At 71.6% G+C, this 57671-nt stretch carries 42 protein-coding genes and 1 tRNA gene (1 of these 43 running past the window's edge); 27 read left to right on the top strand and 16 right to left on the bottom strand.

Annotation, left to right across the window (positions count from 1 at the left end; translation table 11 throughout):
* The 3 genes from RM479_RS25520 to RM479_RS25530 all read right to left on the bottom strand — a co-directional run.
* A partial coding sequence (locus RM479_RS25520) for a tetratricopeptide repeat protein (protein ID WP_311514247.1) occupies window positions 1–2558 on the bottom strand: 2558 nt, incomplete at its 3' end.
* Entirely contained in the window at window positions 2555–2968 is a 414-nt protein-coding gene (locus RM479_RS25525) for a hypothetical protein (protein WP_311514248.1), read from the bottom strand. The genes RM479_RS25520 and RM479_RS25525, both read right to left, overlap by 4 nt.
* Before the next feature lie 326 nt (window positions 2969–3294).
* Window positions 3295–3370: transfer RNA gene (locus RM479_RS25530), tRNA-Arg, on the bottom strand.
* A 463-nt stretch (window positions 3371–3833) separates the two neighbouring features.
* On the opposite strand from RM479_RS25530, the gene RM479_RS25535 reads away from it, so the two are divergent.
* Complete coding sequence (locus RM479_RS25535) at window positions 3834–4820, top strand: cobalamin biosynthesis protein (protein ID WP_397223171.1); 987 nt, start codon at window positions 3834–3836, stop codon at window positions 4818–4820.
* Between the two features lie 220 nt (window positions 4821–5040).
* Here RM479_RS25535 and RM479_RS25540 read toward each other — a convergent pair whose 3' ends face one another.
* Window positions 5041–5553, bottom strand: coding sequence for a hypothetical protein (locus tag RM479_RS25540; protein ID WP_311514250.1), 513 nt, complete (start codon window positions 5551–5553; stop codon window positions 5041–5043).
* A gap of 322 nt (window positions 5554–5875) precedes the next feature.
* Here RM479_RS25540 and RM479_RS25545 point away from each other — a divergent pair, with 322 nt between their 5' ends.
* The 3 genes from RM479_RS25545 (at window position 5876) to RM479_RS25555 (ending at window position 10659) form a co-directional block, all read left to right on the top strand.
* On the top strand, window positions 5876–8812 hold the full coding sequence (locus tag RM479_RS25545; RefSeq protein ID WP_311514251.1) for a penicillin acylase family protein: 2937 nt from the start codon (window positions 5876–5878) through the stop codon (window positions 8810–8812).
* Between the two features lie 231 nt (window positions 8813–9043).
* Window positions 9044–9484 (top strand): NfeD family protein, encoded by a 441-nt coding sequence (locus RM479_RS25550; RefSeq protein ID WP_311514252.1) that lies wholly within the window; start codon window positions 9044–9046, stop codon window positions 9482–9484.
* A gap of 77 nt (window positions 9485–9561) precedes the next feature.
* On the top strand, window positions 9562–10659 hold the full coding sequence (locus RM479_RS25555) for an SPFH domain-containing protein (RefSeq protein ID WP_397223153.1): 1098 nt from the start codon (window positions 9562–9564) through the stop codon (window positions 10657–10659).
* A 209-nt stretch (window positions 10660–10868) separates the two neighbouring features.
* Here RM479_RS25555 and RM479_RS25560 read toward each other — a convergent pair whose 3' ends face one another.
* Window positions 10869–11834, bottom strand: a complete 966-nt coding sequence (locus RM479_RS25560) for a quinone oxidoreductase family protein (protein ID WP_311514253.1) — start codon at window positions 11832–11834, stop codon at window positions 10869–10871.
* A 241-nt stretch (window positions 11835–12075) separates the two neighbouring features.
* Window positions 12076–14295 (bottom strand): serine/threonine-protein kinase, encoded by a 2220-nt coding sequence (locus RM479_RS25565; RefSeq protein ID WP_311514254.1) that lies wholly within the window; start codon window positions 14293–14295, stop codon window positions 12076–12078.
* 260 nt (window positions 14296–14555) lie between these two features.
* Between RM479_RS25565 and RM479_RS25570 the strand changes: the two genes are divergently transcribed.
* On the top strand, window positions 14556–14843 hold the full coding sequence (locus RM479_RS25570) for a DUF6504 family protein (RefSeq protein ID WP_274809051.1): 288 nt from the start codon (window positions 14556–14558) through the stop codon (window positions 14841–14843).
* 96 nt (window positions 14844–14939) lie between these two features.
* On the opposite strand, the gene RM479_RS25575 is transcribed toward RM479_RS25570, so the two are convergent.
* A complete protein-coding gene (locus RM479_RS25575) occupies window positions 14940–15515 on the bottom strand; it encodes a GNAT family N-acetyltransferase (RefSeq protein WP_311514255.1) in 576 nt (191 codons plus the stop codon).
* Between the two features lie 112 nt (window positions 15516–15627).
* Entirely contained in the window at window positions 15628–16710 is a 1083-nt protein-coding gene (locus RM479_RS25580) for a peptidoglycan recognition protein family protein (RefSeq protein WP_311514256.1), read from the bottom strand.
* 553 nt (window positions 16711–17263) lie between these two features.
* On the opposite strand from RM479_RS25580, the gene cobT reads away from it, so the two are divergent.
* The 8 genes from cobT to RM479_RS25620 all read left to right on the top strand — a co-directional run bounded on the left by cobT (window position 17264) and on the right by RM479_RS25620 (window position 31642).
* Window positions 17264–19627 (top strand): nicotinate-nucleotide--dimethylbenzimidazole phosphoribosyltransferase, encoded by a 2364-nt coding sequence (cobT, locus tag RM479_RS25585; RefSeq protein ID WP_311514257.1) that lies wholly within the window; start codon window positions 17264–17266, stop codon window positions 19625–19627.
* Between the two features lie 228 nt (window positions 19628–19855).
* Window positions 19856–21136: a uroporphyrinogen-III C-methyltransferase gene (gene cobA, locus RM479_RS25590; RefSeq protein WP_311514258.1), complete on the top strand. Its 1281-nt coding sequence runs from the start codon at window positions 19856–19858 to the stop codon at window positions 21134–21136.
* A gap of 65 nt (window positions 21137–21201) precedes the next feature.
* Entirely contained in the window at window positions 21202–23100 is a 1899-nt protein-coding gene (locus tag RM479_RS25595) for a dynamin family protein (RefSeq protein ID WP_311514259.1), read from the top strand.
* Window positions 23097–25586: a GTPase gene (locus RM479_RS25600; protein ID WP_311514260.1), complete on the top strand. Its 2490-nt coding sequence runs from the start codon at window positions 23097–23099 to the stop codon at window positions 25584–25586. Before RM479_RS25595 ends, RM479_RS25600 begins: the two co-directional genes overlap by 4 nt.
* A 566-nt stretch (window positions 25587–26152) precedes the next feature.
* A complete protein-coding gene (locus RM479_RS25605) occupies window positions 26153–27535 on the top strand; it encodes a GGDEF domain-containing protein (RefSeq protein WP_311514261.1) in 1383 nt (460 codons plus the stop codon).
* A 615-nt stretch (window positions 27536–28150) separates the two neighbouring features.
* Window positions 28151–29161: a DUF4192 domain-containing protein gene (locus RM479_RS25610; protein ID WP_311514262.1), complete on the top strand. Its 1011-nt coding sequence runs from the start codon at window positions 28151–28153 to the stop codon at window positions 29159–29161.
* 81 nt (window positions 29162–29242) lie between these two features.
* On the top strand, window positions 29243–30907 hold the full coding sequence (gene ettA / locus RM479_RS25615; RefSeq protein ID WP_311514263.1) for an energy-dependent translational throttle protein EttA: 1665 nt from the start codon (window positions 29243–29245) through the stop codon (window positions 30905–30907).
* 216 nt (window positions 30908–31123) lie between these two features.
* Complete coding sequence (locus RM479_RS25620) at window positions 31124–31642, top strand: globin (RefSeq protein WP_311514264.1); 519 nt, start codon at window positions 31124–31126, stop codon at window positions 31640–31642.
* A 301-nt stretch (window positions 31643–31943) separates the two neighbouring features.
* Here RM479_RS25620 and RM479_RS25625 read toward each other — a convergent pair whose 3' ends face one another.
* Window positions 31944–32387, bottom strand: a complete 444-nt coding sequence (locus RM479_RS25625; RefSeq protein ID WP_311514265.1) for an acyl-CoA thioesterase — start codon at window positions 32385–32387, stop codon at window positions 31944–31946.
* Between the two features lie 179 nt (window positions 32388–32566).
* The gene (locus RM479_RS25630; protein ID WP_311514266.1) at window positions 32567–34660 is read right to left on the bottom strand and encodes a prolyl oligopeptidase family serine peptidase; all 2094 of its coding nucleotides are present in this window, start codon (window positions 34658–34660) and stop codon (window positions 32567–32569) included.
* 377 nt (window positions 34661–35037) lie between these two features.
* On the opposite strand from RM479_RS25630, the gene RM479_RS25635 reads away from it, so the two are divergent.
* Together RM479_RS25635 and RM479_RS25640 are read left to right on the top strand one after the other, a co-directional pair.
* Entirely contained in the window at window positions 35038–35538 is a 501-nt protein-coding gene (locus RM479_RS25635; protein WP_274809105.1) for an HNH endonuclease, read from the top strand.
* Window positions 35539–35715: 177 nt separating this feature from the next.
* On the top strand, window positions 35716–35922 hold the full coding sequence (locus RM479_RS25640; protein WP_274809064.1) for an FmdB family zinc ribbon protein: 207 nt from the start codon (window positions 35716–35718) through the stop codon (window positions 35920–35922).
* A gap of 202 nt (window positions 35923–36124) precedes the next feature.
* On the opposite strand, the gene ilvD is transcribed toward RM479_RS25640, so the two are convergent.
* Complete coding sequence (gene ilvD / locus RM479_RS25645) at window positions 36125–37987, bottom strand: dihydroxy-acid dehydratase (protein ID WP_274809065.1); 1863 nt, start codon at window positions 37985–37987, stop codon at window positions 36125–36127.
* Window positions 37988–38195: 208 nt separating this feature from the next.
* On the bottom strand, window positions 38196–38990 hold the full coding sequence (locus RM479_RS25650) for a nuclease-related domain-containing protein (RefSeq protein ID WP_397223162.1): 795 nt from the start codon (window positions 38988–38990) through the stop codon (window positions 38196–38198).
* Between the two features lie 192 nt (window positions 38991–39182).
* Between RM479_RS25650 and RM479_RS25655 the strand changes: the two genes are divergently transcribed.
* The gene (locus tag RM479_RS25655) at window positions 39183–40622 is read left to right on the top strand and encodes an amidase (protein WP_311514268.1); all 1440 of its coding nucleotides are present in this window, start codon (window positions 39183–39185) and stop codon (window positions 40620–40622) included.
* A gap of 111 nt (window positions 40623–40733) precedes the next feature.
* On the opposite strand, the gene RM479_RS25660 is transcribed toward RM479_RS25655, so the two are convergent.
* Entirely contained in the window at window positions 40734–41987 is a 1254-nt protein-coding gene (locus tag RM479_RS25660; RefSeq protein ID WP_311514269.1) for an MFS transporter, read from the bottom strand.
* Window positions 41988–42217: 230 nt separating this feature from the next.
* Here RM479_RS25660 and malQ point away from each other — a divergent pair, with 230 nt between their 5' ends.
* Window positions 42218–44254, top strand: a complete 2037-nt coding sequence (gene malQ, locus RM479_RS25665; protein ID WP_311514270.1) for a 4-alpha-glucanotransferase — start codon at window positions 42218–42220, stop codon at window positions 44252–44254.
* 66 nt (window positions 44255–44320) lie between these two features.
* On the opposite strand, the gene pepN is transcribed toward malQ, so the two are convergent.
* Entirely contained in the window at window positions 44321–46882 is a 2562-nt protein-coding gene (gene pepN, locus RM479_RS25670; RefSeq protein WP_311514271.1) for an aminopeptidase N, read from the bottom strand.
* Window positions 46883–47110: 228 nt separating this feature from the next.
* Between pepN and RM479_RS25675 the strand changes: the two genes are divergently transcribed.
* From RM479_RS25675 to RM479_RS25720, 10 genes are all read left to right on the top strand, one after another.
* Complete coding sequence (locus RM479_RS25675; protein WP_311514272.1) at window positions 47111–47746, top strand: mycothiol-dependent nitroreductase Rv2466c family protein; 636 nt, start codon at window positions 47111–47113, stop codon at window positions 47744–47746.
* A gap of 283 nt (window positions 47747–48029) precedes the next feature.
* Complete coding sequence (locus RM479_RS25680; protein WP_274809072.1) at window positions 48030–48188, top strand: hypothetical protein; 159 nt, start codon at window positions 48030–48032, stop codon at window positions 48186–48188.
* A gap of 253 nt (window positions 48189–48441) precedes the next feature.
* Window positions 48442–49857 (top strand): aldehyde dehydrogenase family protein, encoded by a 1416-nt coding sequence (locus RM479_RS25685; RefSeq protein WP_311514273.1) that lies wholly within the window; start codon window positions 48442–48444, stop codon window positions 49855–49857.
* Window positions 49858–49987: 130 nt separating this feature from the next.
* Complete coding sequence (locus RM479_RS25690) at window positions 49988–50134, top strand: hypothetical protein (RefSeq protein ID WP_274809074.1); 147 nt, start codon at window positions 49988–49990, stop codon at window positions 50132–50134.
* A 94-nt stretch (window positions 50135–50228) separates the two neighbouring features.
* On the top strand, window positions 50229–50696 hold the full coding sequence (locus RM479_RS25695; RefSeq protein WP_311514274.1) for a ribose-5-phosphate isomerase: 468 nt from the start codon (window positions 50229–50231) through the stop codon (window positions 50694–50696).
* Window positions 50697–51119: 423 nt separating this feature from the next.
* Complete coding sequence (locus RM479_RS25700) at window positions 51120–52223, top strand: PP2C family protein-serine/threonine phosphatase (RefSeq protein WP_274809076.1); 1104 nt, start codon at window positions 51120–51122, stop codon at window positions 52221–52223.
* Between the two features lie 255 nt (window positions 52224–52478).
* Entirely contained in the window at window positions 52479–53822 is a 1344-nt protein-coding gene (gene mgtE, locus RM479_RS25705; RefSeq protein WP_311514275.1) for a magnesium transporter, read from the top strand.
* Window positions 53823–53888: 66 nt separating this feature from the next.
* Window positions 53889–54089, top strand: coding sequence for an Rv0909 family putative TA system antitoxin (locus RM479_RS25710; protein WP_311514276.1), 201 nt, complete (start codon window positions 53889–53891; stop codon window positions 54087–54089).
* 41 nt (window positions 54090–54130) lie between these two features.
* Window positions 54131–54991, top strand: a complete 861-nt coding sequence (locus RM479_RS25715; protein WP_311514277.1) for a M23 family metallopeptidase — start codon at window positions 54131–54133, stop codon at window positions 54989–54991.
* A gap of 21 nt (window positions 54992–55012) precedes the next feature.
* Complete coding sequence (locus tag RM479_RS25720; protein ID WP_311514278.1) at window positions 55013–55537, top strand: (2Fe-2S) ferredoxin domain-containing protein; 525 nt, start codon at window positions 55013–55015, stop codon at window positions 55535–55537.
* A gap of 4 nt (window positions 55538–55541) precedes the next feature.
* Here RM479_RS25720 and RM479_RS25725 read toward each other — a convergent pair whose 3' ends face one another.
* Together RM479_RS25725 and RM479_RS25730 are read right to left on the bottom strand one after the other, a co-directional pair.
* Window positions 55542–57404 (bottom strand): ABC transporter ATP-binding protein, encoded by a 1863-nt coding sequence (locus tag RM479_RS25725; protein WP_311514284.1) that lies wholly within the window; start codon window positions 57402–57404, stop codon window positions 55542–55544.
* A gap of 72 nt (window positions 57405–57476) precedes the next feature.
* Window positions 57477–57671, bottom strand: the 3' portion of a protein-coding gene (locus RM479_RS25730; protein WP_311514279.1) for an adenylyltransferase/cytidyltransferase family protein. The gene runs 291 nt beyond the window's last position; the window shows 195 of its 486 coding nt (coding positions 292–486); the start codon falls outside the window, past its right edge — the gene reads right to left on this strand; it ends in the stop codon at window positions 57477–57479.

The following is a 57671-nucleotide window of genomic DNA, read 5'->3' on the forward strand; positions in this document are numbered from 1 at the left end:
ACCCGTAGTTGGTCGGTGAGGAGTTCCCGGAATGTATCTGTGGCTGCTTGGGGGTTTCCTGCCTGGCCCAGCCATGCGGCGAGGTTGTTGCGGGTGGTGAGGGTGTGGGGGTGGTCGGGTCCCAGGATCCGCAGGCGGTCGGTGAGGAGTTCGGTGTAGGCGGTGGCGGCTGCTTGAGGGTTTCCTGCTTCACCCAGCATCTGGGCGAGGTTGCCTCGGGTGGCGAGGGTGCCGGGGTGGTCGGGTCCCAGGACCCGCAGGCGGTCGGTGAGGAGTTCGGCGTAGGCAGTGGCGGCTGCTTGAGGGTTTCCTGCTTCACCCAGCATCTGGGCGAGGTTGCCTCGGGTGGCGAGGGTGTCGGGGTGGTCGGGTCCCAGGACCCGCAGCATCTCGGTGAGGAGTTCGCTGTGGGCGGTGGCGGCTGCTTGAGGGTTTCCTGCTTCGCCCAGCCATCCGGCGAAGTGGGCGCGGGTGGCGAGGGTGTGGGGGTGGTCGGGTCCCAGGACCCGTAGTTGGTCGGTGAGGAGTTCCCGGAATGCGTCTGTGGCTGCTTGGAGGCTTCCTGCTTCGCCCAGCATCTGGGCGAGGTTGCCTCGGGTGGCGAGGGTGTCGGGGTGGTCGGGTCCCAGGACCCGTAGTTGGTCGGTGAGGAGTTCCCGGAATGTATCTGTGGCTGCTTGGGGGTTTCCTGCCTGGCCCAGCCATGCGGCGAGGTTGTTGCGGGTGGTGAGGGTGTGGGGGTGGTCGGGTCCCAGGACCCGCAGCATCTCGGTGAGGAGTTCGGTGTAGGCGGTGGCGGCTGCTTGGGGGTTTCCTGCTTCGCCCAGCCAGCGGGCGAGGTTGCCTCGGGTGGCGAGGGTGTCGGGGTGGTCGGGTCCCAGATGATGGCGGGTGGTGCGAGCCATTTCTTGCCAGTAGTGCACGGCGACTTTGACCTGTCCGCTCTCGCCCAGACTCCGACCCGCGCGGGACAGCACAGGATGTCCTTGAGGCTGCCACAGCCACTCCTCGATTCTGCGTCCCGCGATGGTGTGGGTACGCAGCGCACGGGTGTGGGCACGTAACCGCTCGCCGAGTTCGGTGTCGCGTTCGATCTCGGGCCAGGCGTGCAGGAGGGCATCGGCGATGGTATGGACCCGGTCGAGGGTGGGGCGAGTGGTGGAGTGTTCCCGGGTGGCGCGCTGTACGAGCTGGTGCATGCTTACGGCGGCGCTGTCTTGGTACGGGTTCCCAGTGAGGGTGATCAGGTTGAGGCGTTTGAGCAGGGCCAGGGTGTCGTGCACGTCCTGTTCTGGGGTCTGGTTCTCGCCTTCGTTGCTTTCTTCGGTATCGGCCGGGGCGGGCGGCGGCAGGCCGTCGTCACCGCCATCGGTACCGGCGCTGATTGCGGTGTCGGTGCGGGCGAGGTGGGTGCGTGTGGGGGGTGCGGTGAGCACGGTGAGGGGGATGGGAGTGCTGTCGAGGAGGCTGATGATCGCAGCCAAGGGGCGAGCGAGCCCGCGGGGTTGCTGTTGGTCGGCGTGGTCGATGGACAGGGCCCAGGTGGCGGCGATGGTGCGCTCGTAGCCGGTGGCCTGGTAGGGCAGGATCCGTTCCAGACTTTGGGACTGGCCGGTGAACAGGTCGGCGTAGTCGGCGATGGTCATGCCGTGGTGGTCAGCGAGGTAGGCCGCGGCCAGGCTCAGCGCTAGGGGCAGCCGTCCCAGGAGTTCGGCCAGACTGGCCCGTTTCTTAGGTGTGTGCTCGGTGCCTGTGTTTTTGAGGGCGTCGGTGAGGAAGCGGTCGGCTTCGTCCGGGGTATACACGTCCAGGTTCAGGACGGTGTGCGCGCGTTGGGTGAGTTCGTGTCCGCTGTCGCGGGTGGTGATGAGCAGGCGCCCGTTGCTGGTGGTGGGGGGCCACAGATCGCCCAGGGTGACCGGGGTTCCGTCAGGGTGGGGCGGTTGGAGCAGGACGAGGTCGTCGAAGATGATCAGCCAACGCTTGTGGGTGGTGGCCAGCCAGTTGAGGAAGGCGTGGGCGGCGTCGTCGGGGGTGTCGAAGGTGCGTTGCAGGATGGCTGGTGCCTGGCGGGCGTAGGCGTCGGTGATGCTGGTGCGGGTGGAGGCGTTGATCCACATCACCAGGTCTGCGGCGGCCGCCTCGCCTTGATGTGCCTGCTGGTTTTGGTGTTCGGTGCCTGCCGTTGCTAGTGCGTGGGTGTCTGGTGTGTTGTTGCTGGTGTGTATGCGGGAGCGGGCCAGGACGTGGTGGGTGTAGGCGGCGGCTATTTGGGTTTTGCCGACGCCGCCCATGCCGGAGAGGACGCTGCCGGTGGTGGTGCCGGGGGTGTGCTGGCGGAGGGCGACGGAGTGTTGGGTGGCCAGGGCTTGGTGTAGGTCGGTGGTGATGGTGCGGTGTTGGTAGTGGGGGGCGAGTGGGGGGATTGCGCCTACGAGCAGTGGCCAGGTGGGCGGAGCCGGGAGGGGGTGTTCGATGTTCTGCTGGCCGATGATCGTCCCGACGTTTTCGTTGCCGTGGATCTCGAAGCGGGGGCCGCTGCTGTAGGGGGTGGTCATTCCTGCGGGCTCTTTCCGGGCTTCTGACCGGGGTGGTTGTTCTGCTGGCCGATGATCATCCCGACGTCCTTATTGTTGTGGATCTCGAAGTGGGGACCGCCGTAGGTGGCGGGACGCGTCGGCTCCCGGGCCTCTTCGGGAGTTTGGGCTGGTGCGGGGGCGGTGGCCGAGTTGCTCGGGGGTCGTGACTGTACGGACGTGGCGGGGTCCGGTTTGGGGGGTTGTTTAGTCGCGGCCCAGACCACGGCGTTGACGGCCAGAGCGAGGGCGGTGGTGATGGCTGCGGCCCAGGCCGCGGCCTCCCACCCTTCTCGTGTGGTGGGTCCGCCGCCGAAGTAGAGTCCGGCTCCCAGCGCGGCCATGATTGCGATGGCCGCTGTGATCGCACCGATCCACCTTGCCTTGTTCATGCCATCGGATTATGGTCCGTCAAGTCCGGTGCGGTAAGGGTTTTAGCGGAATCGGCCGTATGCGGCCTGTCGGGCGGCAGGGTGTCCTTTGGCCCTGGCGTGCCCCGCGCGGCAGCGTCGGGGCGGCTGTGGGGCGCTGGCGGGCGGACGCGGGGCGCCCCGGCCCAGGGCCCACAGGGTCACGGGAGGGCAAAATGCTCCGCGAGGTCCTCGCCCACCTGTACTGGGCCTTGCACTGGGGAGCACACATGGAGCAAAATCCGCCCCCAGACGGGCCCCGTGCCTCGTCTGTTCGACTCGTGTACCCCGTCTGACCTGGGGTTTTGTGGCGCACCCGGCAGGATTCGAACCTGCGGCCATCGGATTAGAAGTCCGGTGCTCTATCCACTGAGCTACGGGTGCTCGATTCAATTGTCGCCCGATGTAGCGGCTCGTGACCAAGCTGTGACAAGGGGTGTCCTGCGGTCGGGCGGTCGGCCCGTACCGTGGTGCCCCGGGCAGACATTCTAGGGTATTTGGAAGATCTCGCCCACGGGTGGGCAAAGACTCAGCAACTACGGTGATTCGTAGTTGGCACTCGTTACCACGCGCGCTCCACCAAATCGGTCGCTATGGGCCTCGTGCACCACGTTACCGGTGATTAACCCCCGGTGCGCCGCACCCTCGCTGGTGTTTCGTGAACTCCTGATGTCAAGCGGTCAGAAGTGCCACCACTGTCCGATGAGGACGGCCATCCAGGTCAGAGTGCACAGCATCGGGCCCCCGTCGGATGTCACTGAGAGTAGTCATAAATATAACTCTATGTAACCATCGGAGGTGTGTTGCGACCGGTCGCTACCGTGGTGCGGTGCGATCACGAGGAATGATGGCGGGCTTCCTGCTCGATGTGCTGGTACCGGACCCCCGAAGGGGGCATCCCGTCGCGTTGTTCGGGCGGGCCGCCGGGTGGTGGGAGCGGAGGGTCCACAGGGACTCCCGGGTCGCCGGCGCGGTGTTCGCCGCCGGGGCCGTCCTGCCCGTGGTCGGGCTGGGGCGGTTGGCCGAACGGGGTGGGGCGCCGGTGACCGCCGCGGTCACGTGGGCGGTCCTCGGGGGGAGCATGCTGTGCCGGGAGGCCGAGGGTATCGCCCGTGCCCTGGAGGCCGGCGATGTGGAGCGGGCCCGGGAGCTGTTGCCGCGGTTGTGCGGGCGCGACCCCCGGGGACTGGGGGAGCGGGAGATCGCCCGGGCCGTCGTCGAGTCGCTGGCGGAGAACACCTCCGACGCCGTGGTGGGCCCGTTGGTGTGGGGTGCCCTGTGCGGGGTCGCCGGGCTGGCCGGTTTCCGGGCGGTGAACACGTTGGACGCCATGGTCGGCCACCGCGACGCGCGGTACCGCAGGTTCGGTACGGCCTCGGCCCGGTTGGACGACCTCGCCGGGTGGGGGCCGGCGCGGCTCACCGCCGTGTTGGCGGTCCTGGCCGCGCCTGCGGTGGGCGGGGACGTGGCAAAGGCGTGGCGGGTCTGGCGAAGGGACGGGGACCGGCACCCCAGTCCGAACGCGGGCCAGTGCGAGGCGGCCTTCGCCGGCGCGCTCGGGGTCACCCTGGGAGGGGCGAACGTCTACGGGGACCGGGAGGAGCGACGGCCGCGGATGGGCGACGGCCCGCCGCCGGAGGTGGCGGACATCCGGCGGGCGGTCCGGCTGTCCCGGCTGGTCGGCGCGGGCGCTCTGGCGGTGACGGCCCTGGAACGCCCTCCTCGTCGCGGGCACCGTGTCCGGCGGGGCGTCCCCACGGACGCTCTTCGGTCAGATGGAGGTGTCGGGCCGGCCGGTGGGAACTCCCTCCCCGGCGGGCGCCGTGCGGGGTAGGGCCTGGCGCGGCGTCCCGGAGAGCGACGGGTTCCGGCGGGAGCCGCCGACCGGGGCGGCCCGGCTCCGGCGGGCCTTCGTGGTGTCACCGGACGTCGCTTGTGGTCGCCCGTCGGACTCGTCCGGACCTCCCCGGCGATCCGGTGGAGCGGTGTCCGGGCACCGGGGTGCCGTGGCGGGGGGTACCCCCGGGTCTTCCGGGGATCCCGCCGGGCGGGGTTCAGGCGGCGAGGCTGCGAGCGTAGTTGACCTGCTGGTTGATCTGGGCGCCCAGGCCCGGGTGCGCGGCCGGGATCGAGGCCGCGTGGTAGTGGCCGTGCCCTTGGACGGTCACCTGGATGTGGCCGGTGGTCTTGCGGTCCTTCACCAGCAGGAAGAGCAGGCTGAGCAGGCAGGTCCAGATGAACAGGATCGCCACGATGATGGCCCAGACCGGGATGTCGGTCTCCGTGCGGCTCATGTCGGTGACGGTCCACACCGTCCCCCTGATCGGGAAGCGTCCTCCGGGGGTGATGACGGTGTTCCGGGTGATCGCGATGTCCCCGATGGTGCTCAGGAGCGGTTCCTCCACCGAGCCGGCGGTCGGTCCGGTGGGGGCGGGAACGTAGCCGCCGCCGGGGGAACCGTAGGGCTCCAGCGCGCCGTACTCGGGGGCGGGGTTCCAGCCGGTCGAGGGGTCCTGTCGGGGCTGTTGCCACGGGTCGCCGGGGCCGGGGGAGGGGTACTGGTTCATGGGTCCGATTGTGTCAAAGGGGAGGGGCCGGAGGAACGCGATCCCTCGGTCGGTGTTCCGGACCTCGGCTCCGCGGATCGGCGTGGCCGGATGTGGCCATTCCCGGGATCATGTCAACCGTTCGTGACGACCCTTGTTCACGGTGTGTCCGCGGCTTTGCGCTGGATGTGGCGTGCGTCACGGTAAACATGCCGACTTCTCCGGTGCTCGGGAGGTGCCCCTCCGGTTCGGGGTCACAAACGTGAAACTCTTTCGCAATTTCCCTACCCGTGCGTAACATGCCGCTGGAACCATCGCCCGTACCCCCAGGTGGTGACAGCACATGCCCCCCTCGCTCCCCTCCCTCAGAAGGCGGTTGCGCGCCGGTGCCTCGGGTCTCGCGCTGGCGGTCGCGGCCGTCGGCGTCGCGACGCTCCCCGCGGCCCCCGCCCTCGCCGAACCCGTCCCCGACTACTGCGCTCCCCAGGGATGCCACGACATCCTTCCCCCAGGTCAGAACGGCAGCGCCACTCTCGTCGAGATCCTGGGGCACCAGGCCTTCGGCACCCGGCCCCGCTTCTCCTCCAGCCAACTGGACATGTACGACAACCTCGTCCACCACTACGACGGCCTCACCGGAGAGGGTCTGGACGACTTCTTCCTCGACGCGACCTTCGGTGTCGCCTCCGGTGACGTGGGCCGCCGCTACCGGCCGCGCACCGACGTCACCATCACCCGCGACCGTCACCACGGCATCCCCCACATCAAGGGGACCACCCGTGAGGGCACCATGTTCGGCGCCGGCTACGCGGCCGCCGAGGACCGTCTCTTCCTCATGGACGTGCTGCGCCGCGTCGGCCGCGGCGAACTCACCTCCTTCGCCGGCGGCGCGGAGGGCAACCGGGGCCTGGAACAGGACCTGTGGCGCAGCGCCCCGTACACCGAGGAGGACAAGCAGGCCCAGATCGACCGGGTCGCCGCGAGCGGCGAACGCGGGCGCCAGGCCCTGGACGACGTCGAGGACTACCTCAAGGGCGTCAACGCCTACATCGACCAGGCGGACAGGGGCCGCTACTTCCCCGGTGAGTACGTCCTGACCGGGCACAAGAACGCCATCACCAACGCGGGGAGGATCGAGCACTTCACCGCCACCGACGTCGTCGGCATCGCCGCCATGGTCGGTGGCATCTTCGGCGGTGGCGGGGGCGGCGAGGTCCAGTCCGCCATCGTCCTGGCCAACTTCCAGGACCGCTACGGCGCCGAGGAGGGACTGGCGCTCTGGCACGACTGGCGGATGGAGAACGACCCGGAGGCCGTGGTCAGCATCCCCGGCGAGTTCCCCTACAGCGGGACTCCCGAGGACCCCGTCGGCGAGGTCTCCCCCGACCCGGGCTCGCTGGAGTACTACGACATCGTCCACGACGAGCACGGGTCGGCGGCCTCCGGTCAGGCGGCCGAGTCCACCGAACCGCTCGCCGCCACCGCTGCCGAGCCGGAGGACCCCGCGGAGGAGTTCACCGTCGAGGACCTCACCGGGGAACAGCGGGAGGAACTCGACACGATGGTCGAGGAGGGCGACCTCTCCGCCGCCGAGGGCGTGTTCGAGGACGGCGTGCTGCCCGAGGGCCTGCTCGACCCGCGCGGCATGTCCAACGCCCTGCTGGTCTCCGGCGAGCACACCGAGAGCGGCAACCCCGTCGCCGTCATGGGACCGCAGACCGCCTATTTCTCCCCTCAGCTGCTCCTGCTCCAGGAACTCCAGGGACCGGGTATCAGTGCCCGCGGGGCCTCCTTCGCCGGGGTGAGCTTCTACGTCCAGATGGGACGCGGCGTCGACTACGCCTGGAGCGCCACCTCGGCGGGCCAGGACCTCACCGACACCTTCGCCGTGCACCTGTGCGAGACCGACGGGTCGACCCCGACCACCGGCTCGCGCGCCTACGTCGACTCCTCCGGTGACTGTGTCCCCTTCGAGGAGCTGAGCGTCACCAACGAGTGGAAGCCCACCGTCGCCGACGGCACCCCGGCGGGCGGCTACACCCTCACCTCGCTGCGGTCCGAGTACGGCCTGGTGCAGTCGTTCGCGACCGTGGACGGCACCCCGGTCGCGTTCACCTCGCTGCGCTCCACCTACATGCACGAGGTGGACTCCATCATCGGGTTCCAGCGTTTCAACGACCCCGACGAGATCACCTCGGCGGAGGCGTTCATCGAGGCCGCCGGTGACATCGGGTACGCCTTCAACTGGCACTACGTGGACGATCGGGACATCGCCTTCGTCAACTCCGGCGCCAACCCCCTCCGGACCGAGGGCACCAACCCCAACCTGCCGATCGACGCCTACTCCGAGGCCGGCTGGTCCGACTGGGACCCGGACACCAACAGCGCCGCCCACATCCCCAAGAGCGACCACCCTCAAGCGATCAACCCCGACCACATCGTCAACTGGAACAACAAGCCCGCGCACGGGTACACCTCCGGCTGGTCCACCGGGTCGGTGCACCGGGGGGACCTGTTGGACACCCGGGTGTCGGCGCTGATCGCCGACGGGCACGATTTCACCACCGCGAGCCTGACCCGGGTGATGATGGAGGCCGGTGTGGCCGACCTGCGGGCCCAGGAGGTCCTGCCGCTCCTGCTGGAGGTCATCGACACCGAGGAGGTCACCGATCCCGGGCTCGCCTCGGCGATCGAGGAGCTGCGCCTGTGGAACGAGGCGGGGTCGCTGCGCCGCGAGCCCTTCCGTGACGCCGGCTACTACTCCTACGCCGACTCCATCCGGATCCTCGACGCCTGGTGGCCGCTGCTGGTCCGGGCCCAGTTCGAGCCCGAACTCGGCGGGGACCTGTACACCGAGCTGACCCGGGCCTCGCAGATCGACGAGTCGCCCTCGGGCGCCATCGGCGGCGGTTCGCCGGGCAGCGTCAACCAGGGACAGCCCCACCGCGGCTCCGCCTTCCAGTACGGGTGGTGGTCGTACGTGGACAAGGACCTGCGCACCGTGCTGGGTCACGACGTCGAGGGACCGCTCGGTGACGGCGCCTACTGCGGCGGCGGTGACCTCGCCGAGTGCCGCACGATCCTGCTCGACACCCTCGCCGACGCGGTCGCCACCCCGGCGGGCGAGGTCTACCCGGGTGACGCGCACTGCGGGGCCGGCGCCCAGGTGTGCGCGGACACGGTGATCCACCAGACCGTGGGCGGTATCGGCATGTGGCCGATCGCCTGGCAGAACCGGCCCACCTACCAGATGGTCTACCAGTTCTCCGGCGGACGGTAGCGAGCGGGGACACGGTCCCCGGCGGCCCCGAGCGGGTGCCGTCGGGGACCTCGCCGTGCTCACCGCCCCGGGGGGAACGGCCCCGGGCGGAACGGTCCCGGAGGCCCCGCGCGGACGGAGACCTCCGGATCCGTCACCGGAATACCCGTTGACACGCGCGAATCGTGTGGTTGGTCGGGCTTGTGTGGGTAGCACAAGTAATACCCGGAAAACGAACGGGAGGGGTGGTAGATGGAAGCCTGGTTGCTCTGGCTCATCCTCGCCGTCGTCCTGGGCATCATCGAGGTGTTCACCCTCACCTTCGTCCTGGGCCTCCTGGGCGTCGCGGCCCTGGTCGCCGCCCTGCTCGGCGCCATCGGGATGCCCGTGGCCGTGCAGATCATCGGGTTCGTCGCGGCCTCGGCCGCCGGTGTCTACATGGTCCGGCCGATCATGCGCCGCCAGCTCATGCGCGGTCCCATGGTGCTCTCGGGGACCGATGCCCTGGTGGGGCGCTCCGCCGTGGTCCTGCAACCGGTCGACCGCGACAAGGGGCTCATCAAGCTCTCCGGGGAGGAGTGGTCGGCGCGGAGCATCGACGAGGATCTGGTGATCCCCGTGGGCGCACACGTCGACGTCATGGAGATCGACGGCGCCACCGCCGTGGTCTATCCCCGCGAGGCCCTTCCCTGAGCCGGTTCCGGTCGCCCGGGGGCGACCGGACGGGGCCGCGCACAGCCGCAGACACGATCCGAGGTCAGGTACCGAACATGATCGATCCGGTCATACCCTTCATCATTCTCGCGGTCCTCTTCGTGGCCATCGCCTTGTCGTCGATCCGCATCGTCCCCCAGGCGAGGGCGTACAACATCGAGAGGTTCGGCCGCTACACCAGAACACTCGTCCCCGGGCTGAACTTCATCATCCCGGGCGTGGACCGCGTCAACACCAAGTTCGACCTGCGCGAACACGTGTTCACCTCGCGTCCCCAGCCCGTCATCACCGAGGACAACCTCGTCGTCAACATCGACACCGTCCTCTACTACCAGGTCACCGACCCCAAGGCCGCCGCCTACGAGGTCGCCAACTACATCCAGGCCATCGACCAGCTCACCGTCACCACCCTGCGCAACGTCATCGGCTCCATGGACCTGGAGCGCACGCTCACCTCCCGCGAGGAGATCAACACCCGGCTGCGCGGGGTCCTGGACGACACCACCGGCAAGTGGGGCATCCGCGTCAACCGGGTCGAGATCAAGGCGATCGACCCGCCGCCCACCATCAAGGAGGCGATGGAGAAGCAGATGCGGGCCGACCGTGACAAGCGCGCGGCCATCCTGCACGCCGAGGGTGAACGCCAGGCCCGCATCCTCAGGGCGGAGGGCGCCCGCCAGCAGGTGATCCTGGAGGCCCAGGGCGACCAGCAGGCCGCGATCCTGCGGGCCGACGGCGAGGCCCAGGCGGTCGAGCGGGTCTTCCAGGCGGTGCACGCCAACAACGCCGACGCCAAACTCCTCGCCTACAAGTACCTGGAGACGCTGCCGCACCTGGCCAACGGAGAGGGCAACACGTTCTGGGTCATCCCGGGCGAGCTCACCGAGGCGGTCAAGAACGTCAGCCACGCCTTCGCCGGGGACACGGCCCGTTCCGGCCCCTCCACGGAGAAGGGGGAGGACGCCGCGCCGGCGGGGCCCGCCCAGCTCACCGGGCCCGACCCGACCGAACGTTCGGCGTCGGCCCAGGCCGCCGTGGAGGCGGCCGAGGCCGCCCGACAGGCGGTGGCGGACGCCCGCGACGACGTGCGCCGCGCCGGGGTGGCGGGCGTCCGCGACCCCGAGGCCACCCCGCGCCCGCGCAAGGAGGACTGACCGGATCCGGGTGACCCGCACCGCGTCCGTCGGGAGGGCCGACGGTCCGGGTCGGGCCGGTCGGGCCGGAGCCGTCGGATGTGCCGCGGCCCGGCCCCGACCGGGCCCCGGGCGGTCATCGACCCGGTACACGGACCGGCGTCCTCGGACGAGGCCGCGGCCGTCGACACGCGATCGGCGGCCGTGCGGCGTGTCGGACGCGTATCCGGTCAGACCAGGACGAGTTTGCCGGTGGTCCGGCGCGAGGCCAGGTCGGCCTGGGCGGCGCCCGCTTCGGCCAGCGGGTAGCGGCCTCCGATCCGCGGGTCCAGCCGTCCCCCGCCCACCAGGGAGAACAGGTCGCCGGCCCGCCACAGCAGTTCCCGTCGGTCGGCCACGAAGTGCGCCAGGGACGGCCGGGTCAGGTACACCGAACCGGCGCCGTTGAGCCGCTGCGGGTCCACCGGCTCCACCGGTCCCGACGACTGCCCGAACAGGGCCAGCACACCGCGCGGACGCAGCGACGCCAGGCTCGCGTCGAAGGTGTCGCGCCCCACCCCGTCGTAGACCGCGGCCACGCCCTCGCCGCCGGTGAGGTCGCGCACCGCCTCGGCCACGGGGGTCTCGGTGTAGCGGATGATCTCGTCCGCGCCCGCCTCCCGGGCGATCCGCTCCTTCTCCTCGGAGGAGACCGTGCCGATCACGCGGGCGCCCAGCTCCTTGGCGAGTCGGACGAGGAGCAGGCCGGTGCCCCCGGCCGCCGCGTGCACCAGTACGGTCTCGCCCTCGGCCACCGGGTGGACCGAGTGGGTCAGGTAGTGGGCGGTCATGCCCTGGAGCAGGAGGGCCGCGGCCTGCTCGGAGGTCACCGCGTCCGGCACGGGCACCACGAGGGCCGCCTTGACCACGGCCCGGTCGGCGTAGGCGCCGGGCGCCATCGCCCACCCCGCCCGCTGCCCCACGGACAGGTCCTCGACGCCTTCGCCGACGGCGGTGATCACCCCGGCGGCCTCCATCCCCGGCACGAAGGGCAGGGGGACGTCGTACAGGCCGCCACGCTGGTAGATGTCGATGAAGTTGACCCCGCGGGCCTCGATGTCGATGAGGACCTCACCGGGGCCGGGGACGGGGTCGGGTACCTCGGACGGCCGCAGGACCTCGGGTCCGCCGGTCTCCTCGATGACGATGGCGCGCATGCTTCCACTCCTTGCCGAATGCGGGTGCCCCGGCATCATGCCAGTGAGGGGCGGCACCGCACCACGGTCGGACCCGTCACGGAAAGACCGCGCGTGCCCCGGCCCCCGGGGCACCGGGCCTCGGCGTGCGTCCGTTCGGCGGAGGGGACCACCGGCGGTTCCGCCGGAACGGGGAGGGCGCCGGGGGCGGCCCCGCCCCCGTCCGTGGCCCGGAGACCGACCGCGGCCGGTCTCCGGACCCTCAGCGGGTCTCCTCCTCGGGAATCTCGCCGATGTAGAAGTCGGTGAAGAGCACGCCGAGCGGTTCCTGGCCCGGCCCGGACCGGACCATGATCCCGGTCTGGCGCCGCTCCCCGGGCTCCTCGGCGTTGGCGGGGAGCGGGTCGTCGTCGGTGTACGACAGCACGTGCTCGTCGTTGACCCACACCGACAGGTCCATGCGCTCCTCCCCGTCGCCGTCCTCCCCGTCGTGGTGGCGACACGCGAGGGTGATGCTGTTGGTGGGAACGCTCTCGGCGTCGAATTCGTAGGGGTCGGACGCGTCGTAGGCGCCGTCCCCGGCGTTCGGGTCGATCGCGGGGTAGGGCTGGAAATCCCCGATGTCGCCGCTACTGGCGAGTTCGCGTCCGCCGCCGGCGGCCTCGTCCATCCGGTGGAGCTCGACGCGTCCCCCGTCGAAGCGCACCAGGGCCTCGTACCGGGTCAGGTTGTCGTCGCGAGCGTCGTCGATGTTGTACCAGCAGCGCACGCCGAACGTCCCCGCCGCCGCACCCTCCACCACGTAGGCCCGCGTGCTCACCACGACCCCGGACGCCACGTCCCGCTCCCCCGGGAGTTCCAACGGGACGAGGGCGCCCCGGGAGGGGTGGGTGTTCCCACCGTCCCAGGTGAGCAGGTATCCGCGCTGACCGGCCCAGTAACCGTCGCGGTCCTCTTCGGGGTCGAAGACCTGAGTCTCCCATTCGGGGTTCTGGCTGAAGTCGATGTCGATGAGCGAGGTGCTCGGCGGGACCTCCTCGCCGCGGTTCGACAGGGCCACCGCACCGATGCCGACGATCAGCACGAGTGCGCCCACGCCCGCGCCGATACCGAGCAGCCGGCGCTTGCGGCCCCCGGAGGAGCCGTTCGCGTCGGATCCGCCCCGCAGCGGCACCGGGGTACCGGGACCGTCCGGGCCGGAGTGGGCGCCGAAGGCGTACCGGTCGTGCGGCGGTGAGGGGTGCCCGCCGGGTGCCTGACGCGTCGGAGGCGCCTGCCCGCCGGTCGGGCCGTAGTGGGCCCGTCCGTGGAGCGTCGGCGGCACCTGGCCGCCGCTGGGGCCGTGGTGCGCCTGGCCCGGCGGCGGGTAGGGGGACCGTTGCCCGTCCTCCGCGTGGGACCGGGCCGGGTCCATCCCGTACCGGGTGGGCGACACCGGTGCCCCCGCCGGCGCGCCGCCGGGCGGGGGCACCGGGTACGAGGGCTCCCGGACCTGGTCGGTGGCCCCGTCGGGCGGGGCCTGTCCGTGGGACGGGGTGGCCGACCCGGCCGTCGGATGTCCCTGTCCCGGCGGTGTGCCCGGGACCGGGGTGCCGCTCGGCGCGGCCCAGGAGTCGGTGATGGTGCGCCGCACCTCGGCCTCGGGCGGGTCCTCCTGCCCGGTGAGCCGGGCCAGGATCCGCTGCGAGGTCGGCCGCCGCGCGGGATCCTTGTCCAACGCGGCGGCGACCAGGTCGTACAGGCTCGGCTCCAGCCCCTCCAGCCGGGGCGGGGCCGTGGTGATGTTGTACAGCACGGCCGGCACGGTGGGGGCGTCGAAGGGGGCCTCGCCGAGGCCCGCGAAGGCCACCAGGCAGCCCCAGGCGAAGATGTCGGCGGCGGCCGTGGGCTGCTCTCCGAGCAGCAGCTCCGGTGCCATGTAGGAGGGGGTGCCCATGAGCTGGCTGGAGCGGGTGACCCCGCCGCCCGAGCCGTCCAGGGCGCGGGCGATGCCGAAGTCGATCACCTTGGGGCCGACCGGGGACAGCAGGACGTTGGCGGGCTTGAGGTCGCGGTGGATGATCCCCGACCCGTGGATGGCGGTGAGCGCGGCGGCCACGCCCATGGCCAGGCCCTCCAGGGTGCCGCCGGTCATGGGGCCGCCCTGGCGCACCGCCTCGTCCAGGTTCGGTCCCGGAACGTACTCGGAGACGATGAACAGCGGGTCGCCGTCCAACCGCGCGTCGATGACACCGGCCGTGGAGAACCGGGCGACCCGACGGGCCGACTCCACCTCGCGGGCGAACCGTGCCCGGAACGCCGCGTCGTCGGCGAGGTCGGGGTGGATGAGCTTGACGGCGACGCGGCGTCCCGAGGCGTCCTCCGCCAGGTAGACGGTGCCCATGCCGCCGCGGCCGAGGCGGCCGACGATGCGGTGGCCACCGAGTTCCTGGGGGTCGCCCGCGCGCAGGGGTCTGCCGCTCTGCTGGCCGTTCGACGTCACGGTGGAGGGTCCTCGCATGGATCGGGGATGGGGTGCTGTCAGCGTACCGAGGGTGACACGCCGGGCGTTGTCGGCCCGGAGGTGCCCGAGCCCCGGGAGGGGCCGTTCGCGCGGGGGTGTCGCACATCGCTCAGGAGAGGTGATGCCGTCCCCGGGGAAACGGTTCCACGGCTCGGTCGATTTCGCTACTGTGGGAACACACGTTCGAAAAACTGTCCGTATCTTCCCCACGGACGGGCACACAGGGGCCGGAGGGGTCGATGCCGAGGGGAAGTGTCGTGGGAAGGTACTACGGGGCAGAGGTCACGGTCGTGGAGGACGCGGGCCGGCCGGCCCGGTTCACCTGGAACGGCAGGGTCTACGGTGTGCGCCGGATCATCGACCACTGGGTCGCCCCGCACGAGGACCGACGACCCGTGCGCGGGCCCCGGCCGGCCCGGATGGCGCACTGGCGTCTGGAGGCCGGCGCCGCCGGTTCCGAGGGGGTGTACGAACTACGCCACGACATCGTCGCCGGGACCTGGTCCCTGTCCCGGGTGTGGGGCTGAGGCGCGTCGGGCGCACGGAGCGCGCGCGTCCGTCCCGCGGTGCCGGGCGGCGAACGGGAGAGGCCGGGACGCGGTCACGGGCGGTACGGGGGCGCCTCAGGCCCGGTCGGCGGGGATCAGACCGTACACGGCCAGGTCGGTGCGGCCCTCGTGCAGGGGCATGGCGCTGCGCTCCACGCCCTCGAACGTGAACCCCGCCTTCTCCGCCACCCGACGCGAACCGATGTTGGCGGTGGCGGCCTTGATCTCCAACCGCTGGAAACCCCGGTCCAGGGCCCATCGGGAGACCGCCACCACCGCCTCTCCGGTGTACCCCAGGCCGCGGGCCCACGGGGACGCCCAGTAACCGATCTCGGCGTTCATCGCCTCCCACATCACCCGCACCAGACCCATGGCGCCGACCAGACGACCGGTGTCCTTCGCGACGACGGCCCACTGTTGGCCCTCGCCGCCGATGCGCGTCCCCGGAGCGATCTCCCGGCACCACTGCTCGGCGTCGGCCCGGGTGTAGGGCGCGCCCGGGCGGGGGAGGGGGAGCCACCGCTGGAACTCGGGGTCGTTGCAGGTCGCGTACACGTCGTCGATGTCCTCCTCGACGAAGGCGCGCAGGCGCAGACGTTCGGTCTCCAGGATCACGGAGGGTAGGACGGGGCGCTGTTGGGCGGTGGTCACCGGACTTCTCCCGAGGGGCGATGGACTCGGAGGCTCAGCCTAAGCGCGCCCCCGCGCCCGACCTCACCGATCGCTCGGAAAGGGTGGCGACATCGGAGGCCGCCGACGGCGCTCAGACCGGGCCTCGGGCCACCCGGTCACGGATCGTGGTGTCGAACACCTCGGCGAAGGCGTCACCGGGACAGGCCGTGTCCGACCAGTCGCGGTGCCGCCCCAACGCCGGCCCCGGCGTGACGGCCCCCGTGTCGGGCCGGACGTGCTCGATCTCGGCCCGGGGGTCCACACCCGTCACCGCGCACAGCAGGCGCAGCACGCTCACCAGGGAGTTCCGCGCCGCCCGCGTGGGCAGTGCGTCGGTGAGGTCGCCGAGCAGGCAGACACCGATGTTGCCGTGGTTCACCCCGTAGGCGTGGCCCGCGGTCACCGAACGGGCCCGACCCGGAAGGGGGACGCCCGAGAAGACGGGGAGACCGTCCTCACCGGAGTGCCGGCCCTCGTAGACCACCCCGTCGGGGTCGATCAGCAGGTGGTAGCCGATGTCCCCCCACGCCTGCTCCACCGCGTGCAGGTGGTACACGGCGCGCACGTCGGCGGCGTGATCGCCGGTGGTCGCCATGGCGGTGTGGTGCACGGTGAGGGCCTGCACGGGGTGGAACACCGCCGGCCACAGGTCGTTGCCCTCGTCGTCGAACCGCCAGGACTCGTCCGCTCCCCAGCCGGCGCGGGTGCGCAGCCGCACGGCGGCCACCTCGGCGGAGATCGCGTCCGGGGCGGACAGGGTGGTCCGCTCGGGGCCGCCGACGCGCAGCCCCTCGCCATCGAACAGGTTCACGGCGGCGGTCCCCCCATCGACGTCGACCTCGTACCCGGTGGCCCCCTCGGGGGCGCGGACCAGGGCGGAGCCGACCGGGCCGTGGTCGTCGCGCCCTTCGGCGTGCAGGTGGAGGCGCTTCCAGGAGCCGAGTCCGGAAGGGGTCTCGAAGCGGATCGCGCCCCGGGTGCCGGGCCCGCCGGTGACGGTGACCACGTCGAACGGCCCCTCCGGGTGGACGAGGGGGCCGGCCGGGGCGGGTTCGGCCAGGACGCGGGGGACCGTGCGGCCGTCCGCGGCCACAGCGCCGCGAGGGGCCGGGAGGGCGGTGCCCAAGGCGGCGAGTCCGGCGGTGGCACCGGTGAGGAAGGCACGTCGTCGCATGGTGTGTCCGTTCTCCTTCGGAGGCGCGATGGGGGCGTCCGGGGTAGGGGAGGCCCGGCCACTCTGGCACACCCGTGACCACTTTGGGTGATGGAGTACGTGTTCTCCGTGACGGAATCCGGTCGCGTCGCGCCGCGACGACGAACATCGGATGTGTTCCCACCCCATTCCCACCCCATGAAGGACGGTCGGGGGTGGGGCGGGCGCACGTCGGGCACCGGGACCCCGGCGGCGAAGAGGGCCCCGGGTTCGGGGCCCGGCCGGATCCGCCTCGCCGCACGCGATCCCCGGAAGCGGGAGTCCTTTCGGCACCCCCGGGACCTGCTCCCCCGCGCCCGGGTGAGGGAGATGTCGGACACGGTCCGGGCGCCCTCCGGGTGACTCTGGCACAGTTGACGGTGATGTGAGGGTCTTGGGACACGAGGTCGAACGCCGATCCGCCGAGGCCCGGGGACCCGTGCGAGCGGCGCGCCGCCGCAGGCTACGCTTACCGGTCGAACACCGGAACGAGCAGTGGGAACGGGTAGTCGACACACCTTCACTGGGGGCGATCATGACCGATGGCGACCGCGAGGACGCCCGATACGACGGGCCCGGCGACGAGGACGCCCACGGTCGGGGCACCGGGGCACCGGGTCTCGGGCCGCTCGGCGGCCTGCTCGACGGCCTGCCCGAGAGCGGACGCGGGACCCGTCCACGGCGCCCGGCCGGGGCCAACCCGTTCCGGCGCCCCGAGCCGACCCCCGAGGTCCGCTCCCCCGAGCCCGCTCCGGCCGACCCCGTCCCCGCCGCACCCCGGCGGCCCACCCCCACCGGGCGTCCGGAGCCCGCTCCGGCCGGACCCGTTCCCCCCCCCCCCGTCGAGCCCGTCGTTCCCGCCGGGCCCGCCCCGACCCCGCCGTCCCGGCCCAACGTGATCCCCTTCCGGAACACCCCCGACCCCGCCCCGGGGATCGGCGACCACGCCGGGGAGGCGCTCGCGGACGCATCCGAGACGAACGAACCGGACCACCCGGCGGCCACCGCCGACCGGACACCCGTGGGGCCCGCCCCCGCGACCAGCGAAGCAGAACAGAGCATGCACGCACACGAAGCGGCGGCCCTCCCGCCCGAGCCGTACCCGGCGGACCCGCACCGCACCGCACCCGCACCGGTCCGGCCCGCCCCCACCGTCCTCGCCGACCGGGTCGACCACGCCTACGACGAGGCCACCCGAGCCGCCGTCTACCGGGCCATCAACGACCGGCGCGACGTGCGCACCGGCTTCCTCCCCGATCCCGTCGACCCCGACGTGCTCACCCGGGTCCTGGAGGCCGCGCACCGGGCGCCCAGCGTCGGCCACTCCCAGCCCTGGGACTTCGTGGTCATCGAGGACCCCGAACTGCGCGGCCGTGTCCTGGACCTGACCCTGCGCGAACGCGACGAGTACGCCCACTCCCTTCCCAGCACCCGGGCCCGGGCCTTCTCCGGGCTGAAGGTCGAGGCCGTCGCCGAGGCGCCGATCAACATCGCCGTCACCGTCGACCCCACCCGCGGGATCCGCAACACCCTGGGCCGGCACGCCAAGCCGATGAGCGCCTCCTACGCCGCCGCCCTCGCCGTGGAGAACCTGTGGCTGGCCGCCCGTGCCGAAGGCCTCGGCGTGGGCTGGGTCGGGTTCGTCGACGAACGCGACGTGGCCGGAGCCCTCGAACTCCCCTCCCACCTGGAGGTCGTCGCCTACCTGTGCGTCGGCCACGTCGAGGAGTTCCCCACCGAGCCCGAGCTCAGCCTGTCCGGCTGGGCCAAGGGACGCCCCCTGTCCTGGGCCGTGCACCACGACCGGTACGGTCGCCGCGGTCTGCCCGGCCAGGAGCCCACGACCCTGCTGGAGGAGACCATCACCGCCATGGGAGCCCTGCACACCCGCGCGGTGGAGGAGGCCCGGGACCGGCAGGACCGGATGACCAAGCCGCAAGGCTCCCTCGGAATCCTGGAGGAGGTGTCCGTCCAACTCGCCGGGCTCGCCGGGGAGTGCCCCCCGCCCATCCCGGAACCGGCCGCCGTCGCCGTGTTCGCCGGCGACCACGGCGTCCACGCCCAAGGGGTGACCGCCTGGCCGCAGGAGGTCACCGAGCAGATGGTGCACAACTTCCTCAACGGCGGGGCCGTCGTCAACGCCTTCGCCGCCCAGGTCGGCGCCGAGGTCACCGTGGTGGACGTCGGCGTGGTCGCCGACCTGCCGCAGGCCGCCGGCCTGCTGCCGCGCAAGGTCGCCCGGGGCACCGCCGACATCACCCAGGGTCCGGCCATGACCCGCGATCAGGCCATGCGCGCCCTGGAGAGCGGCATCGAGGTCGCCCGCGACCTGGTCACCGCCGGCAACCGCTGCCTCGTCACCGGCGACATGGGCATCGCCAACACCACCCCCTCCGCCGCCCTGATCTGCGCCTTCACCGGCGCCGACCCGGCGGAGGCCACCGGCCGGGGCACCGGGGTGGACGACGCGATGTACGAGCACAAGATCGACGTGGTCCGGCGGGCCCTGGCCGCCAACCCGATCGACCCCGCCGACCCCATCGGCACCCTGGCCGCCCTGGGCGGACTGGAGCACGCGGCCCTGGCCGGGTTCGTTCTCGGAGGCGCGGCCCTGCGCGTCCCGGTGCTGCTCGACGGCGTCATCGCCGGTTCGGCCGCCCTGGCCGCGGCGGCCATCTCCGCCGAGTCCACCAGCGCGTTCTTCGCCGGACACCGCTCCAGCGAACCCGGCCACTCCCTGGTGCTGGAACACCTGGGCCTGCGCCCGCTGATCGACCTGGAGATGCGTCTGGGCGAGGGGTCCGGCGCGCTGCTGGCCCTGCCGCTGCTCCAGGGCGCGGCCCGGGTCCTGCGCGACGTCGCCACCTTCGACGACGCCGGGGTCTCCCAGGCCCGCTGAACGGCGAGACCGCCCGCACCGTGCGGTGCGGGCGGTCTCACACCTGTTCCGAGGATCCGTTCATCTCTCCGTAATACCGCTTTGACAAGGTATTTTGGAGCAATCGCCGAACCATCGCCGGCGGTCGGCGGGCACCGAGACCCCCATCGACCTCGATCGGGACGATGCCCGCCGGCACCCCGCCGTCGTCGCCGGGGGCCGGAACCGACGACCGAAGGGGCGCGACCCGTGACCTATCTCCTCGGCCTGCGTCTGCACGACCGTGACGTCCTCGTCATCGGTGGCGGCCATGTCGCCCAACGCCGTGTTCCCGTCCTCCTGAACGCGGGCGCCCGGGTCACCCTCGTGGCCCCCGCGATCTCCGCCGCGCTGGAGGACCTGGCCTCGGCCGGCCGCCTCACCTGGATCCCACGCGCCTACGCGCCCGGCGACGTCGCCGGGCCCGCGGCCCCCGCCTACTGGCTGGTCCACTCCGCCACCGACGACCCGGCCGTCAACGCCGCCGTCGCCGAAGAGGCCGAAGCCGCCCGGATCTGGTGCGTGCGCGCCGACGACCGACACGCCTCCTCCGCCTGGACGCCGGCCAGCGGAACCGAGGGCGGCATCACCGTCGGCGTCGTCGCCTCCGGCGACCCGCTCCGGTCCGCCGGGCTGCGCGACGCCATCGTCGAAGGACTGGCCGACGGCACCCTGGACGCCCGCCGCGGTCGCGAGCGCCTCACCGGAGTCGCCCTCGTCGGCGGCGGTCCCGGTGACCCCGGTCTGATCACGGTCCGAGGACGACAACTGCTCTCCCAGGCCGACGTCGTGGTCGTCGACCGCCTCGCCCCCACCTCCCTCCTGGACCGGCTGCCCGCCGAGGTGGAGATCGTCGACGCCGCCAAGATCCCCTACGGCCGATCCATGGCCCAGGAGGAGATCAACCGCGTCATCGTGGACCGCGCCCGCCAGGGGAAGTTCGTGGTCCGGCTCAAGGGAGGGGACTCCTTCCTCTTCGGCCGCGGGGGAGAGGAGGCCGCCGCCTGCGCCCGGGCCGGGATCCCCGTCATCGCGGTACCCGGGGTCACCAGCGCGCTCGCCGCCCCGGCCGCCGCCGGGATCCCCGCCACCCACCGGGGCGTGGCCCAGGACGTGCACATCATCTCCGCCCACGTGGCGCCCGGTGATCCCCGGTCCACCGTCGACTGGGAGGGGGTGGCCCGCGCCGGCGGCACCGTCGTGGTCCTCATGGGCGTCGAACGCCTGTCCGCCATCACCGACGCGCTCATCGCCCACGGGCGCTCCCCTGACACTCCCGTCGCCGTGGTTCAAGAGGCGACTCTGCCCGGACAGAGGACGGTCACGGGTACGCTGGCCACCATCGCGACTTCGGTCGCGACGGCCGGTGTGCGGCCCCCGGCCGTGGTGATCATCGGAGAAGTGGTCCAAACGGCGCGGGAACTTGACATACTGCACACCGGAACCCAGTTCGAGACCCATCGACTCGCGACCGGGCGCGATCTCCTATAACACCCCCCGATGGCGTCGCCCACCCGGAGGGAACCGTCAGCACCGATGAGGAGGGCATACCGATCATGACCCGGCCGTCGGCCGCGCCGGACACCACCGGTTCCGGTCCCGCGGATCGGTTCGGTACCGGACCGGCCGCCACCTCCGACCAGCCCGCCCAGGGCCCCGGACCGCTGCCCGAGGAGGACCCCCGGGCCATCAACGAGGCCCGGCGGGGGCCCACCGTCCCCGTTCCGGCCGGACCCGCCAAACACCGCGCCCCCGCTCCGGAGGACGATCGGTTCGAGCAGGTGCTGGAATCACTGCGCAAGCAGATCCGGGACCTCGTATTCGCCGACGACCTCCCCGGGGCGGAGGAGGGGCGGGTCCTCCAGGCCGACGTGCTCGCACAGCTCACCGACTACGTGCTGCCCAGGGTGCGCCGTCCCGACATCCCGCTGCTCATCGCGGTCGCGGGGTCCACCGGGGCGGGAAAGTCCACCCTGGTCAACAGCCTGGTCGGGGAGCAGGTCACCACGACCGGCGTGCGCAGGCCCACCACCAACAGCCCCGTCCTGGCGTGCAACCCGGCCGACGTGGACTGGTTCAGCGAGGCCTCCTTCATCCCGTCCCTCCCCCGCGTGCGCCAGCAGGGCCTGGCCATGCCGGGCAAGGACGGCATGCTGGTCCTGGCCGCCACCGAGGCCATGCCGCCCGGCGTGGCCCTCCTCGACACCCCCGACGTCGACTCGGCGGTGGCCGCCCACCACGAGTTCGCGGCCAAGTTCCTCGACGCCGCCGACCTGTGGGTGTTCGTCACCACCAGCAGCCGCTACGCCGACGCCCGCGTGTGGGAGTTCCTCCAGGTCGCCCGCGACCGGGACACCTCCATGGCGGTCGTGCTGTCCCGGGTGCCGCGCCGGGGGCGCCGCCGACTCCTGGACCACTTCGGCGCCATGCTGGAGGCCAACGGTCTGGGCGCCGCGGCCCGGTTCGCCATCCCGGAGACCGACCAGATCCAGGGGGAGCGCTTCACCTCCAACGTCGCCGACCACATCCGCGGTTTCCTCGCGGATGTGGCGGGTGAGGCCGAACAGCGCGACCGGGTGTCCCGGCGCACCTTCATCGGCGTCATCGACAGCTTCCGCACCCGGGTCCCCGAACTGGCACGCCAGGTGGAGACCCAGATCGAGGCGGGGCGCGTCATGACCACCGCCGTCGACACCGCCTACGCCGACGCCCGCGGGCGGATCGGCACGGGTCTGAGCGACGGCTCGCTGCTGCGCGGCTCCCTGATGGCCCGGTGGCAGGAGGTCGCCGCCAGCGGCGAACTCGCCCGCAGCCTGCGCCTGCGCGGCAAGCGCGCCCGCAAGGCGGGCCGGGCCGAGCAGGCCGAACGGGGACAGCGGGTGGCCGCCTTGGAACGCGCCGTCCGCGACTCCCTGGAGGCCCTCGTGGTCTCCTCCTGCGAACGCGCCTCCGAGGAGGTCGAACGGGTCTGGCGGGAGGTCCCCGGTGGCGACGAACTGGCCACCCGGGCTCTCAACCGGCCCGGCACCGGCCTGCTGGTCCAGCAGATACGCCAGGAGATCGGCGAGTGGCAGCGCGACATCGCGGAGATGACCGGGGAGGCCGGGGCGACCAAACGCTCCGTCGCCCGACTGGTCACCTTCGATCGCGACATCGTCACCCTGATCCTCATCATCGACCTGCTCGGTTACGAGCGGTCCCGCTCCGGGGGCGGCGCGCACGCCGCGGAGCCCTCCGGCCCTTCTCCGCAACGCCTGCTCAAAGGGTTGTTCGGCGCGCAGTCACTGCGCAGCATCGGCACGAACGCGCGGGAGAACCTCATCCGCCGCGTCAACGGCCTGCTCGACCGGGAACGGATCCCCTTCGACGCCGCGCTGGCGTCGGCGGAGATCCCCTCCGAGGACGCCGCCGTCCAGCTCTACCAGGCCACGTACAACCTTGAGATAGCACGATGACGACTGAGTGGAACCCCGGGCAGACGCACGGGGACCCCGACGCCACCGACGCACGGGAAGGGAGCGCCCCCCGCGGGGCCTCCTCCGAACCGGAGAGCGGACCGTGGCGCGGCTACACCGTGCCGGTCCCCGAACATCCGGACCACGCCCACTCCGGTGGGGAGGCGGACGAGCCCGCTCACGACGGGATCTCCGCCTACCCCGACCCGTCCGGCACCGCCGCGCGCGGGGGAGGGGCGAGCGTGCCCGAGGCCTCCGAGGACGAGGAGGGCGCGGCGGAGGACGGTGGGACCGGCCCACGGCCCTCCCAGCGCGGTTCCGGGCGTCACGCGCGCGCCTCCGCGCCGCCCCGGAACGCCCGGCCCGGCGCACAGGGGGCCGACGAGGACCCCGACGGTCTGGCCGGGTGGGTCGGCAGCCTCGCCGAGGCCGCCGACGACACCCGCATCGCCGGGCGCAGCACCACGACGGGGGCCTTCGCGGCCGTTCCGCCGGCGGGCCGCCGTGCCCGGGTCGAACGCGCCCCCGGGGCCACCGACGACGTGGAGGCCGCGGAGGTCTCCGAGGCCGCCGAAGAGACCATCGGGGAGCGCGTTCCCGAGGACGCCCCGGCGACCGGGTCCGATCTGCTCGCCGGACCGGCCACGGAGGAGGAGACCGGTCTCCGGGCCCCCGAACCCGTCGTCCACCCGGAGGAACCCTCGATCGAGGCCGAGGGGGACCGCGTCCCCGACGCGTCCTCGGACGAGGAGGACGCCCCGCTGCCCCGTCGGGTCCCCGGGCCCTCCGCCGTCTCCGGCTCCTTCCGGGTCGTGGACCCGGACGAGGAGTACCGGCCCACCACCCACGACTCCTGGCAGCACACCAGGCACACCAGCCGCGCCGAACTCATCGAGCGGCTCGATGCCCTGTCCACCCTGGTGGAACTGGGTCAGGGCGACCTGCCCCAGGAACTCCTCTCCCGGGCCGGACAACTGCTCGACCACGCCGGTGCCCGGTTGCGGCTGTCCGCCGAGCACACCGTCGTCGCCCTGGCCGGCGGCACCGGCAGCGGTAAGTCGTCGCTGTTCAACGCCTTGTGCGGGCTGGAACTCTCCCAGACCGGCATCACCCGGCCCACCACGTCCAAGGCGCACGCCTGCGTGTGGGGCCACGAGGGCGCCGACGCCCTGCTGAGCTGGCTCGGGGTGCCCACCCGCTACCGCCACTCGCGCACCAGCGTCCTGGACTCCAGTGACTCCGAGCTGACCGGCCTGGTCCTCCTGGACCTGCCCGACCACGACTCGGTCCGCAGCGCGCACACCGCCGAGGCCGACCGGCTCATCGGTTCGGTCGACCTGCTCGTGTGGGTGCTCGACCCGCAGAAGTACGCCGACGCCGCCGTCCACCACCGCTACCTGGCCAAGATGGCGGGGCACGGCGCGGTCACCGTCGCGGTGCTCAACCAGGTCGACAAGGTCGAACCCGACGAGCTCAAGGAGCTCCTCACCGACCTGCGCCGCCTGCTGGAATCGGAGTCGGGGGTGCACCCGCGGGTGCTCACCACCTCGACCCTCACCGGCCAGGGCGTCCGAGACCTCCAGGAGTTCCTCGCCGAGGCGGTGCGCGACCGGCGCGCCCTCGTCGACCGGCTGGTCGCCGACCTGGACCGGATCGTCGTCCCGTTCGCCGAGCACATCGGCGACGAGGAGATCCCCGAGACCGTCTCCGCCGAGGTGCGCGGTCGCGTCCAGGAGGGGTTGGCCGGGGCCGCCGCCGTCGCGGCCGTCGCGGACGCCGTCGAGGCCAACGACGTTCGCCGGGGCCGCCGCCGGGTCGGTTGGCCGGTGGCGCGCCGGGCCGCCCGGCTGCGCAAGGACCCGTTGGCGGCCGTACAGCTCGACTTCCTGCGCAAGGACGGCGATCAGGTGCTCGGCGGCCCCGTGGACGCCCACGAGGCCGAACTGGAGACGGTGCTCTCGGAGGCGGCCGACGCCGTCTCCGAGGAGATGCCCGCGCCGTGGCGACGCCGGATGCGGGCCGCCGCCCGTACCTCGGTCGCCGAGCTGCCCGCCGAACTGGGCGGGGCCGTGTCCTCCGCCGTGGGAGACCCCGACCAGAGCCCGTCGTGGTGGCGGGTGGCCAGGTCCGTGCAGTTCGCCCTGCTGGCCGTGGCCGGGATCGGTCTGGCATGGGCGGTCGTGGCGCTGGTGAGTCGATTGGGCGGGGGTATCACCGGCGTCCCGATGTTCGACGACGCGGTGTTCGTGGCCTACGCCGCCGCGCTGGTGGCCGCCGCCCTGGCGGTGGGATGGCTGACCGGCGTCGGGTGCGGCAACCTCGTGGAGGTGGCCGCCGTGCAGCGCCGGGAGGACGTGGAACGGGCCGCGCAGGTCAAGGTCCGTGAGATCGCGGTGGCGCGCGTGGTGGAGCCGATGGAGGCGGAACTGGCCCGTTACCGGGCGTTCAGGGCCGCCCACGAGGTGGCGCGGGCACCGGAGGAGTGAACGTCGGGGTGACCGCCCGGCGCGATCACCCGTGAGGCCCGGGGCCCGGAGGGCGTGGCATCAAGCCGCCCCCTTCGGGCCCCGTGCCATGGGCAGGTGGGGGTCACACCCAAATGACACCGTTGCCGACCATCTGTACTCCTTCGGATCTCAGGGAGGCGGATTTCCGGGGACGGGAAACCGGGGACCGGACGGAGGCTCTCCATCGTGGTAGAGCGACCTCCGGACCTCAGAGCAGAATGCCTCAGATCTCCGTCGCGGCCAACCCCCCGAAGGGGGCCCGATGGAACGGAGTACCCCGCCCTGGGCCCCTCACCCCAAGGTTCCTACATAAAGCAATTAAGCTATTACTCAAAGTAATGTAAAGTGTGGTGGTGGCGCCTGGCCATCCGGGAGATCGTCAACTCTTCGGTCACACGTCTACCCAGGCACCATCACCGGGTGGCACTGTAAGGGAACGCCGGGCGAGAAAAGCCCGTCGAAGGGAGAACCGTGAGGGGTGGTGAACCGATCGGAACGGTGCGAGAGAGGGATCACAGAGTGGAGAGTGAAGGAAGGGCGCTGGAGTGAGCATCTCCGAGAGGCCGACGGTGCCGGTTGATCGTCCCACCGAGGATCGGCCGCGCTGGCCGTTCCTCCAAGAGCCCCCCGGGCTCATCGTCTACATGTCCCTGCTCCTGGTCAGCGCTTTGTTCCTGTTCGGGGTGGCGTTCGCGATGACCGCCCTCTCCGTCATGGACCTCGTCGCCTTCGCGGTGTTCGCGGCCGGCGCCGCGGTCTGTGTCGAGGGCAGCCGCCGTTTGGGGACGACCAAGCACGCCGGACTCAACCGCGACCTGCTGGGCGCCTGGTGGTTCCCGGTCGTCCTGTTGCTGCCCCCCGTCTACTCGTTCATCATCCCGATCCCGATCTTCCTCCTCCTCCAGCGGCGGACCCGGCAGACCCTGGTGTACCGGCGGGTGTTCAACGCGGCCGCGGTGGGCCTGTCCGGATTCCTCGTGTCGGTGGCCTGGCACACCCTCGTCGCCGGTGACCTGATGAAGGGCCTGAGCGGTGTCGCCGAGGTGTCCGAGCGACTGGCCACCGCCCCCGGTGTGCTCACGGCCCTGGGCTGCTGCATCGTGTTCACCGTCCTCAACACCTTCCTCGTCTCCCTGGCGCTCCGGATCAGCAGCGGTTCCCGGCACGGTCTGCCCCCGCTGTGGGACCGGGAGTCCCTCCTGGTGGACGTCGTCGAGATCTGCGTCGGGATCACCGTGGCGGTGCTGGTCCACATCTCCCTGTTCCTGCTCCCCATCGCGGTCCCCCCGATCCTGTTGCTCCAGCGCAGCCTCCTCTACCACCAGTTGCAGACCGCCGCGCGGACCGACCCCAAGACCGGGCTGCTCAACGCGCCCACGTGGGAGCAGGAGGCGTCGATCGAGATCGCCCGTTCCCGTGCCGCGCGCGGCCGGTCGGCGGTCCTGATCATCGACATCGACCACTTCAAGCGGGTCAACGACACCCACGGACACCTCTTCGGCGACCAGGTCCTGTTGGGGGTGGCGACCACCATCTCGCAGCAGTTGCGCCAGTCCGATCTGTTGGGTCGGTTCGGCGGGGAGGAGTTCGTGGTGCTGCTGCCCGGCTCCGACGTCGATGAGGCCTGGCAGGCCGCCGAGCGGCTGCGCATCGAGGTGGGCTGCATGGAGATCGCGGTGGACAGGGTGCAGGTGTCCATCACGGTGTCGATCGGTGTGGCCGTCATCGGCGACCACGGCAACGACCTGGTGGAGCTGCTCACCGCCGCCGACCTGGCGCTGTACCGCGCGAAGGAGACCGGCCGCAACCGGGTGTGCCTGCCCGGCGGGCGCTCCAAGACGGACGGCAAGGTCCCGGAACCGCGCGAGAGCCAGGGCACGGGTCCGGCACCCGACCAGGCGGGACCGCAGGGCATCATCGAGGCCTGACGAACGCCGATGGCGGGCCCCTCGGGCCCGCCGTTCGCGTGGAGCGGGGTTTTCCACAGGCGGCGGGCACCCATTGCGCGCGGCCGTCCGGTCACGCACCGTGAAGGTATGCACTTCCACCAGGATCGTTCCGCTCGCCCCTCCGCCTCCGACGACTCCCGTCTCCCCCTCCGCCGTCGCGTCGATATCCCCGCACCCCCCATCCCCGCACCCCGACCGCCCACGGACGCGCCCCCCGACGGTCATCGCCCGCCCGCTTCCGCACGGGCGGGCATCGGTGGGTCCTGTGAGGCCGCCTCGCCGACCGGTCTCTCCCCGAGGGGGGACCGCCCCCCGACCCGAGACGCCTCCGAAGGTTCGCGCCCGCCCGGGAGGGAGGCGTCGCCCTCCGCCCCGGGAACCCCTCACCCGCCGGGCGCCCCGGGGCCCCGGGGAGCACGACCCGCCCCGGGAGCCTCGGACGACCTTCCCCCGCCGACCGACGACGCGGACGCCGGTTCCCCCGTCCCGGAGGGCGGCGGCACGGTGGACGGCCTCTCGGGGACGGATGAGCGGCCCGGTCCGGCCCCGGGGGAGGGGAACGGGCCCGGCGACGACGGGCACGCGGAGGGTCGCGTGCCGGTGGGCGGGCGGCTGGCGTTGCGCAGCCCCATCGACATCATCGCCGGCATGCCGTACATCGTCGGTGAGCCGCCCGACCCCGGCATCGTGGTGCTGGCGGCCAAGGGGGCGGGCGTGCACGCGGCGTTCTGCGGGGCGCTGGACGGCTCCCATCGGCACCTGACACCCGCCGAGCGCGCCCGGCCGCCCGTCGACCTGGCGGTCGCCGAAGGGTGCGGAGGGCTGCTCGTCGTCGCCTACGGACCGCCCGGGCTCGTCACTCCCTACGTGGACGCCCTCCTGCTCGCCGCCCGTGAGCGCGGGGTCGCGATCATCGACGCGCTGCGGGTCACCGACGGACGCTACTGGTCCTACACCTGTGTCTCTCCCTCCTGCTGTCCGCCCGGCGGCACCGTCGTCGACATCGACAGCTCGCCGGTGCCCGCCGGGGCCGTGCTGCGCGGGATCGCACCGGCCCGCCCCCTGCGGGTCGCCCTGGCCGACCTCGACCGTGTCCGCGGACTGCTGACCCCCGTGAGGGGAGAGGCCCGCGCCGCCATGGACGCCCTCGCGGAGGAGGTCGACCGGCGGGCACGGGAGATGCCGGAGACGACGCTGGTCCGCAGAGGGTTCGGCGCGGTCCGCGAGGCGATCGAGGCCGAGCGCGACGGCGACGGGATCCGCGGGTACGAGGAGATCGCCTGGCTCGGCGTCCACCTCGCGCACCTACGGATCCGGGATCGGGCCTGGGCCGCCATCACCGAGCGCACCGCCCTCCTCCACCGCGACCTGTGGGCCCGGGTCGCCCGGCACCTGCCCGCACGGCGCCGGGCCGCCCCCGCGGCGCTGACCGCGGTCGCCGCCTGGCAGCACGGTGACGACGCGCTCGCCATGGCGGCCGTCGAGACCGCCCTCGCCGCCGACCCCGGATACTCCATGGCCGTGCTCATGGGCCGCGCCCTGGCCTGGGGGCTGCCGGTGGAGCGGTGGCGGGGGTCCGCCCCCGAGCAGGGCCCCTGGGAGTGACCCGGCGCGGAGGGGCGCGGGTCGGCCCCTCCGCCCCCACGATGGCGGGGGCATCTCCCCCGACGCCCTAGGCTGGGAGGCATGCCGGAGTACATCTACACCATGAACAACGTGCGCAAGGCGCACGGCGACAAGGTCGTCCTGGACAACGTTTCGGGGTCGTTCCTGCCCGGAGCCAAGATCGGTGTCGTGGGCCCCAACGGTGCGGGTAAGTCGACGCTTCTGAAGATCATGGCCGGCATCGAGCAGCCGTCCAACGGTGAGGCGCGCCTCATGCCCGGGTTCACGGTCGGCCTGCTCGCCCAGGAACCCCGACTCGACTCGTCCAAGACCGTTCTGGAGAACGTCGAGGACGGCGTCGCCGAGACCAAGGCGATGCTGAACCGCTTCAACGAGATCGCCGAGCAGATGGCGACGGACTACTCCGACGACCTGCTCGAAGAGATGGGCAAGCTCCAGGAACAGCTCGACCACCGCAACGCCTGGGACCTGGACAGCCAGCTCGCCCAGGCGATGGACGCGCTGCGCTGCCCGCCCGGCGACGCCGACGTCACCATGCTCTCCGGTGGCGAGAAGCGCCGCGTCGCCCTGTGCAAGCTGCTGCTGGAGCAGCCCGACCTGCTCCTCCTCGACGAGCCCACCAACCACCTCGACGCCGAGAGTGTGAACTGGCTGGAGCAGCACCTGGCCAAGTACCCCGGTACGGTCATCGCGATCACTCACGACCGGTACTTCCTCGACCACGTCGCCACGTGGATCCTGGAGCTGGACCGCGGTCAGTTCTACCCCTACGAGGGCAACTACAGCACCTACCTGGAGACCAAGCAGGCCCGCCTGAAGGTCGAAGGGCAGAAGGACGTCAAGAAGGCCAAGCGCCTCAAGGACGAGCTGGAGTGGGTCCGCTCCAACGCCAAGGCCCGCCAGACCAAGAGCAAGGCCCGTCTCCAGCGCTACGAGGAGATGGCCGCCGAGGCGGACAAGACCCGCAAGCTGGACTTCGAGGAGATCCAGATCCCGCCGGGTCCCCGCCTGGGCACCACCGTGGTCGAGGTCAAGAACCTCACCAAGGGGTTCGACGACCGCGTCCTCATCGAGGACCTCAGCTTCTCGCTGCCCCCCAACGGCATCGTCGGTGTCATCGGCCCGAACGGTGTCGGCAAGACCACGCTGTTCAAGATGATCGTCGGCGAGGAGACCCCGGACAAGGGCGCCATCAACGTCGGCGAGACCGTCGAGATCTCCTACGTCGACCAGTACCGGGGCCGTATCGACGACTCCAAGAACGTCTGGGAGACCATCTCCGACGGTGAGAACTTCATCCAGGTCGGCAAGGTCGAGATCCCCAGCCGCGCCTACGTCGCCGCGTTCGGCTTCAAGGGCTCCGACCAGCAGAAGAAGTCCGGTGTCCTGTCCGGCGGCGAGCGCAACCGCGTCAACCTCGCGCTCACCCTCAAGCAGGGCGGCAACCTGCTGCTCCTGGACGAGCCCACCAACGACCTGGACGTCGAGACCCTCGGCTCGCTGGAGAACGCGCTCCTGGACTTCCCGGGCTGCGCCGTGATCACCTCCCACGACCGGTGGTTCCTGGACCGCGTCGCCACGCACATCCTCGCCTGGGAGGGCGGCGCCAGCTGGTTCTGGTTCGAGGGCAACTTCGAGTCCTACGAGAAGAACAAGATCGAGCGTCTGGGCCCGGAGGCCGCGCGTCCGCACGCGGTCACCCACCGCAAGCTCACCCGCGACTAGCCTTCCCGGCCATCGCGCACGGGGGCCGTGGGACCGGGACCGGTCCCACGGCCCCCGTTCCGTACGCGAAGGCCACGGGGCGACCCGTGACGAGGCGCGGGCCTCGGACCACCGATCGGTGGTCCCGCGATCCCCTCCCCCGGGGGAGGGGAGGAAACCGATTCGGGCCCTTCGGCCCCCGGGAAGGCCCTCGGAACGTCGCATACCCTAGGGGCGATGACTTCCGCGCGCGATGACCAGCAGAGCCCGGGCGAGGAGCCCGTGCGCATGACGTTCTACGAGGCCGTAGGCGGTGAGGAGACCTTCACCCGCCTGGTCCGCCGGTTCTACGAGGGCGTGGCCGACGACCCCGTGCTCCGGCCCATGTACCCCGAGGAGGACCTGGGTCCGGCCGAGGAGCGGCTGCGGCTGTTCCTCATGCAGTACTGGGGCGGCCCGCACACCTACAACGACCTGCGCGGCCACCCCCGGCTGCGGATGCGGCACTTCCCGTTCCGCATCGGATCCACCGAACGCGACCTGTGGCTGAAGCACATGCGCGCCGCCGTGGACTCCATCGACCTGCCCGAGGTGCTGGAACGGCAGTTGTGGGAGTACATGGTGATGGCGGCGCACAGCATGGTGAACGTCCCGGAGGAGGTGGCCGCACCGGCGGTCGCCGACCCCACCCGTGTCTCGGTGTCCTCCGAGGACGATGACGACGACGGCGAGATCGTCACCATCTCCCTGAGGTGAACCCGCCTCCCGGGGCGCCGCGCCGGTGGCGCCCGTCCCCGGGCGGCGCCGGTGTTCCGGGAGCGCACGGAGACCCCTCGGACCCATGCCCCCCGGGTGGTCCCCGTTCCGGGGCGCCCGGGTGGCCCGAACCCTCCCGGGAGGGTCCACCGGGCCGCCATCGGCCCTCTCCCCGGGCACTACCCGCCCGGCGCACCGCGGGCTCCGCCGCCGTGGCGCTGGAACCGCCCACCCACGCCCTCGAACCGGCGGCTCCGCCCGCCTCGCGGGGCCGGGTCCGCCGATACCGCCGCCGGGCCGGCTACATGTAGTCGTGGAGGAAGGCCCGCTCGACCTCGTTCAACCGGCGGGCGCTCTGCTTCGCCACGTCGAAACCCACGAGCACCGTTCGCGCCCGCAGGTAGACCCGCTCGTCGTCGAGGATCTCGTAGGCCAGCGAGAAACTGGCGTTGCGCACCTCGGTCACCCACAGCTCGACCCGTACCGGCTCCGAACGCGGCAGCAACGGCGCCACGTAGTCGGCCTCCTGTCGGGCCACGACCATGGCCCCGAAGATCTCCTCGCCGTCGACCGCTCCGCTGAAGCGCAGGAACGAGACGCGGGCGTCCTCCAGGTAGGTGAGCATCCGGACGTTGTTGACGTGATGCTGCGGGTCCAGGTCGGCGTAGCGGACCTGCGCCAGGTGTACGTGTCGTCGTGGCCCGGTCACCGTGCCGGCGCCCGCGGACTCCTCGATCTGTGTCACGTCCTGTGTCCTCTCGTGGATCTGCGGGGGTGGGGCCGACTCCGATTCTCCCAGGGTCCGATGCGACGGCACCCGGCCCGGTGCCCCGAGCACCTGTGTCCTTGCTCTCCCACGACCGAGAGCGGACCCACGTCGACGACCCGGCGGGCCGATCACGCGGACCGGCCCGCCGGACGGCCTCAGTCGACGCGCAGCCCCAGGTGGTGGGCGAGGAAGCCCAGTTGGTCGGCGTTCAGCTCCACGCTCCGACTCACCGAACGGGCACTGTGCCCGACCTCGGCCTCACGGCGCAGCAGCACCGGGCGCTCCTCCAGGGCCGCCGAGGTCGCCCACTGCAACTGCGCGCACAACTTGCGGGCGTGCAACGGGTCCACCCGGGTGTCGTTGTCGAACACGGTGAACAGGGTGGCCGGATACCGGGTCCCCTCGCGCACGTTGTGGTACGGCGAGTAACCCAGCAGCCACCCCAGCTGTTCGGGGTCGTCGGCGCTGCCGTACTCGACGTTCCACAACTGGCCCAGCCCGAACCGCTCGTAGCGGACCATGTCCAGAAGCGGCGCCGAGCACACGGCGGCGGCGAACAGCTCCGGCCGCTGCGTGATCATCGCCCCGACCAGCAGTCCCCCGTTGCTGCCGCCCATGATCGCCAGGCGGTCGGGGGCGGTCGTCCCGGTGGAGATGAGGTGTTCGGCGGCGGCTGCGCAATCGTCGAACACGTTCTGCTTGTCGGCCAGCATGCCGCCGCGATGCCACTCCTCGCCCTCCTCCAGGCCGCCGCGCAGCCCGGCGACGGCGTACACGCCGCCGGCGCGGACCCAGGCCAGGGTCGTCGCCGAGTAGCCGGGGGTCAGGGAGATCCGGAAACCCCCGTACCCGTAGAGGATGGTCGGCCGCGGGCCCTCGGCGGGGGCGGCGGGCGACACCACCAGCATCCGCACGGTGGTGCCGTCCGCGGAGGTGAAGGGGACCTGCTCCACCCGCACCTCGGGCAGGTCGATGGTGCCGGGGGCCCGCTCCCACAGGTCCACCTCACCGCTGGCGGCGTCGTAGCGGTACACCGACGCGGGGTGTGTGCTGTCGGTGTAGCCGAACCACACCTCGTGGCCGCCCTCGGGGCGTTCCAGCAGGCCACCGACGCTGCCCAGGCCGGGAAGGGGCAGGGTGCCCAGGAGTTCGCCCGTGTCCAGGTCGTGCCGGGTGATCTCGCCGATGGCGTGCCGGGTCCAGGAGACGATCAGTTCGGGTCGTTCGAGTCCGGGGCCGTCGAGGATCGCGAAGTCCTCCAGTACCGCGTCGGAGGCCTCGTCGACGAGGGTCCGCCAGGTGCCGAACTCCGGCTCCTCGGGGTCGGCGACGCACAGCCGCCCGCGCGGAGCGTCCCGGTCCGTGAACAGGTACAGCCGCCCGTCCCGGCCCACGTGCGCGGAGAGGAACGCGTCCACGCCCTCTTGGAGGGCCACCCAGGCGGGGGCCTCGATGTCGCTCCGGGTCAGGTCGGCCAACCACAGGTCCGTGGCCGAGGAGGTGCCCTTGGAGGCGTTCAGGGCCAGCCACCGCCCGTCCCGGCTCACCCATATCCCGAAGTACTCGGTCTTGTCACGGCCCTCGCCGAAGATCAGGACGTCCTCGTCGGTCGAGGTGCCCAACCGGTGCAGGTAGACACGCCTGTGGTAGTCCTCCTCCCCGTCGGGCACCCGCTCCGGGGGCAGTCGGCGCACGTAGTAGAACGCCGAGGAGTCGGGCAGCCAGGCCACGGGGCTGTACCGCGCCCGGTCGATGGGGCCGTCGACGATCTCCCCGGTGTCGACGTCCATGACCCGCAGGACCGACTCCTCGTTCCCCCCCTCGGACAACTGGTAGGCCAGCAGGCGCCCGGAGGGGTCCACCTTCCAGGCGTCCAACGTGGTGAGTCCCTCGGGGTCCAGCGCGCCGGGGTCGACGAGGACCCGTTCCGGTCCCTCGCCGTCCCGGACGTAGAGGACGGCGTGCTCCTGGTCGGCGGTCCGCCGACCCGAGAAACGGCGGTCGCCGCGCCACACGGGGGAGCCGACACTGCCGGCCCCCATGAGGGCGCGCACCTGCTCGGCGAACCGGTCACGGCCCGGCAGACGGGCGGCGAGCTCGGCGAACAGGGCGTCCTGGGCGGCGGACCATTCTTTGGTCGCGGCGGATTCGGGGTCTTCCGACCACCGGTAGGGATCGGCGACGGGATGGCCGTGCAGGGTCTCGACGAGGTCGAGACGTTCGGCCGACGGATAGCGGAGTTCAGGCATGCTTCGCACTCTATCCACCGCTATCTTCCCCGGGCTTGGTGTGTGACGGGAACATGAAACGTGGTTTCGGGAGTGCGCATTATGACCAGGAATAGCGATAACAGCAGGTTCGCGCGGGGCGCGAGAGAAATTGGGGTGGCGCCGAAGCCTCTCCACCGCGCACACTGAATGCGGGACGCAACTCGGCGGGACCACCGGGAGGTCCGTGTGGCAAGGCGTACGGAGCCACCGATCAGGGGATCGGTGCACAAGGAGGTCTCCTGGCTGGCCGAACGGCTGGCCGGGGAAGAGACACGGTCGTCGCATCCGACGTCCGAGGTGACGCGATGAGCGCCGCGCGCGGCAGGGAGGGCGGTCCAGGCACCGCCCGCCGGCACGTGCTGCTGCTCAACGCCAGTTTCGAACCACTCACGACATTGCCGTTGCGCAGGGCGATCCTGCTCGTGCTCCGGGAGAAGGCGGAGGTCGTCCATCGCGATGGGGCCGGAATGCTGCTCCACTCGGCGACACACTCCTACGAGGTGCCGTCGGTGATCCGGCTCAGGCGCTACATCAGCGTCCCCTACAGCCGTAGGGTGCCCCTCACCCGGGTGGCGCTGATGCGTCGGGATCGGCACACCTGCGGTTACTGCGGGAAGAAGGCGGAGACGATCGACCACGTCATCCCGCGCAGCCGTGGCGGCGCGCACGTGTGGGAGAACGTGGTGGCCGCGTGCAAGCCCTGCAACCACCGCAAGGCCGACAAGTTCCTGGACGAACTCGGCTGGGAACTGCACGTCACACCCAAGGTGCCCAAAGGACCGCACTGGCGCCTGATCAACGGTGACCTGCACGGCGATCCACAGTGGGAGCCCTACATGGCGCACTTGGCCGCCTGACACCCTCGGACGGCACGAACCGGCGGTGCGGGGACCGAGCGTCCCGCCCCGATCCGCCTCCCGCCGCCCCCGGCGCGCTCTTGACGGGCCGCCGGGGGCGGCTTTTCTTCGAGCACGGGTCCGGGAGCGCTGATGCCGCATCCGTTCGTCGGGTGAGGGCGGTCGTATCCTGGGAGCATGCCCAGATACGACTTCCGCTGCCGCGAGTGCGGCGACACGTTCGAACTCTCCCGTCCGATGGCCGCGTCCGGGGACCCGGCGGCCTGTCCCCAGGGGCACGACGACACGGTGCGGCTGCTGTCCACGGTGGCCGTCGGCGGACGGGCCCCCTCGCCCGCCCCGGCTTCCGGCGGCGGATGCTGCGGGGGCGGCTGCTGCTCCTGAGGTCCGTCGTCCACCGAGGGAGGAAGGGCTCGGTGCCTCGTCCCCCCACCCGGTGGCCCGTGGACCGGGGAACCCGGGCCCTCGTGCCGGTACCGCGGGCGTCCCCTCCCCGGCGGGCGGGTCCCTCGATCGCCGCGATCCCGTCGTCCCGGCCGCGTGCGCTCCCGGGGCGGCCCGTTCGGGGCCGCCCCGGGAGGGGCGGTCAGCGTTCGATCTGGGACACGTCGCGGGCCGCGCCGGTGGAGGCCGAGGTGGCCATCGCCGCGTAGGCGCGCAGGGCCGCGGTCACCGGCCGCTGCCGGTCGCGCGGCTGGAACCGGCCCAGCTCCTTGAGCAGGCGCTCGCGACGGGTGTTCAGCTCCTCCTCCGACACCTCCAGCACCAGACCCCGGTTCGGGATGTCGATGCTGATGATGTCGCCGTCCTCGACCAACGCGATGTCGCCGCCGGCGGCGGCCTCCGGGGACGCGTGCCCGATGGACAGCCCCGAGGTGCCGCCGGAGAAACGCCCGTCGGTGATGAGGGCGCACGCCTTGCCCAGCCCGCGCCCCTTGAGGAAGCTCGTCGGGTACAGCATCTCCTGCATGCCCGGACCCCCCTTGGGGCCCTCGTACCGGATGACCACCACGTCACCGGGTTCGATCCGCTTGCCGAGGATGCCGGCCACGGCGTCCTCCTGCGACTCGAACACCTTGGCGGGGCCGGAGAAGGTCCACAGCTCCTCCTCCACGCCGGCGGTCTTGACGATCGCGCCGTCGGGGGAGAGGTTGCCGAACAGCACCGCCAGACCGCCGTCCTTGGTGTAGGCGTGCTCCACGGAGCGGATGCAGCCCTTCTCCCGGTCGGTGTCCAGGGTGTCCCAGCGGGTGCTCTGCGAGTACGCCTTGGTGCTGCGCACCCCGCCGGGGGCGGCGTGGAACAACTCCACCGCCTCGGGCAGCACGGTGTCGGAGGTGATGTCCCACTCGGCGAGGTACTCGCCGACGGTCTTGCCGTGCACGGTGGGCAGAGAGGTGTCCAGCAGCCCACCGCGCGCCAGTTCGCCCAGGATGGAGGGGATGCCGCCGGCCCGGTGGACGTCCTCGATGTGGTACTTCTCGGTGTTCGGCGCGACCTTGCACAGGCACGGCACCCGGCGGGAGACCGCGTCGATCTCGGGCAGGCCGAAATCGACACCGGCCTCGGTGGCGGCGGCCAGCAGGTGCAGGATCGTGTTGGTGGACCCGCCCATGGCCACGTCCAGCGCCATGGCGTTGCCGAACGCGGCGGGGGAGGCGATGGACAGCGGCAGGACGGACTCGTCGTCGTTCCCGTAGTAGCGCTCGGCGGCCTCCACGACCAGGCGCCCCGCGTCCTCGTACAGCGCCCGGCGAGCGGTGTGCGTGGCCAGGACGGTGCCGTTGCCGGGCAGGGCCAGCCCGATCGCCTCGGTGAGGCAGTTCATCGAGTTGGCGGTGAACATGCCCGAGCACGAACCGCAGGTCGGGCAGGCGTTCTCCTCCATCTCGTCCAGTTCGGCCTGGGAGACGCTCTCGTCGGCCGCGGCGATCATGGGGTTGATCAGGTCGAGTTTCTTGACGGTGGTCGCCGTCCCCTCGACCACCGTCACCTTGCCGGCCTCCATCGGCCCGCCGGAGACGAACACGGTGGGGATGTTGAGGCGCAGCGCCGCCAGCAGCATGCCCGGGGTGATCTTGTCGCAGTTGGACACGCACACCAGGGCGTCGGCGCAGTGCGCGTTGACCATGTACTCGACGGCGTCGGCGATCAGCTCGCGACTGGGCAGCGAGTAGAGCATGCCGCCGTGGCCCATCGCGATGCCGTCGTCGACGGCGATGGTGTTGAACTCGCGGGGGATGCCGCCGGCGGCGCGCACGGAGTCGGCGACGACGTCGGCGACCTCGCGCAGGTGCACGTGGCCGGGGACGAACTGGGTGAAGCTGTTGGCCACGGCCACGATGGGCTTGCCGAAGTCCTCGCTCTGTACGCCGGTGGCGCGCATGAGAGCGCGTGCTCCCGCCATGTTCCGGCCGTGGGTGACGGTACGTGAGCGTAGGGGTGGCATGGCGCGGACTCCCATTCCTTGCGGGTGTGTCCCCTCGATGGTAGTCCCACTTCGGCGCGTTCGCGGTCTCAGGGGTGAAGACGGTGTATCCGCATGGTGAGACGGAGGGTGGAATCCGCCCTGTTCGGGCCCCGATGATCGGCCCCGGACACAGGTGAGGCCCGGCGACCACGACGTTGTGGTCCTGCCGGGCCGGTCGACTCGTGCGTCAGGGGCGGGGCGGTAGGACCCGCTCCGCGGCTCGGAAGATGTCGTCGATCTCCTCTTCGGTCAGGCGGTCCCGGCCGGTGCGCAGCCACTTGCGGACCTTGGTGCCGGAGATGATGTCCACCCCCCGCAGTCGGTGGCTGTCCCAGGGCATGCCGGGGCCGTAGATGGCCAGGGAGGCGCGTACCTTGATCTCGCGGCCGAGCTCCTTGCTGATGAGTTCCTCGGCGCGCTTGGCCTCCTCCAGCGCCTCGTCGATGCGATCGTTCTTGTTGAAGCGTCCGTGGTAGAGCTGTTCCAGCTTGTTGCGCAGCGGCAGGCGCTTGTCCCACGACTCGGAGTCGATGGCGAACGCGCCGCGACGTCCCACGATGAAGTGGTCGATCTGGCCGTTGCCGCCGGGCACCGAGCGGGCGTGGAGGATCTTGTACCCGAGCTGTTTCATCACCTTGAGCTGGACCTCGGTCTTGCGCTGCGCGGCGGAGGGCTTGCGCCAGCGCGGGATCTCCGATTCGCGTCGGGAACGGTGCACGGTGATGCCGACGAGGGTGCCCAGCCCCAGGGTCGCACCGATGCGCCAATCGGACGTGATCAGACCACCCACGACGGCCACGGCGGCGGCGATGGCGGTGCGTACGGCCCACTTGCGGGCGGAGTCGTTGTCCTTGAGGGCTCCGTACAGTGCCCTACTGCCCGAAATGTCCTTTTGTTTCTTTTTGTTAGGGAAAAAGAGATCCTCGGGCCTCTGCGGCTCCGGGCTCTTGGGCGACGGGTTCACTCTGGTTGCCGATTCCACGTCGGACAGGTTAGTTCCATCCATATCCGAGTCCTAGTGCATTAATTCTCACACTTTTCCTCCCTTGTTCTTCGGGTCCGGGAGGTGTCCGATCCGTAGGTGCAGGGAAGGATAGATGTTTCGTCGATCTCTCCAGAGAACTTCGATCCATCATGGTGGTGCCCGTTGGCGTGCCCGCTAATCTGGGTCGGTATGACCCAGATGCATGACCTTCCGGCTCACCGGCTCGCCGCGATGGTCCGCAGTCGTGAACTGTCCCCTCGTGAGATCACTGAGCACTACCTGCGCCGGATGGAGCGGCACGACTCCGCCTACGGGGCCTACATTACGGTCATTGCGGAAAAGGCCTTGGAACAGGCCCGATATGCCGAAAAGCGTGTGATGAGCGACACGCCGGAGACTCTGCCCCCGCTCCTGGGAGTCCCCGTCCCCATCAAGGACCTCGATCTCCTCGCCGGTGTCCGGGCCACCTACGGGTCCCGTGTCCTCGTCGACAACGTCGCCCCCATCGACTCCGACACCGTCGCCCGACTGCGCGCCGCCGGGGCGATCTTCACCGGCAAGACCAACACCCCCGAATTCGGCTCCAGCTGCTACACCGAGAACGACGTGGCCCCGCCCGCCCGCAACCCCTGGAACCCCGAACTGTCCCCGGGCGGCTCCAGCGGCGGCGCCGCCGTGGCCGTGGCCGCGGGACTGGCCCCGGTCGCCCACGCCGGCGACGGCGGCGGATCCATCCGCATCCCCGCCTCCCTCTGCGGCCTCTTCGGCCTCAAGCCCACCCGGGGCCGGGTCTCCGGCGCCCCCGTCAAACCCGACCTCATCGGCCTGTCCACCAGCGGGCCGCTCACCCGGAACGTCGCCGACGCCGCGCTGCTGCTCGACGTCATGTCCGGGAACCGCCCCGGCGACTACTACACCGCCCCGCCCCTGCCGCCCGGGGAGGGCTTCGCCGACCACGTCGAACGCGAGCCGGGACGGCTGCGCGTCGGCCACTACGCCCACACCGGATCGGCCGGCCTGCCCGTCCACCCCCACGTCCTGGCGGCCCACGAGTCCACGCTGCGCCTTCTCGCCGACCTGGGCCACGAGGTCGAGGAGATCCCCGAACCCGGCGACGCCCACTTCGGCGGCACCTTCTCCGACGACTTCGCCGTCATCTGGGCCGCCATGGCCTCGGCGTTCGCCCTCGCCCCCGACCTCGAACCCGGACTCGGCCGGCTCAACCGGTGGCTCCGCGAACGCGCCCGGTCCCTCCCCGTCCCGGACTACATCGCGGCCTCCGCACGGCTGCAACAGGGCACGCGCTCCCTGCTCGCCGCCACCGCCCCCTACGACGCGGTGGTCACTCCCGCCCTGGCCCTGCCGCCGGTGCCGATCGGGCACTTCACCGGGGGCGGACCCGAGGAGGAGTTCCGGCTGATGACCGCGTTCACCCCGTTCACGTCGGTGTACAACGTCACCGGTCAGCCGTCCGTGAGCGTGCCCCTGCACCACTCACCGGACGGCCTGCCCCTGGGCTCGATGATCACCGGTCGGATCGGCGGAGAGCCGCTCCTGCTCTCGCTGTCCGCGCAACTGGAACGGGCCCGCCCCTGGGCCGACCGGGTTCCCCCGGTCTGGCACGACTGAGCGGACCCGGTCGCCCGTCCGGTCGCGTGCGGTGGCTTCCCCGAACAGGCTGACGAATCCCGTTAAGGACAGCCGGTCGGTCACACCTGCCGGGGAGGCCACCGCACATCCTCACGGTCGGTCGTCGACGCGCTCGACCGGGCCGATCACGGTCTCCTCGGCCTCCGCCGGCGTCTCCGGGACGAACGGGCTCAGCAACGCGGCCACCGTCACCAGGACGGTCGCCCCCAGGACCCCGCCCGCGATCCCCATGAGGTCGATCAGCCCACCGGCCAGCGGTCCGGCGATCGCGCCGCCCACGCCCAGTGCCGTCGACATCCATCCGAACGCCTCGGCCCGTCGGGCCGCCGGCGCCAGATCGCCCAACCGGCCCATCGTCGCCGCCAGCGTCGGTGCGATCGCCAAACCGGACAGGAACAGCAGCGGAGTGACCCACAAGGGTGTGGGGAGTTCCGCCCACGGCGGCACGAACGGCAACAGCACCGCCACACCCGCCGCCGAGGCCAGCGAGCGCCGCACCAGCCGCGGCCGTCCGCGCAGACCGCCCGCGATCGCGCCGCCCACCAGGGAGCCCAGCGCCCACACCGACGCCAGCACCATGACCAGATACGGCGCGTCCAACTCGTTGGCCCAGGCCACGATGACCAGGTCCACGCCCATGATCCCGCTGACCATCAGCATGCACATCGCGAACAGGACCAGCAGGGCGGGATCGCGCAGCAGGCTCCGTCGCGGTCCGGCCGGCACCGGACCCGAGGCCACCTCCAGGGGCGCCGGTCCGGTCACCCCGGCGCGGCGCAGCGCGAGGGCGAACCCCAGCGTCCCCGCCAACGACAGCACCGCCAGCATCGCCAGCGCCCAACGGGGTCCGGCGAACGCCACCACGCCGGCCGTCAGGATCGGGGAGAAGACGAACAGCAACTCCTGGGTGGTGGCCTCGGCCGCGTAGATCGCCTGCCGCTCCGGGCCGCGGGTCAGCCGCGGCCACAGGGCCCGCACGATCTGGTTCGCGGGGGTGCCGAACAGGCCGGTACCGAGCGCCAGCGGGATCGAGACCCACCACAGCGACCCTGGAAGCACCGTCAGCGCCAACAGCCCCACGGTGAACACCGCACCGCACACCAGGGTCAGCCGATCGGTGCCGCCCTTGTCGGCCATCCGTCCGCGCAGCGGCCCCACCAACGCCATGCCCAGGGTGAACGCGCCCGCGACCAGTCCCGCCAACGAATAGGACCCCGTCCAGTCCACCACGAGGAAGGTGACCGCGATCATCAGGCCGGGGGTGTGGAAACGCGCGGTCAGGGACCAGACCAACAGGGACAGCACATGGGGGACGGCGAAGAGACGCCGATAGTTCGCGAGCACACCCCAGATTATGCGGAGGGCCCGGGCGAAGGGCCATCCGATTATCGATACGACCGGTCGTATGGCCTCTCGGCGGACGGAACGTCAACCGGGAAGCCGCGACGCGCCGGACCCAGGACGACGCGAACGCGCCCCTCTCCCCACGGTGGGGCCGGAAACGGGCGGGCGCCGGCCGGCACCGGCCCGTCCTTCCGGTGTACGGGGCTCTTTGTAGGGCATGATCGGTTTCTGTGAGGGACGTTCAGCTGGCCCGTGTGGCCGAGCAGTACGGTGTCGCGACGAGCTACGAGGATTGGCGGGGCCGCCGGGTCCCGGTCGACCTCGATGTCATCCGCCATGTCCTGGCCGCCCTGGGCGCGGATCCGGCCCAGGGGCCGCCCGACCCGGAACGGGGCCTGCTCCCGCCCGCGGTCGTGGTCCGCGAGGGCAAGGCGCCCGACCCCGTGCTCCCCGAAGGGGCCCGCAGCACGGTGGAGACCGCCGACGGATCACTCCTGCCCTTCGACCAGGGGCTGCCCTTGGGCGTGCACACGCTGAGGGTCGTCTACCGCGGCGTCGAACACGACGCGCCCCTGCTGGTCGTCCCGCACCGGATCGAACCCTCCGCCCTGCGCGAGAACCCGCGCCTGTGGGGCATCATGACCCAGCTCTACAGCGTCCGCTCCCGGGCCTCCTGGGGCATCGGAGACCTGCGCGACCTCACCGAGATCACCGACTGGAGCGCCCGCGACCTGGGCGCCGACTTCATGCTGATCAATCCGGTGCACGCCACCGAGCCGATCGTCCCGGTGGAGCCCTCCCCGTACCTTCCGGTCAGCCGCCGCTACGCCGGTCCGTTGTACATCCGCATCGAGGACGTCCCCGAGTACGCCCGTCTGGACCCCGCCCAACGCGAGGGGATCCAACGCCTCGCCCGTCCCCTGCGCGAACGCGGACGCACCGCCGACCTCCTCGACCGCGACGCCGTCTGGGAGGCCAAACGGGCCGCCCTGGAGATCCTCTTCCAGGTCCCTCGGGCCCCGGGCCGCGAGGCCGCCCTGCGCGCCTACCTCGAACGCGAGGGGCAGCCCCTGGTCGAGTTCGCCACCTGGTCGGCGCTGGCGGAGGAGTACGGCTCCGACCATCGCGTCTGGCCCGCGCGCCTGCGCGACGTCACCGACGACGCCGTCGGTCGGGCCGCCCTGGACCGTTGGCCCCTGGTGGAGTTCCACCGCTGGCTCCAGTGGATCCTCGACGAACAGCTCGCCCACGCCCAGAGCACCGCCCGCGCCGGCGGCATGGACATCGGCGTCGTCCACGACCTGGCCATCGGTGTGCAGGCGGGCGGCGCCGACGCCTGGATGTTCGGCGACGCCCTCGTCCAGGGCCTGCACGTGGGCGCGCCACCCGACGAGTTCAACAGCCTGGGACAGGACTGGGGACAGCCGCCCTGGCACCCGCGCCGCCTGGCCCGGCTCGGCTACGGGCCGCTGCGCCAGATCCTCGGCCAGGCCCTGCGCAACGCCGGTGGCGTGCGCATCGACCACATCATGGGCCTGTTCCGGCTGTGGTGCGTGCCCGAGGGCGCCTCCGCCGACCAGGGCACCTACATCACCTTCGACCACGAGGGGACCGTCGGCAGCCTGCTGCTGGCCGCGCAGCGCACCGACACCGTCGTCATCGGCGAGGACCTGGGCACGGTGGAACCGTGGGTCCGGGACCACCTCGCCGATCGCGGTGTCCTGGGCACCTCGGTGCTCTGGTTCGAGCAGGACTCCGACGGCACCCCGCGCCCGCCCGGGGACTGGCGTACCGACTGCCTGGCCACCGTCGCCACCCACGACCTGCCCCCGGTGGCGTCGTTCCTGTCCGCCGAGCACGTCGACCTCCGCGACCGGCTGGGTCTGCTCACCCGCCCGGTGGAGGAGGAACGCGAGGACTCCGAGGCCCGGGTGGAGCGCTGGCGCGCCCTGCTCGTGGAACTGGGGCTGTTGGAGGCCGACGCCGACCCGCTCACCGACCCGGCGGCCGTGGTCACCGCCATGCACGCCTACCTCATGGAGACCCCGGCGCGGATGATCGGGGTGGCCCTCACCGACATGGTGGGGGAGCGGCGCATGCAGAACCAGCCGGGCACCTCCACCGAGTACCCCAACTGGCGGATCCCGCTCACCAACGGCGAGGGCGAACCGGTCCTGGTCGACGAACTGCTCGCCGACCCGCGCATGGTCGCGCGCATCCGCCGCACCCTCGGACCGGTCGGCGACGGGCACGGTCGCACCCTGTGACCCCCGGTCCGCGCCCCGGACACGGGACGGGCCCGGGGGAGCGATCCCCCGGGCCCGTGGGTCACCTCACGACGCCCGCTCCTCCTGGCGCTCCTTGCCGGCGGCGATGTCGACGGCACGGGCCCTCAGGGCCCGCTCGACACCGGCCCGGCCCTCGATGAGCAGCCGGCGCAGCGCCGGGGCGGGGGAGTGCTCGGCGATGTAGGCGTCGGTGCGTTCCAGCGTCGCCTCCTCCACCAGCCCGCCCGGGTACATGAACTCGGCGAAGGTCTGCGCGAACTCGCCGGTCCACTTCTCCCACGCCGGGGCCAGCTGGGCGAAGTACTTCTCCGTGTAGGGCCGGTACAGGTCGGCCTGACCCGGCTCGACGAAGCCCAGCAGCACCGACCGGAACTCGGCGTTGGCCAGCTCCTCGTTCACGATGCGGTCCCAGGCCGCGGCCTTGGCCTCGGCGGTGGGGATCGCGGAGCGGGCGCCCGCCGCGTGCCGCCGGCCTGCGGCCGTCGGGTCGTTCTTCACCTCGGCGGCGATCTCGTTCTCGCCGGCCTTGCCGGTGGCGACCAGGCGGCGCAGCAGCGTCCACCGCAGGTCGGTGTCCACCTCCAGGCCGTCCACGGTGATCGCGCCGTCCAGCAACCCCTGGAGCAGGGACAGGTGGGCGTCGCTCACCGCGCTGGAGGTCAGCGCGGTGACGTAGGCCAGCTGGAGGTCGCCACCGGGCTCGGCGGCCGTCAGCAGCTCACGCAGCCGATCCGACAGTCTCTCGAACCCGAACGGGCGCCACGCAGGGTCGGCGTAGTTGTGCAGCGCCGACACGGCCTGGCGCAGCAGGGTCTGGGCGATCGTGACGTCGTCCACGCCGTCGATCCCGGAGACGACCAGGTCGACGTAGTCGCGGGCGGCCATCTCGCCGTCGCGGGTCATGTCCCAGGCGGCGCTGAACGCCAGCGCGCGCGGCAGCGATCCCCGGATGCTCCCGACGCCCTCCACGACCGTGGCCAGGGACCGCTCGTCCAACCGGATCTTGGTGAAGGTCAGGTCGTCGTCGTTGATGAGCACCAGGTCCGGGCGGGCCTGGCCGACCAGCTCGGGTACCTCGGTGCGGGCGCCCTCGACGTCCAGCTCCACGCGCTCGCGGCGCACGATGCCCTCGTCGGTGCGGTCGTACAGGCCGATCGCCAGCCGGTGCGAACGCAGCGTCGGGTGCTCGGGGGCGGCCTCCTGGAGGACGGCGAACGACGTGAAGCGTCCCTCCGCGTCCACCTCGAAGTCCGGGCGCATCGTGTTGACGCCCGTGGTCTCCAGCCACTCGCGCGACCAGCCCGACAGGTCGCGACCCGAGGCCGCCTCCAGGTGCTTGAGCAGGTCCTTCAGCTCGGTGTTGCCGAAGGCGAACTCCTGGAAGTAGGCGCGCACACCGGCGAAGAACGCGTCCACGCCCACGTACGCCGCCAACTGCTTGAGCACCGAGGCGCCCTTGGCGTAGGTGATGCCGTCGAAGTTCACCTCGACCGCCTGGATGTCGACCATGTCGGCGGCGATCGGGTGGGTGGAGGGCAGCTGGTCCTGGCGCAGGGCCCAGGACTTCTCCACGTTCGCGAACGTGGTCCAGGCGTCCGTCCACTTGGTGGCGTTGGCCTGGCAGTACACGCTGGCGTAGGTCGCGAAGGACTCGTTCAGCCACAGGTCGTCCCACCAGCGCATGGTGACCAGGTCACCGAACCACATGTGCGCCATCTCGTGCAGGATCGTCTCCGCGCGACGCTCGTAGCGGGCGTCGGTGACCCGGGACCGGAAGACGTAGTCCTCCAGGAAGGTGACGGCACCCGCGTTCTCCATGGCGCCCGCGTTGAACTCCGGCACGAACAACTGGTCGTACTTGCCGAAGGCGTAGCGCACGCCGAACAGGTCGTGGAAGAAGTCGAAGCCCTTCTTGGTCACCTCGAAGAGGGCGTCGGAGTCCAGGTGCTCGGCCAGCGACGCCCGGCAGAACAGGCCCAGGTCGATGCCGTCGTGCTCGTCGCGGACCACGTGGTACGGACCCGCGACGAGCGCCGTGATGTAGGTGGACATCCGCTTCGTGGCGGGGAAGTGCCAGCGCGTCCGCTCCTCGCCGGCGGCCTCGCCCTCCACGTCGGGGGCGCTGTTGGAGACCACGGTCCACGACGGCGGCGCGAACACGGTCAGCTCGAACGTCGCCTTCAGGTCGGGCTGGTCGAAGCACGCGAACATGCGGTGCGCGTCGGCTGTCTCGAACTGGGTGTACAGGTACACCGAGTCGTCCACGGGGTCGACGAACCGGTGCAGACCCTCACCGGTGCGCATGTAGGCGGCGTCGGCCACCACGGTCAGTTCGTTGTCGGCGGCCACCTCCGGCAGCGCCAGGCGCTCACCGTCGAACAGCTCGGCCGGGTCCAGTTCCGCACCGTTCAGGGACGCCGACAGCACACGGGGTGCGGCCAGTTCCACGAACGTCCGCGCGCCCGGCTCCGAAGAGGAGAAGCGGACCACGGTGGTGGATCGGAAGGTCTCGTCACCGGTGGTGAGGTCGAGTGTCACCTCGTAGGAGTCGACGCTCAGAATGCGCGCCCGCTCCCGAGCCTCGTCCCGGGTCAGGTTCCCTGCCACGCCACGCTCCCTCCACGGCCGCCGTCGTCGCCGGCCGGATCGCATCACCGGACGACGGCGCTGGCCGAGGGCCCCCTCGGTGAGGGATGTCGTCGGGGCCGGTGGATCGATTGTCGATTCGGCTTCGATCCTGCCACGCGCCGGGGCGGAATGCGCAACCGAAATCGAAGGTTGTAGGCCTTCGGCGGCCTCTCCGGGGCGCCGGCCCGACTTTCGCGAGGAGCATCGATGACGCAGACCCCCGCCGATTCCGTTGAGCAGGACCTCACCTATGCGGACATGTGGTTCGACCCGGCCTGTCCCTGGGCGTGGATCACCTCCCGCTGGCTGCTGGAGGTCGAGAAGGTGCGCCCCGTGCGGGTGCGCTGGCACGTGATGAGCCTGAGCGTCCTCAACGAGGGCCGCGACCTGTCCCAGGGGTACCGCGACATGTTGGACCGCGCCTGGGCCGCGGTGCGCGTGTGCGTCGCCGCCGAGCAGCACGCGGGCCCCGAGGCCCTGGGCCCCCTCTACACCGCCCTGGGCACCCGGTTCCACAACAACGCCGAGCCCACCACGGAGGAGACGATCCGCGCCGCCCTGGTCGAGGCGGGCCTGCCCGAGGACCTGATCGCCGCCGGCCGCTCCACCGACTACGACGAGGCCCTGCGCGCCTCCCACTCCGAGGCCATGAAGCTGGTCGGCGAGGACGTCGGCACCCCCGTCGTCCAGGTCGAGGACGTCGCCTTCTTCGGTCCCGTCATCACTCCCATCCCGCGCGGCGAGGAGGCCGGAAGGCTGTGGGACGGCGTCCGCCTGGTCGCCGGCGTCGACGGCTTCTTCGAGCTCAAGCGCACCCGCACCCGCGGCCCGATCTTCGACTGACCGCCGGTCCCCGAACCTGCCGGGGCCCTCGGTCCGGCCCCGGATGTCCCCGGGGCCGGCGGGGGAGGCGTCTCCGAGGGAGGGGCCCGGTCGCGGGCCGCCCCTCGGGGGCCTTCCGGGGCGGAGGGGACGAGGCGGAACGGGGCCCGTGAGACGCACGGGCCGCACCGGGCACGACGCGCCGCTCGGGCCGGGCGGGGAGAGACCTCCACCGCCCGCCCGACGGTGCACACTGGAGAGGGCCGCAGCGACCGACCGCCGCACCCGAACGAAAGGGAAGACCGTGCCCGGACCCGACGACGACCGCAGGGTCGAATTCCTCGACGACCTGGAGATCCTGCCCGACACCACCGGTGACGAGAGGGCCTTGGGCTGGGGCGACGACCCCGCCGACGACTCCACCGACCGGCTGATCGCCGAGCGGCCCCCGCACTGGGACTGACCGACCTGGCGGGTTCCGGGTACCCGGACGGCCGCTCGCGGCGACGAGGACGCCGGCACGGCCGCCCGGGACCGGCTTCGCGCTTCGTCTCGCGAGGGATCGCCCGGACGGCCGCTCGCCGGCACCCGGCTTCGCGGAGGAGCACGAAGGCGTCCGAAGGACACGGTCGGGCCCCGAGGCGGGGGGATCGGTGGGATCACGGGTCGGCCGACCCGCACTGGCCGACCGAATCCCGTTCTGCGACAGTGGTGGCATGCGATCCCTCTACATCGACGGCGCCTGGCGCGATTCGGCCTCGGACGAGGCCCTGGACGTGATCGATCCGGCGACCGAGCAGGTCATCGACGCCGTTCCGGCCGGAGACCCCCGGGACGTCGACGCCGCGGTCACGGCCGCCGCGACCGCCTTCCCGGCGTGGTCGGCGCTCACCCCCGGGCAGCGCGTCACCCATCTGACCAAGGTGCTGGAACTCTTCGATTCCCGCATCGACGACATCGCCGCCCTGCTCACCCGTGACATGGGCGCTCCCGCGGTGTTCGCCCGCAAAGTGCAGGCGGGCCTGCCCTCCCTCATGTTCCAGACCTACATCGACCTGGTCGAGGAGAACGGGGAGCGGTACTTCGAGGGCGAACGACTGGGCAACTCGCTCGTCGTCCGCGAACCCGTCGGCGTGGTCGGCGCCATCACCCCGTGGAACTACCCGCTGCACCAGATCGTGCTCAAGGTCGTTCCCGCGCTGCTCGCCGGCAACACCGTCGTCCTCAAGCCCAGCGAGGTCGCCCCGCTGAGCGCCTACGCCCTGACCGAGGCCTTCCACGACGCCGGGCTGCCCCCGGGCGTGTTCAACCTGGTCTCCGGCACCGGGCCGGTCGTGGGCGAGGCCATCGCCGCCCACCCGCGGGTCGACATGGTCTCCTTCACCGGCTCGACCCGGGCCGGCACCCGGGTCAGCCAGGTGGCCGCCGAGACCGTCAAGCGGGTCGCCCTCGAACTGGGCGGGAAGTCGCCCAACGTCATCCTCCCCGACGCCGACCTCACCGCCGCCGTCAAGCGCGGCGTCGCCGACGTCATGCGCAACACCGGTCAGAGCTGCAACGCCCTCACCCGCATGCTCGTGCACAGGGACGTCTACGAGGAGGCCGTCGCCCTGGCCGGGCGGGCCGCCGCCAAGTACGTCCCCGGGGACCCCACGGACGAGACCACCCGCATGGGCCCGTTGGTCTCCGCCGCCCAGCTGGAGAAGGTCCGCGCCTACATCGAACTCGGTGTGGAGGAGGGCGCCCGCCTGGTCACCGGCGGCCCCGAACCCGTCGACGGGCCCGGCTACCACGTTCGCCCCACGGTCTTCGCCGACGTGCGCAACGACATGCGCATCGCCCAGGAGGAGATCTTCGGCCCGGTCCTGGTCCTCATCCCGTACGACACCGAGGACGAGGCCGTGACCATCGCCAACGACACCGTCTACGGCCTCAACGCCGCCGTGTGGTCGGGCGACCCCGACCGGGGGCTCGCGGTCGCCCGACGCCTGCGGGCCGGCCAGGTGGAGCTCAACGGCGGCGCGCTCAACCCGCGCGCCCCCTTCGGCGGCTACAAGCGCTCCGGAAACGGGCGCGAGTGGGGCCTGCCGGGCCTGGAGGAGTTCTGCGAGGTCAAAGCCGTACAGATGTGATCGGTGGCTGTGGCCGGCCTCACGCCCCGGAACGTCTCATACCAGGAATCGGCCCCGGTGAGAATCGCGTTGTGGGGTGTGGAAAAATTCCGACTGGTCATCCCCTGGTCGAACCCAAACGAGGTGTGAGTTGAGCAACAAGCCCGCGGTCTCCAAGGCAGGACCCCTCGGCAAGGACGTCAAGATGATGGTGATCAGCAACGTGATCGCCATCGCCTCCATGGTCCTCTTCGCCATCCTGGGCCTGAGCGTCGCCGCCGCCGCCGGCGCCGTCTGAACTCGGCCCGAAGACGTTCCCGACGCCCCGCCCCGTCCCCGCGATGGGGCGGGGCGTCGTGCGTGCGCCCGTCACGACCTGCAAGACTGTGTCCGTGCGTGTTTACCTTGGATCAGATCATGCGGGCTACGAGCTCAAAGAACACCTCGTCTCCTGGCTGAAGGAGCGCGGCCACGAGGTCGTCGACGCCGGGCCGTTCCTCTACGACGCCGTCGACGACTACCCGCCCTTCGTCCTGCGCGCCGCCGAGGGCGTCGCCGCGGACCCGGGCTCGCTGGGCATCGTCATCGGTGGTTCCGGCAACGGCGAGCAGATCGCCGCCAACAAGGTCGAGGGTGTTCGCGCCGCTCTGGCCTGGAGCGAGGACACCGCCCGGCTCGCGCGCGAGCACAACGACGCCAACGTGCTCGGCGTCGGCGGCCGGATGCACACCCTGGAGGAGGCCACCCGTTTCGTGGAGGTCTTCCTCTCCACGCCCTACAGCGACGAGGAGCGGCACACCCGCCGGATCTCGATGCTGACGGCCTACGAGGAGACCGGCGAACTCCCGCCCCTGCCGTAGCACTCCCGCAACCCGTACGCGCCCTCGCGCGGACGCGCCCGCCCCGGCGTCCGTCCGCCCGAGGGCGTACGTGTGCCCGGCCCAGCGGGTTTGGGCCGACCCCAAACCTGCGGTTATGGGGGAGAACACCGACGGATGCACGTGCCAGTCGGACACCCCCCGCGCTACAGTTCGTGCACAGCGGCCCGGTCCCATCCCGGCCGCCGCCCGGCGGTGCCCACGGCCCGCCGCCACGACCCGGGCGGGTCCCCACACCGCCCTCGGCCCGCCGAACACCCCGAGCCCACGGGGGTGCCGTCGGGTCCCGGCCGTACCGACACGGCCACGGCGCAGGCCCACCGAGCCGACCGACATCGACCCCCGCGGGCCGAGCCGACCGACGACACCGAACCCCGCGAGCGGACGCGCCCGTACAGAGGATCCATGAAGCCCACACCGAACGCCAAGGCCACCCGACTGCTGCGCACCACCGCGCAGCGGATCGTCGCGGTGCTCCGGCGCAAGGTGCTGTTCCGCTACCGGCTCGTCCTCATCACCCTGGTCGTCCTCGCCGTCGGCATCGGCGTGGGCGCCGTCTGGGGACCCGCCGGCTGGTTCCCGCCCAGTTCCACGATCCTGACCGTCCTGGCCGGCGGGCTGCTGCTCAAGCGCAAGAGCCTGGCCTTCCTCCTCGGCGTGGTCGCCGCCGTCCTCGTCTTCGTCGCCTTCATGCTCGACTTCGGTCAGGTCGGTCCCGGGCTGCTGGTCACCATCGGCGTCACCGCCGTCCTGTCCTACCTGCTGTCGGGCGTGCGCGAACGCCTCGGAGTGCAGGGTCTCAGCGGCGAGATGATGCTCCTGGACCTGCGCGACCGGCTCCGTCACCAGGGCAGGCTGCCCGAGCTCCCCGGCGGCTGGGGGCGCACCGCCGTCCTGCGCCAGGCCGGCGGATCCTCCTTCGGCGGTGACTTCGTCGTCTCCCACCGCGACGGCGAGCGGCTGGACATCGCCGTGGTCGACGTCTCCGGCAAGGGCGTCGACGCCGGTACCCGCGCCCTGCTGCTCTCGGGCGCCTTCAGCGGTCTCATCGGGGCCGTCCCCACCGGGGAGTTCCTCGCCCACTGCAACGACTACCTCATGCGCACCGGCGGCGGTGAGGGATTCGTCACCGCCGTCCACCTGAGCGTGGACCTGGGCAACGGCGAGTACCGCATCGCCTCCGCCGGCCACCCGCCCGCGCTCCATTACGACGCGGGCACCGGGGTGTGGAGCACCACCGAGGCCAAGGGCGTGGTCCTGGGCGTCATCCCCGAGATGACCTACACGTCGGTCCGCGGCCGGCTCCGCCCCGGTGACGCCATCATGCTCTGCACCGACGGCCTCATCGAGACACCCGGCGAGGACCTCGACGCGGGCATCGACCGCCTGCTCGGAGCCGCCGAGACGCTGGTCACCCGGGGCTTCTCCACGGGCGCCGGAAAGATCGTCGACTCCCTCAGCAAGGACAAGAACGACGACTGCGCCCTCGTCGTCCTCTGGCGGCACTGACACCCCGGGACGGAACGCCGGGGCCCGCCACCGGCCCCGGGGCGGGTAAGGTCGGGATGCTCCCCGTCCCGTGTACGGTCGGCCGTCCCCGTACACGTCTTCCGGGCATCCGCGCGCGCCCTTCCCCGCCCCCGGCGCCGACTCCGCGCGGGCCCTCACACCGGTGACGACGGGACCCGGAGCCGCCATTCGAAACCGGTGTCGCCCCGTGGGCCGTGCCCGCCGGGCGTAGGAGAACGCGAGGGGGTGCTTCGCATGTCAGAAGGCGAGCGCGCTGAAGAACTCATCGATCTGGTCGAGAACAACGACCTGACCGGTATCCGGCTCTGGTTGGCCGAACACAGGCCCTACGAGATCGCCGACGAACTCTCCCGCATGACGAGCGGAGAGGCGATCATCCCCTTCCGGCTCCTGGACAAGGACCGGGAGCTGGAGGTCTTCGAGGAACTCGATCCCGGCCAGCAGCAGGCCATCCTCCTGGGCCTGCGCGACAGCGCCTTCCACGAGATCCTGGAGGAGATGGACCCCGACGACCGGGCCCGTCTCATCGGGGAGGCCCCCGCCAAGATCGCCACCCGCGCCCTGGCCGGGCTCAGCCCCGCCGAACGCAAGATGACCGCGGCGCTCCTGGGCTACCCCGAGGACTCCGTCGGCCGGTACATGACCCCCGAGACGGTCGTCCTGCACCGCGACCTCACCGTGGGCCGGGCCCTGGAGATCGTGCGCGTCAAAGGGGCCGACGCGGAGACCATCTACACCCTGCCGGTGGTCACCGACGGGCGCCGTCTCGTCGGCACCGTCACCCTGGGCGACCTGGTCGTCAACGACGACGCCCGGCTGCTCAAGGACATCGTGGACGTGTTCGCGCCGCGGGTGCGGGCCACCCACCCCGCCGAGGACGCCGCCCGCCTCATGCAGGAGGCCAACCTGGTCTCCCTGTCGGTGGTCGACTCCGAGGACCGGTTCGTGGGCCTGCTGACCTTCGACGACGCCCTGGAGCTCATCGAGGCGGCCGACTCCGAGGACATGGCCCGCCAGTCCGGTGCCAGTCCCGTCGGCGACCACTACGTCACCGTGGGCGTGCTGCGCCTGGTCGGGGCCCGTTCGGTGTGGCTCATGCTGCTCATCGTGGCGGCCACCCTCACCGTCAACGTCATGCAGGTCTTCGAGGCGACCCTGGAGGAGGTCACGGCCCTGGCGGTGTTCGTGCCGATGCTCATCGGCACGGGCGGCAACGTCGGCGCCCAGTCCGCCACCGCGATCGTGCGCGCCCTGGCCGTCGGTGAGGTGCGGGTGCGCGACCTGCCCCAGGTCATCTGGAAGGAGGCCCGGGTCGGCCTGCTGCTCGGCATCATGCTCGCGGGCCTGGCGCTGGCCATCGGGGCGCTGCTGGTGGGGTTCCAGATCGCCGTGGTGGTGGCCCTCTCGGTCATCGCCATCTGCACCTGGGCGGCGATCATCGGATCGTCCATGCCCCTGCTGGCCCGCAAGGTGGGCGTGGACCCGGCGGTGGTGTCCTCCCCGATGGTGGCGACCCTGGTGGACGCCACCGGATTGCTCATCTACTTCTCGATCGCCCGGATCATCCTCGACCTCTGACCTCGGAGTGAACTCGGGTCGCACCGGGTATCGCCTTGTGTGCAGGACGGATCGAAGGGGGATTCCATGTCCGGTGCCGGAGATGCTTTCGACAAACTGAAGAAGGCCGTCGACGACAACGCCGACAAGGTCGAAGGATTCGTCGGTAAGGCCGCGGGTGCCGCCAAGAAGGCCACCGGCGGTGCCCACGACGACAAGATCGACAAGGGAAGCGACGCCGCCACCGATTACCTGCGCAAGCGCGCCCGGGAGAACCGGAAACGGTAGGGCCGTTCGGTCGGGGCGGGATCGGGTGTCCACAATGGAGGATGCCCGATCCCGCCCCGTCCCGATTCCAGGTCGCCTTGGCGCGCGTCCGCGTTCCGCTGATGTGGGTGGCCGCCGCGGCCCTGCTCGCCGGTTACGCCGGTCTGCCCTGGTGGATCGGATGGACCCTGTTCGCCGTCGCGCTGGCCGTGTACCTGCGTCTGGGCACCGTCCGGTGCGCGCCCCGCCTGCTGCGGCCCCCGGTCCGCGGTCGCTGGATGGCGTTGACGAGCCCGGTGGACGCGGTCCCCAGCCAGGGGACCCACGCCTACGGGCAGACGCACGCCCTCGGCCTGGTCGCCGAGGACGGCACCCGGCCGGACATCGGTTGGCGTCCGCTGAGCCGACCGCCCGAGGACTTCCCGGCGTTCGGCCGACCCGTGCGCGCGCCCGCCGACGGGATCGTCGTGAGCGTGCACGACCGGCGCCGCGATCACCGCAGCCGCAACTCCTGGCCGTGGCTGTTCGGCGCGGTCGTCGAGAACACCCTGCGCGAACTGCGCGGACCGGCCGGTCTCCTGGGCAACCACGTGATCATCGACATCGGCGGCGCGTACGTGCTCCTGGGTCATCTCCAACGGGGATCGATCACGGTGCGCCCCGGGGAGAGGGTCGAGGCGGGTCGGCCCATCGCCCGCTGCGGGAACTCGGGGGCCTGCACCGAACCCCAGGTGCGGATGCAGCTGATGGACCACCGGAGGCCGCTCCTGGCGGCGGGACTGCCGTTCCTGTGGGAACCCGGATGGAACGGGACGACGGACGACGCCGGGCTTCCCGAGACCTGGCGCCCGTTCGACGTCCCCGCTGGTCACGACTGTTCGGGGACGGGTTACCCTGAATCGGATCAGGTAAGGCGAACCTAACGTTCCAGGAAGGGGGCGGATGTGGGCGACATCGACGGACAGCCCTGCCGGCTCACGGTCTGCCGTGGGTGCTGCTGCGGGACGAAGAAGAAGGTCCCCGGAGTCGACCACAAGGCCCAGCTCGCCCGGCTCTCCGCCATCGACGACCACGCGGGCCGCACCGTGCCCGTCCGCACCAGCAAGTGCCTGGGCATCTGTTTCCAGGCCAACGTCGTGGTCGTGCAGCCCTCCCGGGCTGGCCGCACGGCCGGCGCCGGACCGGTCTGGCTGGGGGAGATGACCGAGGATCGGCTGCTCGACGCCCTCGACGACTGGATCTTCGCCGGCGGCCCCGGCCTGGCCCCCCTCCCGGAGGTCCTCGCCGATCACGTGACCTCGAAGAACGCCAAGAAGCCCAAGAAGCGCAAGAAGCCGAAGAAGGCCAAGGCGGCCAAGAAGGAGCGCAAGAAGGCGAAGGAGCGGAAGGCCGAGAAGGCCTCCCGCCCCTCGAAGAAGAAGGACGGTGACAAGCGCAAGAAGCGCGAGAAGAAGAAGCGGAAGAAGTAGCGCCTCAGCCGTGCTGCGGCGCGAACTGGGTCCGGTACAGCGCCGTGTAGAGGCCGTCCCGCCCCAGCAGCTCCTCGTGGGTGCCCCGCTCCAGGATCCGGCCGTCCTCCAGCACCAGGATCTGGTCGGCCTCGCGCACGGTCGCCAACCGGTGCGCGATGACCAGGGACGTGCGCCCGGCCAGGGCCACCGCCAGCGCCTCCTGCACCGCCGCCTCGGATTCCGAGTCCAGATGCGCGGTGGCCTCGTCCAGCACCACCACCGACGGCGCGCGCAGCAACAGCCGGGCGATCGCCAGCCGCTGCTTCTCACCGCCGGACAGCCGGTATCCCCGGTCGCCCACCATCGTGTCCAGTCCGTCGGGCAGCTGTTCCAACAGCGCGCCCAAGCGGGCCATCCGCAGTGACTCCTCCAGTTCCTCGTCGGTGGCGTCGGGTCGGGCGTAGCGCAGGTTCGCCCCGATCGTGTCGTGGAACAGCTGCGCGTCCTGGGTGACCACGCCCACCGCCTCGCGCAGCGAGTCGGAGGCCGACTCCCGCAGGTCCAGGCCGCCGATGCGCACCGTGCCCTCCGTCGGGTCGTACAACCGCGACACCAGGTGCGTCAGCGTCGTCTTCCCGGCCCCCGAGGGACCGACCAGGGCCACCATCGTCCCGGGCTCGGCCCGCAGCGACACCCCGCTCAGCACCTGGGTGCCCTCGGTGCCGCGCGCCTGCGGGTTGAGCTCCAGGGAGGCCACCGACGTCTCCTCCGCGCCCGGGTAGCGGAACGACACGTTGTCGAACTCCACGCTCGCCGGACCGGACGGGACCGGCCGGGCGTCGGGAGCCTCCTTGATCCCGGGCTCCAGGTCCAGCACCTCGAAGACCCGGTCGAAGGACACCAGCGCGGTCATGATCTCCACGTGCACGTTGGACAGGGTCGTCACCGGTCCGTACAGGCGCACCATCAACGTGGTCAGCGCCACCAGGGTGCCGACCTCGAAGGCGCCGTCCACCGCCAGCACGCCGCCGACGCCGTAGACCATCGCGGTCGCCAGCGCGGTGATCATCCCCAGCATGGTGAACAGCAGCCCGCCGAACACCGCCTGGCGTACCCCCAGGTCGCGCACCCGGGCGGCCCGCCGGGAGAACCCGGTCGACTCCTCCTCCGGCCGTCCGTACAGCTTGACCAGCATGGCCCCACCGACGTTGAACCGCTCCGTCATCAGGGAGCTCATGTCGGCGTTGGTGTCCATCGCGTCCCGGGAGATGTGCGCCAGCCGGCGCCCGATGAACCTGGCGGGCACCAGGAACAACGGCACCAGCGCCAGCGCCATGAGGGTGATCTGCCAGGACAGCGCGGCCATGGTGATGATCACGGCGGTCACGCTGACCAGGTTGGAGACCACCGACTGCAACACCGAGGTGATCGCCCGCTGGGCCCCGACCACGTCGGTGTTCAACCGGCTGATGAGCGAGCCGGTCTGGGTACGGGTGAAGAACGCCAGCGGCATCCGCTGTACATGGGTGAAGACCTGGGTGCGCAGCAGGTAGATGACGCCCTCGCCGATGCGCGCCGACAACCAGCGGCCGGTCAGCGCCAGCAGGCCCTCCACGAAGGCCAGGACACCGGCCGTGACCGCCAGCCACATCACCAGCGTCGCGTCGCCGGGGATGATCCCCCGGTCGATGATGGCCTTGAGCAGCAGCGGGTTGGCCACCACGATGACGGCGCCCACCGAGGTCACGAACAGGAACAACAGGATCGCCCGCCAGTGGGGGCGGGCGTAGGAGACGATCCGACGGGTGATGCCGGGGGGCAGTTGCTGCCCGCGGGCACTCCCGTCGTTGACCAGGGCCCTATAGGAGAGCCGACCGGACATCATGGACATCTGAGCCTCGATTCGCGTTACGCGTGGGTCAACAACCGCCCGCGCGCCCGACTTCCCGAGGGGGTCTCAGAGGGCGTGGGCCAGTCGGCCCAGCGCGGCGGTGGTGGAACGGCCGGGGGTGAAGGGCAGTTCCCAGGAGAGGGCGCCCAGCGCCTCCGCCCCGAGGATCTTGGCGCGGGTGTAGCGGTCACCCGCGGTGAAGGCGAGGGCGGCGGGGGCCAGGGGGCGCAGGACCTCGGTGTAGGCCGACCAGTCGGCGAC

The organism is Nocardiopsis lambiniae (assembly GCF_031845465.1).
GTDB classification, from domain to species: domain Bacteria; phylum Actinomycetota; class Actinomycetes; order Streptosporangiales; family Streptosporangiaceae; genus Nocardiopsis; species Nocardiopsis lambiniae.

Coding starts and splice junctions, on each gene's coding strand:
- RM479_RS25545 (WP_311514251.1), top strand. CDS start 5,876: ATGCCCCCCTCGCTCCCCTCCCTCAGAAGGCGGTTGCGCGCCGGTGCC.
- RM479_RS25715 (WP_311514277.1), top strand. CDS start 54,131: ATGCCCGATCCCGCCCCGTCCCGATTCCAGGTCGCCTTGGCGCGCGTC.
- RM479_RS25600 (WP_311514260.1), top strand. CDS start 23,097: ATGACGACTGAGTGGAACCCCGGGCAGACGCACGGGGACCCCGACGCC.
- RM479_RS25640 (WP_274809064.1), top strand. CDS start 35,716: ATGCCCAGATACGACTTCCGCTGCCGCGAGTGCGGCGACACGTTCGAA.
- RM479_RS25555 (WP_397223153.1), top strand. CDS start 9,562: ATGATCGATCCGGTCATACCCTTCATCATTCTCGCGGTCCTCTTCGTG.
- mgtE (WP_311514275.1), top strand. CDS start 52,479: ATGTCAGAAGGCGAGCGCGCTGAAGAACTCATCGATCTGGTCGAGAAC.
- RM479_RS25710 (WP_311514276.1), top strand. CDS start 53,889: ATGTCCGGTGCCGGAGATGCTTTCGACAAACTGAAGAAGGCCGTCGAC.
- RM479_RS25620 (WP_311514264.1), top strand. CDS start 31,124: ATGACTTCCGCGCGCGATGACCAGCAGAGCCCGGGCGAGGAGCCCGTG.
- cobT (WP_311514257.1), top strand. CDS start 17,264: ATGACCGATGGCGACCGCGAGGACGCCCGATACGACGGGCCCGGCGAC.
- RM479_RS25540 (WP_311514250.1), bottom strand. CDS start 5,553: ATGAACCAGTACCCCTCCCCCGGCCCCGGCGACCCGTGGCAACAGCCC.
- RM479_RS25550 (WP_311514252.1), top strand. CDS start 9,044: ATGGAAGCCTGGTTGCTCTGGCTCATCCTCGCCGTCGTCCTGGGCATC.
- RM479_RS25700 (WP_274809076.1), top strand. CDS start 51,120: ATGAAGCCCACACCGAACGCCAAGGCCACCCGACTGCTGCGCACCACC.
- RM479_RS25595 (WP_311514259.1), top strand. CDS start 21,202: ATGACCCGGCCGTCGGCCGCGCCGGACACCACCGGTTCCGGTCCCGCG.
- ettA (WP_311514263.1), top strand. CDS start 29,243: ATGCCGGAGTACATCTACACCATGAACAACGTGCGCAAGGCGCACGGC.
- RM479_RS25675 (WP_311514272.1), top strand. CDS start 47,111: ATGACGCAGACCCCCGCCGATTCCGTTGAGCAGGACCTCACCTATGCG.
- RM479_RS25580 (WP_311514256.1), bottom strand. CDS start 16,710: ATGCGACGACGTGCCTTCCTCACCGGTGCCACCGCCGGACTCGCCGCC.
- RM479_RS25535 (WP_397223171.1), top strand. CDS start 3,834: ATGGCGGGCTTCCTGCTCGATGTGCTGGTACCGGACCCCCGAAGGGGG.
- ilvD (WP_274809065.1), bottom strand. CDS start 37,987: ATGCCACCCCTACGCTCACGTACCGTCACCCACGGCCGGAACATGGCG.
- RM479_RS25560 (WP_311514253.1), bottom strand. CDS start 11,834: ATGCGCGCCATCGTCATCGAGGAGACCGGCGGACCCGAGGTCCTGCGG.
- RM479_RS25525 (WP_311514248.1), bottom strand. CDS start 2,968: ATGAACAAGGCAAGGTGGATCGGTGCGATCACAGCGGCCATCGCAATC.
- RM479_RS25630 (WP_311514266.1), bottom strand. CDS start 34,660: ATGCCTGAACTCCGCTATCCGTCGGCCGAACGTCTCGACCTCGTCGAG.
- RM479_RS25685 (WP_311514273.1), top strand. CDS start 48,442: ATGCGATCCCTCTACATCGACGGCGCCTGGCGCGATTCGGCCTCGGAC.
- RM479_RS25570 (WP_274809051.1), top strand. CDS start 14,556: ATGCCGAGGGGAAGTGTCGTGGGAAGGTACTACGGGGCAGAGGTCACG.
- RM479_RS25725 (WP_311514284.1), bottom strand. CDS start 57,404: ATGATGTCCGGTCGGCTCTCCTATAGGGCCCTGGTCAACGACGGGAGT.
- RM479_RS25655 (WP_311514268.1), top strand. CDS start 39,183: ATGACCCAGATGCATGACCTTCCGGCTCACCGGCTCGCCGCGATGGTC.